Annotated in this window: 46 protein-coding genes; 35 read left to right on the forward strand and 11 right to left on the reverse strand. The window is 64.9% G+C overall.

Annotated elements, in window-relative coordinates:
- From B8115_RS06520 to B8115_RS06550, 7 genes are all read left to right on the forward strand, one after another.
- The coding region (locus B8115_RS06520) for an aldehyde dehydrogenase family protein (protein ID WP_010626965.1) at positions 1-855 on the forward strand (855 nt) is incomplete at its 5' end.
- A 1-nt stretch (position 856) separates the two neighbouring features.
- Complete coding sequence (locus B8115_RS06525; RefSeq protein WP_026037940.1) at positions 857-1,753, forward strand: NAD(P)-dependent oxidoreductase; 897 nt, start codon at positions 857-859, stop codon at positions 1,751-1,753.
- Between the two features lie 82 nt (positions 1,754-1,835).
- Positions 1,836-2,795 carry a LysR family transcriptional regulator gene (locus B8115_RS06530; RefSeq protein WP_010626967.1) on the forward strand — a complete coding sequence of 320 codons (960 nt, stop codon included), beginning with the start codon at positions 1,836-1,838 and terminating at the stop codon, positions 2,793-2,795.
- A gap of 177 nt (positions 2,796-2,972) precedes the next feature.
- Positions 2,973-3,941: a tripartite tricarboxylate transporter substrate binding protein gene (locus tag B8115_RS06535; protein ID WP_141638538.1), complete on the forward strand. Its 969-nt coding sequence runs from the start codon at positions 2,973-2,975 to the stop codon at positions 3,939-3,941.
- 99 nt (positions 3,942-4,040) lie between these two features.
- The gene (locus B8115_RS06540) at positions 4,041-4,514 is read left to right on the forward strand and encodes a tripartite tricarboxylate transporter TctB family protein (RefSeq protein WP_010626969.1); all 474 of its coding nucleotides are present in this window, start codon (positions 4,041-4,043) and stop codon (positions 4,512-4,514) included.
- 18 nt (positions 4,515-4,532) lie between these two features.
- Positions 4,533-6,056, forward strand: a complete 1,524-nt coding sequence (locus B8115_RS06545; protein WP_010626970.1) for a tripartite tricarboxylate transporter permease — start codon at positions 4,533-4,535, stop codon at positions 6,054-6,056.
- 51 nt (positions 6,057-6,107) lie between these two features.
- Positions 6,108-7,547, forward strand: a complete 1,440-nt coding sequence (locus tag B8115_RS06550; RefSeq protein WP_010626971.1) for an FAD-binding oxidoreductase — start codon at positions 6,108-6,110, stop codon at positions 7,545-7,547.
- 23 nt (positions 7,548-7,570) lie between these two features.
- On the opposite strand, the gene B8115_RS06555 is transcribed toward B8115_RS06550, so the two are convergent.
- Positions 7,571-8,098, reverse strand: coding sequence for a gamma carbonic anhydrase family protein (locus tag B8115_RS06555; protein ID WP_010626972.1), 528 nt, complete (start codon positions 8,096-8,098; stop codon positions 7,571-7,573).
- Positions 8,099-8,441: 343 nt separating this feature from the next.
- Between B8115_RS06555 and B8115_RS06560 the strand changes: the two genes are divergently transcribed.
- The 8 genes from B8115_RS06560 to B8115_RS06595 all read left to right on the forward strand — a co-directional run bounded on the left by B8115_RS06560 (position 8,442) and on the right by B8115_RS06595 (position 18,370).
- Entirely contained in the window at positions 8,442-9,236 is a 795-nt protein-coding gene (locus B8115_RS06560) for an enoyl-CoA hydratase/isomerase family protein (RefSeq protein ID WP_010626973.1), read from the forward strand.
- 69 nt (positions 9,237-9,305) lie between these two features.
- Positions 9,306-10,478, forward strand: coding sequence for a CaiB/BaiF CoA-transferase family protein (locus B8115_RS06565; protein ID WP_234254490.1), 1,173 nt, complete (start codon positions 9,306-9,308; stop codon positions 10,476-10,478).
- A 47-nt stretch (positions 10,479-10,525) separates the two neighbouring features.
- A complete protein-coding gene (locus B8115_RS06570) occupies positions 10,526-10,987 on the forward strand; it encodes a heme-binding protein (RefSeq protein WP_010626975.1) in 462 nt (153 codons plus the stop codon).
- A gap of 148 nt (positions 10,988-11,135) precedes the next feature.
- A complete protein-coding gene (locus B8115_RS06575) occupies positions 11,136-12,110 on the forward strand; it encodes a TRAP transporter substrate-binding protein (protein ID WP_010626976.1) in 975 nt (324 codons plus the stop codon).
- Positions 12,111-12,198: 88 nt separating this feature from the next.
- Entirely contained in the window at positions 12,199-12,786 is a 588-nt protein-coding gene (locus tag B8115_RS06580; RefSeq protein WP_010626977.1) for a TRAP transporter small permease, read from the forward strand.
- Positions 12,783-14,066 (forward strand): TRAP transporter large permease, encoded by a 1,284-nt coding sequence (locus B8115_RS06585; RefSeq protein ID WP_010626978.1) that lies wholly within the window; start codon positions 12,783-12,785, stop codon positions 14,064-14,066. The genes B8115_RS06580 and B8115_RS06585 overlap by 4 nt, the downstream gene beginning before the upstream one ends.
- A 66-nt stretch (positions 14,067-14,132) precedes the next feature.
- Positions 14,133-15,341, forward strand: coding sequence for an alanine--glyoxylate aminotransferase family protein (locus B8115_RS06590; protein WP_010626979.1), 1,209 nt, complete (start codon positions 14,133-14,135; stop codon positions 15,339-15,341).
- 35 nt (positions 15,342-15,376) lie between these two features.
- The gene (locus tag B8115_RS06595; protein WP_010626980.1) at positions 15,377-18,370 is read left to right on the forward strand and encodes an FAD-binding and (Fe-S)-binding domain-containing protein; all 2,994 of its coding nucleotides are present in this window, start codon (positions 15,377-15,379) and stop codon (positions 18,368-18,370) included.
- Between the two features lie 58 nt (positions 18,371-18,428).
- Here the strand turns inward: B8115_RS06595 and B8115_RS06600 are convergent, their stop codons facing one another.
- Positions 18,429-20,261 (reverse strand): L-lactate permease, encoded by a 1,833-nt coding sequence (locus tag B8115_RS06600; RefSeq protein ID WP_010626981.1) that lies wholly within the window; start codon positions 20,259-20,261, stop codon positions 18,429-18,431.
- Between the two features lie 432 nt (positions 20,262-20,693).
- Between B8115_RS06600 and B8115_RS06605 the strand changes: the two genes are divergently transcribed.
- A complete protein-coding gene (locus B8115_RS06605; RefSeq protein ID WP_010626982.1) occupies positions 20,694-21,401 on the forward strand; it encodes a glutathione S-transferase N-terminal domain-containing protein in 708 nt (235 codons plus the stop codon).
- 117 nt (positions 21,402-21,518) lie between these two features.
- On the forward strand, positions 21,519-21,872 hold the full coding sequence (locus B8115_RS06610) for a phasin family protein (RefSeq protein WP_010626983.1): 354 nt from the start codon (positions 21,519-21,521) through the stop codon (positions 21,870-21,872).
- 80 nt (positions 21,873-21,952) lie between these two features.
- On the opposite strand, the gene B8115_RS06615 is transcribed toward B8115_RS06610, so the two are convergent.
- From B8115_RS06615 to uraD, 3 genes are all read right to left on the reverse strand, one after another.
- Entirely contained in the window at positions 21,953-22,564 is a 612-nt protein-coding gene (locus tag B8115_RS06615; RefSeq protein ID WP_010626984.1) for a phosphoribosyltransferase, read from the reverse strand.
- Between the two features lie 136 nt (positions 22,565-22,700).
- The gene (locus B8115_RS06620; protein WP_010626985.1) at positions 22,701-24,083 is read right to left on the reverse strand and encodes a uracil-xanthine permease family protein; all 1,383 of its coding nucleotides are present in this window, start codon (positions 24,081-24,083) and stop codon (positions 22,701-22,703) included.
- A gap of 303 nt (positions 24,084-24,386) precedes the next feature.
- A complete protein-coding gene (gene uraD, locus B8115_RS06625; protein ID WP_010626986.1) occupies positions 24,387-24,917 on the reverse strand; it encodes a 2-oxo-4-hydroxy-4-carboxy-5-ureidoimidazoline decarboxylase in 531 nt (176 codons plus the stop codon).
- A 232-nt stretch (positions 24,918-25,149) separates the two neighbouring features.
- Here uraD and uraH point away from each other — a divergent pair, with 232 nt between their 5' ends.
- The 8 genes from uraH (at position 25,150) to B8115_RS06665 (ending at position 33,632) form a co-directional block, all read left to right on the forward strand.
- The gene (gene uraH / locus B8115_RS06630; RefSeq protein WP_010626987.1) at positions 25,150-25,503 is read left to right on the forward strand and encodes a hydroxyisourate hydrolase; all 354 of its coding nucleotides are present in this window, start codon (positions 25,150-25,152) and stop codon (positions 25,501-25,503) included.
- A gap of 57 nt (positions 25,504-25,560) precedes the next feature.
- Positions 25,561-26,763 carry a urate hydroxylase PuuD gene (locus tag B8115_RS06635; RefSeq protein ID WP_010626988.1) on the forward strand — a complete coding sequence of 401 codons (1,203 nt, stop codon included), beginning with the start codon at positions 25,561-25,563 and terminating at the stop codon, positions 26,761-26,763.
- 129 nt (positions 26,764-26,892) lie between these two features.
- Positions 26,893-27,639, forward strand: a complete 747-nt coding sequence (locus tag B8115_RS06640) for a GntR family transcriptional regulator (RefSeq protein ID WP_010626989.1) — start codon at positions 26,893-26,895, stop codon at positions 27,637-27,639.
- A gap of 308 nt (positions 27,640-27,947) precedes the next feature.
- Positions 27,948-29,576 (forward strand): ABC transporter substrate-binding protein, encoded by a 1,629-nt coding sequence (locus tag B8115_RS06645; protein ID WP_010626990.1) that lies wholly within the window; start codon positions 27,948-27,950, stop codon positions 29,574-29,576.
- A 53-nt stretch (positions 29,577-29,629) separates the two neighbouring features.
- Positions 29,630-30,583 carry an ABC transporter permease gene (locus B8115_RS06650; RefSeq protein WP_010626991.1) on the forward strand — a complete coding sequence of 318 codons (954 nt, stop codon included), beginning with the start codon at positions 29,630-29,632 and terminating at the stop codon, positions 30,581-30,583.
- 18 nt (positions 30,584-30,601) lie between these two features.
- Entirely contained in the window at positions 30,602-31,492 is an 891-nt protein-coding gene (locus B8115_RS06655) for an ABC transporter permease (protein ID WP_010626992.1), read from the forward strand.
- Positions 31,493-31,533: 41 nt separating this feature from the next.
- Positions 31,534-32,607, forward strand: a complete 1,074-nt coding sequence (locus B8115_RS06660; RefSeq protein WP_010626993.1) for an ABC transporter ATP-binding protein — start codon at positions 31,534-31,536, stop codon at positions 32,605-32,607.
- Positions 32,604-33,632 (forward strand): ABC transporter ATP-binding protein, encoded by a 1,029-nt coding sequence (locus B8115_RS06665; RefSeq protein WP_010626994.1) that lies wholly within the window; start codon positions 32,604-32,606, stop codon positions 33,630-33,632. The genes B8115_RS06660 and B8115_RS06665 overlap by 4 nt, the downstream gene beginning before the upstream one ends.
- A gap of 7 nt (positions 33,633-33,639) precedes the next feature.
- On the opposite strand, the gene B8115_RS06670 is transcribed toward B8115_RS06665, so the two are convergent.
- The 3 genes from B8115_RS06670 to B8115_RS06680 all read right to left on the reverse strand — a co-directional run bounded on the left by B8115_RS06670 (position 33,640) and on the right by B8115_RS06680 (position 37,717).
- Positions 33,640-35,598, reverse strand: a complete 1,959-nt coding sequence (locus B8115_RS06670) for a tripartite tricarboxylate transporter permease (protein WP_010626995.1) — start codon at positions 35,596-35,598, stop codon at positions 33,640-33,642.
- 68 nt (positions 35,599-35,666) lie between these two features.
- On the reverse strand, positions 35,667-36,761 hold the full coding sequence (locus tag B8115_RS06675; protein ID WP_010626996.1) for a tripartite tricarboxylate transporter substrate binding protein: 1,095 nt from the start codon (positions 36,759-36,761) through the stop codon (positions 35,667-35,669).
- A 71-nt stretch (positions 36,762-36,832) separates the two neighbouring features.
- Complete coding sequence (locus B8115_RS06680) at positions 36,833-37,717, reverse strand: fumarylacetoacetate hydrolase family protein (protein WP_010626997.1); 885 nt, start codon at positions 37,715-37,717, stop codon at positions 36,833-36,835.
- Between the two features lie 190 nt (positions 37,718-37,907).
- On the opposite strand from B8115_RS06680, the gene B8115_RS06685 reads away from it, so the two are divergent.
- Positions 37,908-38,672 carry a FadR/GntR family transcriptional regulator gene (locus B8115_RS06685; RefSeq protein WP_202949066.1) on the forward strand — a complete coding sequence of 255 codons (765 nt, stop codon included), beginning with the start codon at positions 37,908-37,910 and terminating at the stop codon, positions 38,670-38,672.
- Between the two features lie 155 nt (positions 38,673-38,827).
- On the opposite strand, the gene B8115_RS06690 is transcribed toward B8115_RS06685, so the two are convergent.
- Together B8115_RS06690 and B8115_RS06695 are read right to left on the reverse strand one after the other, a co-directional pair.
- Positions 38,828-40,219, reverse strand: a complete 1,392-nt coding sequence (locus B8115_RS06690) for an NCS1 family transporter (protein ID WP_010626999.1) — start codon at positions 40,217-40,219, stop codon at positions 38,828-38,830.
- A gap of 140 nt (positions 40,220-40,359) precedes the next feature.
- Entirely contained in the window at positions 40,360-41,106 is a 747-nt protein-coding gene (locus B8115_RS06695; protein WP_010627000.1) for an aspartate/glutamate racemase family protein, read from the reverse strand.
- A gap of 593 nt (positions 41,107-41,699) precedes the next feature.
- Between B8115_RS06695 and puuE the strand changes: the two genes are divergently transcribed.
- On the forward strand, positions 41,700-42,626 hold the full coding sequence (puuE, locus tag B8115_RS06700; RefSeq protein ID WP_010627001.1) for an allantoinase PuuE: 927 nt from the start codon (positions 41,700-41,702) through the stop codon (positions 42,624-42,626).
- A 126-nt stretch (positions 42,627-42,752) separates the two neighbouring features.
- Here the strand turns inward: puuE and B8115_RS06705 are convergent, their stop codons facing one another.
- Positions 42,753-44,201, reverse strand: a complete 1,449-nt coding sequence (locus tag B8115_RS06705) for a YfcC family protein (protein ID WP_026037944.1) — start codon at positions 44,199-44,201, stop codon at positions 42,753-42,755.
- A gap of 220 nt (positions 44,202-44,421) precedes the next feature.
- Here B8115_RS06705 and B8115_RS06710 point away from each other — a divergent pair, with 220 nt between their 5' ends.
- The 8 genes from B8115_RS06710 to B8115_RS06745 form a co-directional block, all read left to right on the forward strand.
- A complete protein-coding gene (locus tag B8115_RS06710; protein WP_026037945.1) occupies positions 44,422-45,264 on the forward strand; it encodes a MurR/RpiR family transcriptional regulator in 843 nt (280 codons plus the stop codon).
- Positions 45,265-45,463: 199 nt separating this feature from the next.
- Entirely contained in the window at positions 45,464-46,297 is an 834-nt protein-coding gene (locus B8115_RS06715; RefSeq protein WP_010627004.1) for a bifunctional allantoicase/(S)-ureidoglycine aminohydrolase, read from the forward strand.
- A 202-nt stretch (positions 46,298-46,499) separates the two neighbouring features.
- Positions 46,500-46,985, forward strand: a complete 486-nt coding sequence (locus tag B8115_RS06720; protein WP_010627005.1) for an ureidoglycolate lyase — start codon at positions 46,500-46,502, stop codon at positions 46,983-46,985.
- Between the two features lie 184 nt (positions 46,986-47,169).
- Positions 47,170-48,945 (forward strand): glyoxylate carboligase, encoded by a 1,776-nt coding sequence (gcl, locus tag B8115_RS06725; protein ID WP_010627006.1) that lies wholly within the window; start codon positions 47,170-47,172, stop codon positions 48,943-48,945.
- 201 nt (positions 48,946-49,146) lie between these two features.
- Positions 49,147-49,926: a hydroxypyruvate isomerase gene (gene hyi / locus B8115_RS06730; RefSeq protein ID WP_010627007.1), complete on the forward strand. Its 780-nt coding sequence runs from the start codon at positions 49,147-49,149 to the stop codon at positions 49,924-49,926.
- 207 nt (positions 49,927-50,133) lie between these two features.
- A complete protein-coding gene (locus B8115_RS06735) occupies positions 50,134-51,021 on the forward strand; it encodes a 2-hydroxy-3-oxopropionate reductase (protein WP_010627008.1) in 888 nt (295 codons plus the stop codon).
- A gap of 220 nt (positions 51,022-51,241) precedes the next feature.
- On the forward strand, positions 51,242-52,546 hold the full coding sequence (locus B8115_RS06740; RefSeq protein WP_141638539.1) for a glycerate kinase: 1,305 nt from the start codon (positions 51,242-51,244) through the stop codon (positions 52,544-52,546).
- Positions 52,543-53,334, forward strand: a 792-nt coding sequence (locus B8115_RS06745; protein ID WP_010627010.1) for a pyruvate kinase, incomplete at its 3' end; no start/stop codon positions are given. The genes B8115_RS06740 and B8115_RS06745, both read left to right, overlap by 4 nt.

The raw sequence follows: 53,334 nt of genomic DNA on the forward strand, positions 1-53,334 counted from the left end.
GGCGTGCCCCGGGGCGTGCTCAACGTGGTGACCGGCAGTGCCCGCACGGTGGGCGACGAGCTGACCGCCAACCCGCTGGTACGCAAGCTCTCCTTCACCGGTTCCACCGAGGTGGGCAAGGTGCTGCTCGCCGCCTGTGCCCAGACGGTCAAGAAGGTCTCCATGGAGTTGGGTGGTAACGCTCCCTTCATCATCTTCGATGATGCCGATCTCGACCAGGCGGTGGCCGGGGTGATGGCGTCCAAGTTCCGTAACACCGGCCAGACCTGCGTATGCGCCAACCGTATCTTCGTCCACGAGCGGATCTACGATGCCTTCGCCGAGCGCCTCGCCCAAGCGGTGGCGGCGCAGCAGGTCGGCAATGGCCTGGAGGAAGGGGTGACTCTGGGGCCGCTGATCGATCAGGCCGCGGTGGCCAAGGTCGAGGAGCACATCGCCGACGCCCGCGAGCGCGGGGCCAGCGTCTACCTGGGCGGGCAGCGGCATGCGCTGGGCGGCAACTTCTTCGAGCCGACGATTCTCACCGACGTCTCCAGCGATGCGCGGCTGATGAACGAGGAGACCTTCGGCCCCGTGGCGCCGCTGCTGCGCTTCAGCGACGAGCAGGAGGTGGTGCGCATGGCCAACGATACCCCCTATGGCCTGGCCAGCTACTTCTATACCCGCGATGTGGGCCGGGTGTGGCGGGTGGCCGAGGCCCTGGAGTGCGGCATCGTGGGCATCAACGAAGGCATCATCTCCAGCGAGCTGGCCCCGTTCGGCGGCGTCAAGGAGTCCGGTATCGGACGGGAGGGCTCCAAGTACGGCATTGAGGACTACATCGAAATCAAATATCTCTGCATGGGTGGGTTGTGACATGAGCGACGCGCAGTCGAAACAGCGAGTGGGCATGATCGGCATCGGCCTGATGGGCCACGGCATCGCCACCAACGTCCAGCGCGCCGGCTGGCCGCTGGCCTTTCTCGAGCACCCCGGCAACCAGCCCGTTGCGGCACTGCTCGAGAACGGGGCGCAGGCGTTCGCCACGGCGGCGGAGCTGGCCCGGCATACCGACGTCATCATTCTCTGCGTGACCGGCTCGCCCCAGGTCGAGGAGGTGCTGCTGAGCGAGGATGGCGTGCTGCAAGGGCTCAGGCCCGGCAGCGTGATCATCGACTGCTCCACGGCGATTCCCAGCTCGACGCAGCGCATCGCCGAGGCGGTGGCGGAGGCGGGCGGGCGTTTTCTCGACGCCCCCATGACGCGCACGCCCAAGGAGGCTGCCGAGGGGCGTCTCAACCTGCTGGTGGGAGGCGATGCCGAACTGTTCGCGGCGCAGCAGCCGCTGCTCGAGAGCTTCGCCGAGAACATCACCCATGCCGGCCCGGTGGGGGCCGGTCATCAGCTCAAGCTGCTGCACAACTTCGTCTCGGTGGGCTTCTCCACCGTGCTTGCCGAGGCGGCGGCCTGCGCCGAACGGGGTGGCATCGACCCGCATGTCTTCGTCGACGTGCTGGCCAAGGGCGGTGGGGCGGGCACCGTGCTCGAACGGCTGCGGCCCTATATTCAGGAGCGCGACACCTCGGGCTTCCGTTTCAGCATCGCCAACGCCCACAAGGATCTCGGCTACTACCTGGCCATGGCCGGCGACCTGGGGGCGGCGAAGGTGGCCGCAGCGGGCATCGACGAGGTGCTGGGCCAGGCCGAGGCGGCGGGGCACGCTCAGGCCACGCTCCCCGAGTTGATCGGTCTGCTTGGCAGGGAAGACGTCTGACGGCAGCGGGGCGCTGCTTGATCCCGCTGGCAGCGGCGCCTATGTTGGCTGATCGGCATAGGTTATCAGAGGGCCGGTAAACGTGGACAACCTGTCATCGACCGGCCTGTGCGGCTGGATGCGTTTCAAGCACCTGCTGCTGCTGCTTCACCTCGACAAGCGCCGCAACATGCGTGCCGCCGCCCGGCAGATGCATCTCAGCCAGCCGGCAGCCAGCAAGATGCTGCGCGACCTGGAGACCCATTTCGGCTTTGCCATCTTCGAGCGCCAGCCGCGGGCGATGGTGCCGACCGAGCTGGGCGCTCAGCTGGTGAGGCATGCCGAGATTCTGCTCAACGATATCGAGCGCATGGTCGAGGACGTCCAGCGCATGCGCGAGGGCGGCTATGGCCAGTTGCTGATCGGGGCCATTCCTGCGGCCGCTCCCGAGATCCTGCCGGCAGCCATTGCCGCCCTCAAGCGACAGCGGCCGCGGCTGTCGGTCAGCATCGACGAGCAGAGCAGCGACCGTCTGCTGCAGGCCCTCGAATACAAGCAGCTCGATCTGGTGATCGGCCGGCTCACGGCGGTGAATCAACACAACCTGTTCGACTTCGAGCCGCTGCTCGAGGAGCCGCTGCGCGTGGTGGTGGCGCACGATCATCCCCTGGCCGGCCAGGAGCGGGTCGAGCTCGCCGCGCTGCGTCACTGGCCGTGGGTCCTGCACCCGCCCACTAGCCCCATGCGACAGGTCATCGAGGCCGCGCTGGCCGACGCCGGCATCGCCTCGCCCGACGACACCATCGAGACCACCTCGACCCAGACCACCCTGCAGCTGCTGCTGAGCGCGCCGATGCTGGCGGTGTTGCCCTGGTCGGTGCTCAAGCGCCCCCTGGCCAGCGGCCAGTATGCGGTGCTGCCGCTGACCATCGGCAAGCCGCTTGACTACTACGGCATCATCACCCGCAAGCATGAACCGCTCTCCAGCGCCGCCGCTGAGCTGGTCGCGGAGCTGCGTCGGCAGGTGGCATTCGCCAGACCGCGCGTGTCGCGCTCCTCCTGACGGCTGGCCGTTCGCAGCGGCTAGACCAAAGTCGACATTGATGAAATGAATTATGAGTTCATAATTACATTGAGCGGGAGGAGACGCCCATTCGACCCGCACCCGTGAACACGCCGGTTGCCACCATGCCTTGGCGACGGCTTCTGATCCGACAACGACAAATAGGGTGATCGAGAGATGACGAAAACAGTGATGGTCGGCAAGACCGCACTCTGCGGAGTGCTCTGCCTGGCGCTGGTTGGCGGCGCCCACGCCTGGGAGCCACAGCGCAACGTCGAATTCGTGGTGCCATACAGCGCCGGTGGCGGTAGCGACATCAACGCGCGCATGCTGGTCGAGGCGATTCGCGAGACCGACATGGTCAACCGCAACATTCTGATCAACAACCGGCCCGGCGGCTCTGGCGCGGTAGGCAACAGTTACACCTACAGCCAGCGCGGCAATGGCCATATCATCACGACCTTCAACGGCGGTCAGATGATGAGCATGTTGGTCAACGACGCCTCGGTGCAGCTCGACGACCTTACGCCGCTCGCCACGCTGTCGCTGGATACGCTATTCGTGGGGGTCAGGGCCGAAGGAGATATCGAGAATCTCGACGACCTGATCGAGCGCGCCGAGCAGGATCCCGGCGGCATTACCGTCGGTGGGGCCGGCCGCGGCGGCGAGGACCACCTGGCCTTCGCCATGCTCGACAACAACCTGGGCGTCGACTTTCAGTACGTTCCCTTCGACGGCACCGGTGATGTCACCTCCGCCTTGCTGGGCGGCCATATCGATGCGGCCATCTTCAAGCTGGGCTCGCGGGTCGACCAGAGCATGGTGCGCTTCCTGGCCACCTATTCGGAGGAGCGCCTCGACGCTCCCTTCGACGAGGTGCCGACCTTCGACGAGCTGGGCTATGAAGGCCTCGAGCTGATGATCTTCCGTGGCTATGCCGGCCCGCCCGATATGCCCGAGGAGGCCGTCGAGTTCTGGGAGAACGTCTTCCGTGCCGCTGCGGAAACCGACAAGTGGACCCAGGAGTACGTCGAGAACAACGGCCTGATCCCGACGTTCATGGGAGCCGAGGAGAGCGCCGAGTACTACCAGCGCGAGCAGGAGCGCTACCGGGTGCTGTTCCAGGAAGCCGGCATGATCGACTGAGGCTCGCGGGGCGCGGCGCCGATGGGTGGCCGCGCCCCGGTCGTTGCTGCGGCCACCTCGTTTGTTCCCGGTCGGCCGCTACCGCAAGAGGTGCACACTATGTCAAGCGTGAATCAAGAGCCGGCCCATGAGGGCCGCTCCTGGCTCTCTCCGCTGGTCACACTGGGCATCATCGTGATGGGGCTCGCCTGGGCCGGCTTCGGTTGGTGGAAGTATGGGGTATGGATGCACAACGGCCCCGGAGCCGGCTTCTTCCCCGTGGTGATGGGGCTGGGGGCCGCTCTGCTCGGTGGCTACGAGCTGCTGCGCCGCAGGTTCGAAACGGATCGCGTGAGCTGGCGCAATCTATGGCCCGCCGTGGCCATGGGGCTGGCCATCGCCAGCATACCGCTGTTCGGCATGGTACTGGCGATGACGCTGTTCATCGTGCTGTGGATGGCGCTGATCGAGCGGCAGTCGTGGCTCAAGTCCACGGTGATCGGCGCCTGTGCGGGCGGTGCGATCTATCTGCTGTTCGGCATGTGGCTGATGGTGGCTTTCCCCGAAGGCGCGCTCATGGCGCCTTTCACCTAACCGAACGAAGAGTCGCATATGGATATCCTACAGTCCCTGATGCAGGGGTTCGCCACCTCGCTGACGTTCAGCAACATCCTGGCGGCCCTGGTCGGCGCCGGCCTCGGCATCATCGTCGGGGCCATTCCCGGCCTCGGTTCGGTCACCGGCATCGCCCTGCTGCTGCCGCTCACCTTCCAGATGGACCCCATCACCGGCATCATCATGCTCGGGGCCCTCTATTACGGCTGCATGTACGGCGGCTCCTACAGTGCCATTCTGCTCAACATCCCCGGCGATGCGCCGGCCGTGGTGACTTCGTTGGACGGCTATCCGCTGTCGCAGCAGGGGCATGGCGGCAAGGCCCTGTTCACCGCCAACATCTCCTCGTTCATCGGCGGTACCGTAGGCATCATCATGCTCACCTTCATGGGGCCCGTGCTGGCCCACGTGGGCCTCATGTTCGGGCCGGCGGAGGTGGCGGCGCTGATCCTGCTGGCGCTCTGCTCCATCGGCTGGCTGCTGGGGGACAACCCGCTCAAGGGCCTGATCTCGACCTTCATCGGCGTGATGCTGGCGACGATCGGCATCGGCACGGCCTTCGGTCAGCCGCGCTTCACTTTCGACTCCATGTATCTGCTCAACGGCATTTCCTTCATTCCGCTGGTGATCGGCATGTTCGGCTTCAGTCAGGTACTGGTGATGATGGTCAACCGGGTCGATCCCTCGGCCAAGGGGCTGACCGGCCGGCTGGGGCTGAAGGAGAGCCTGCTCGACCGCAAGGAGGCGCGCAGCATCTTGCCGGTTTCGCTGCGCTCCGGGGTGCTCGGCAATCTGGTGGGCATTCTACCGGGCGCCGGGGCCACCACCGGCTCCTTTCTCTCCTATGTGCTGGAGAAGAAGGTGGGCCGCAACGGCGCCGAGCTGGGCAAGGGGCGCATCCAGGGCGTGGCGGCCTCGGAGGCAGGCAACAACGCCGCCGCCGCCGGCTCGTTTGCGCCGCTGCTGTCATTGGGCATTCCCGGCTCGGGCACTGCGGCGGTGCTGCTCGGCGGGCTGATGATGTGGGGCCTGCAGCCCGGGCCGCTGCTGTTCCAGAACAACCCCGACTTCGTCTGGGGGCTGATCTCGTCCATGTACCTGGGCAACGTCATGGCGGTACTGGCGGCGCTGGCGATCATTCCTTTCCTGGTCAAGCTGCTGCTGATCCCGGCCTCGATCATGATCCCGGTGATCGCCGTGGTGTGCGTGGTGGGCTCCTACAGCGTCAACAACAGCATGTTCGACGTCTGGTTCATGCTCGGTGCCGGGGTGGTGGCCTTCTTCATGACCGCCGCCCGCTACCCGATCGCGCCGCTGCTGCTGGCTTTCGTGCTCACTCCTCGTCTCGAGACGAGCCTGCGCCAGGCGCTCGACATCTCCCGTGGCGATCCGATGATCTTTCTGAGAAGCCCGATAGCGGCCACACTGCTGACGTTGATCCTGCTGTTCGTGCTCTATCCGCTCGCCAAGCGGCTGTTCGTGATGGCGCGCCGGCGCGGCCACAAGGCAACGGCCGAATGAGGGCGACCCAACCGCCACCCATCTTCACGACTTCTGAGTAGAGATGCCGACATGACGCACCACGACGATGCCGTCGCCGCCTTCACCCAACTGCTGGGAGCCAACGGGGTAATCACCGAAGCCGCCGACCAAGAGCGCTACGTGCGCGACTGGGCCGGAGCGCGCCTGGGCATGCCGCTGGCCGTGGTGCGCCCCCGGAGCACCGAGGAGGTGGCGGCGGTGGTGCGCTACTGCCACCGGCACGGCATCCGCATGGTGGCCCAGGGCGGGCATACCGGCCTGGTGAAGGGTGCGCTGCCGGATGCCCGGGCGCCCGAGGTGGTCATCAGCCTCGAACGCATGACGCGCATCCGTGGACTCGACCCGCTCAACTTCACCATGGCGGTGGACGGCGGCTGCATTCTCGAGGAGGTCAAGCGTGCCGCCGAGGAGGCGGACTGTTTCTTTCCGCTCTCGCTGGGCGCCCAGGGCAGCTGTCAGATCGGCGGCAACATCGCCACCAATGCCGGTGGGGTCAACGTGCTGCGCTACGGCATGATGCGCGAGCTGGTGTTGGGTCTCGAGGTGGTGCTGCCCGACGGCGAGATCTGGAACGGCATGAAGGCGCTGCACAAGGACAACCGCGGCTACGATCTGAAGCAGCTCTTCCTGGGTAGCGAAGGCACGCTGGGCATCGTCACCGGGGCGGTGCTCAAGCTGACGCCGCGCCCCGAGCAGTCGCAGACCGCGCTGCTGGCGGTACCCTCGGTGGATGCCGCTGTGCGGCTCTATGCCTTGGCCAGACGCCGCTGCAGCGACCTGCTCTCCGCCTTCGAGCTGATGCCGCGCCTGTGCCTGGAGTTGGCCTTCGAGGCCGCACCGCAGCTCGCCGACCCCTTCGACGAGGCTTATCCCTACCATGTGCTGCTCGAACTGACAGCCACCGGACCGGTGGACCTGCCTGGCCTGCTCGAAGGGTTGCTGGAAGCGGGCATGGAGCACGAGGTGGTGCTGGACGGCGTGCTGGCTTCCAGCGTCGCCCAGGCCGGTCAGCTGTGGGCGATTCGCGAGAGCATGGTGGAGGGGCAGCTGCTGCGCGGCGAGCACCTGCGCACCGACGTCTCGGTGCCGATCTCGGCGATTGCCGAGTGCGTTGAGCAGGCCACGGCGGAGGTCGCGGCCCTGTCGCCCACCTCGCAGGTCATCGCCTACGGCCATATCGGCGACGGCAATCTGCATATCAACGTGTTGCCACCCGCCGAGACGCCGGCAGAGGCGCTGCCGGCCCTGTTCGAGCGCCTGGAGAGAGCGATCTTCACGGTGGTGGATGGCTTCGATGGCAGCATCAGCGCCGAGCACGGCATCGGCCGCAGCAAGCAGGCGGCCTTTCTCGACCGCCTCACGGTCACCGAGCGCCGCCTGCTGGCAGGCATCAAGGCGGTGTTCGATCCCGACGACCTGATGGGGGCAGGGCGCATCCAGGCGGCGAGCGAACGCTCCTCATCGTCGTGACGAGGCCCCGGCCAGCCCGCCGATCATTCGTCCAACGGTGTCAGTTCGGCCAGGAAGCGCGCCTTGCGTTCCACATAGCTCTGGCTGCTGGCGGTCAGGCCGGCCACCTCTTCCGGGCTCAGGGTGCGTACCACCTTGGCCGGCGTGCCCATGATCAGTGAGTTGGGCGGAAACTCCTTGTTGGAGGTGATCAGCGACCCGGCACCGATAAGGCAGTTCTCGCCGATACGCGCCCCGTTGAGGACGGTGGACTGCATGCCGATCAGGGTACCGTTGCCGATGCTGCAGCCGTGCAGCATCACCAGATGGCCGATGGTGACGTCGGTGCCGATGCTCAGCGGGAACCCCGGGTCGGTGTGCAGCACGCAATTCTCCTGAATGTTGCTGTTGTCGCCGATGCTGATGGGCTCGTTGTCGCCGCGCAGCACGGCGCCCGGCCAGATGCTGACATCCTTGCCCATTCTTACGTCGCCGATCACGGCCGCTTCTCGGGCGATGAACACGCTGTCGTCGTGGCTGGGGCGAGTCTCTCCGAGTGCATACGTCGTCATGCGTTTGCTCCTTGTTGTCGTTCGTTCGGGCTGCCGCCGGTGGGGCCGCCGAGGTGTGGCTCATGCAAGGGATGGCTCCAACTTAGGGAGCCAAAGCCGAGACGTCAATAATTCAGAATTCATAACGAATTTTCTGCATTTCCATACGGCAATCATTACCTAATTGTTTTTACAGGTTTATTGGTTGCATTTTCGTACAGGTGCTAACCAAAAGTCTAACTTGATGAAATGAATTATGAGTTCATAATTACAAAAAGAGGCGCCAACATCGACTCTGGCGCCGGTTGAGAGGGCAGGTGAGGCTTAACGGCTGCTGCCAGCCGCTGATGAAGCAGGAGGTCAAATGGAGCCGAAATCGACGGCCGAGCTGGAACTGATCAAGGATGGACGCATCGCGTGGCTGATCTTCAATCGCCCCAAGGTGCGCAATGCCATGACCTGGGGCATGTACGACTCGCTCGAGCGGCACTGCCAGGCCCTGAGCGAGGACCCGGAGGTGGACGTGGTGGTGCTGCGCGGCAGCGGCGGTGAAGCCTTCGTTGCCGGCACCGACATCAAGCAGTTCACCGGCTTCGAAACGGCACGGCACGCGCTGGACTACGAGCACCGCATCGACGAGGTCATTGGTGCCCTGGAATCGCTCGGCAAGCCCACCATCGCGCTGCTGGAGGGGTTCTGCGTCGGCGGCGGTGCGGCCATCGCCATGGCCTGCGACTTTCGCTACTGCACACCCGATCTGCGTTTCGGCGTGCCCATCGCCAAGACCCTCGGCAACTGCGTCTCCATTACCAACGTGTCGCGCCTGGTCGATCTGGTCGGTGCCGCCAGGGCCAAGGAGGTGCTGATGCTGGCCAAGCTGTTCGGCGCCGATGAGGCGAAGCAGGCGGGTTTGGTCACCGGGGTCGTCGCCGCCGAGAAGATCGAAGCGGAGGTCCGGCAGGTGGCCGAGAGGCTGGGTGGCTTTGCGCCCTTGACGCTGCGCGCCTCCAAGGAGGGAGTCAGCCGTGTGCTGGCGGCACGGCGGCCACCGGCAGGCAGCGAAGAGGACCTGATCGCGCTCTGTTACACCAGCCGCGACTTCAAGAGCGCCGTCAAGGCCTTCGTCGACAAGACCCCCCATGCCTGGCGCGGCGAGTAGCGCCGGCTTCGTGAGTTTTTCCTCAGCACACCCCCCAATGACAATGAGGTGGCAAGCATGCTCCCCTTAATGAAAATGAAGGTTCTCGACATTTCCCAGATCATGGCCGGCCCCTACTGCACCATGGTGCTCGGCGACCTGGGGGCGGACGTCATCAAGGTGGAGAAGAACGGCGGCGACGACAGCCGCCAGATGGGACCTTACGTCAACGACGAGTCGACCTGTTTCGCCCAGATCAACCGCAACAAGAAAAGCATCTCGCTGAACCTCAAGGAGGAAGAAGGGCGCGAGATCTTCTATCGCCTGGCCAAGGAAGCCGACGTCATCGTCGAGAACTACCGCACCGGCGTGGCCAAGAAGCTGAAGGTGGATTACGAGACCATCAAGGCCATCAACCCCGGCATCATCTACTGCTCCATCTCCGGCTATGGACAGACCGGCCCATACAGCCACAAGGGGGGCTTCGACCTGGTAGCCCAGGGCATGACGGGGCTGATGTCGATGACCGGGGAGCCGGGGAGACGCCCGCTGAAGACCGGCATCGCCGTCTACGACATCGGAGCGGGCATCACCGCCGTCTATTCGATCCTGGCTGCCTATATCCACAAGCTGAGCTCCGGGGAAGGGCAGCACGTCGACGTGGCCATCGCCGAGTGCGGCCTGCCCTGGTTCACCTGGGAGGCGGCGGCGTTCTTCGCCGAAGGCACCGTGCCCGAGCCTACCGGCTGGCGTCACCGCGTATCGGCACCCTACCAGGCGACCAAGGTCCGCGACGGTTACATCATGCTGGGCTGCGCCAATCAGCGCACCTGGGAGCGGCTCTGCCACGAGGTGATCGATCGCCCCGATCTGCTGCAGGACCCGCGCTTCATCAACAACTATCAGCGCGGGCAGAACGTAGAGGAGCTCGAGGCGGTACTCGAAGAGATCTTCATCCGGGACACCCGCGAAGCCTGGCTGGCCAAGTGCGACCAGGCGGGCGTGCCCGCCGGCCCCATCAACGACTTCGCTCAGGCGCTGGACGATCCGCACTATCAGGCGCGCGGCATGGTGCAGGAGATGGAGCACCCGGTCATCGGTCGGATGAAGACCATCGGCTTTGCCAGCAAGCTCTCCGGCACGCCGCCGCAGATTCGCCGTCCGGCACCGCTCTATGCCCAGCACACCGACGAGATCATGGCCGAGCTGGGTCTCGACGAGGCGCGCTGCGAGGAGCTGAGGCGCAAGGGGGTGATCAAGTGAAGCAGGGCGAGGCGGGCGGAACGACGATTACCGCATGAGGAGGCCTTATGGCGGGCAAGGTGTTTCACAGTAGCGTGCAGCTCGGTCGTCAGCAGGCGCGAATGATAATCGACGGCGCCTTCGGCTATGGCCGTAGTGCGGATATGCAGCCTATCACCGTCGTGGTGCTGGATGGGGGCGGTCACGTAGTCGCCGCCGAGCGTGAAGACGGCTGTGCACCGCTGCGCTTTCCGGTGGCCCGTGGCAAGGCGTTCGCCGCACTCGGTAACGGTGCCTCCAGCGGCGTGGTGGGCAGCCGTAATGCCGAGCGTCCTGCCTTTCTTGCCAGCGTTGCTGCCGCTGCCGACGGTAACTTCATTCCGGTCGCCGGCGGTGTGCTGGTCCTCGATGAGGAGGCGCACGTCATCGGTGCCGTGGGGGTCAGCGGCGCATCTTCGGACGAGGACGAAAGCGCCGCTCTCGCGGGTATCCGGGCGGCCGGCTTTGCCGCGGGGCTCGAGCCCGACTGAAGCCATTCATGGGAGGCACTCTGCTTGACATGCGTTCAATGGCAGGACTACTGTCAATGAAGAATTTAGAATAAAGAATTCATTATGTAAGTGTTTCATGGCAAGACTGATAGTGCAAAGCCAACATTAGAACAAGAGGAAACACGCCATGTATCTCCTACGTCTCACGGCGGTTGCTGCCGCTGTCGCCCTAGTCTCGGCACCCCTCCAGGCCCGCGAGATCACCTTCGGTCACGTCGGCGGCCCCGATTCGCTGTTTGCCGACTCCGCCGACTACTTCGCCGAGCTGGTCAACGAGCGCCTGCCGGAGCCTTACGAGGTGGTGGTGTTCGGCTCCAGCCAGTTGGGCACCGACTCGGAGCTGCTCCAGCGCATGCGGCTCGGTACCGTCGACCTGGCCCTGCCCTCGACCATCATGTCCTCGGTGGCTGACGAGTTCGGCCTCTTCGAGCTGCCCTATCTGATCCAGGACCGCGAGCACATGAAGCGGGTCGAGGAGGAGGTGTTCTGGCCGCAACTGGCGCCTCTGGCCGAGCAGAACGGCTACCGCATTCTCGCCGTGTGGGAGAACGGCTTCCGCCACATCACCAACAACCGCCGCGCGATCAATACCCCGGATGACCTGCGTGGCATCAAGCTGCGGGTGCCTCAGGGCGTATGGCGCGTACGCATGTTCGAGGAGTACGGCGCCGAGCCCTCGCCGATGTCGCTTTCCGAGGTATTCATGGCCCTGCAGACCGGCGTCATGGATGGTCAGGAAAACCCCCTGGCCCAGATCGCCGGACAGCGCTTCCAGGAGGTGCAGAACTACCTCTCCCTTACCGGGCACGTCTATACACCGGCCTACCTCACTGCCGGGCGCCGCTTCGACAACCTTCCCGATGAGGTGCAGGAGATCATCATCGAGGCGGCCAAGGAGACACAGGCGTTCGTCTACGAGCACGCCGCGCAGCTCGACGAGGACCTCATTGATGTGATTCGCCAGGCGAACACCGAAGTGAACGAGGTCGATACGTCGGTCTTCATCGAAGCTTCCGGGGCGATCTACGAAGCCTTCTCCCGCGAAGTGCCCGGCTCTCAGGAGCTGATCGACAGGGTGCTGGAGCTTGGCGAAGGCTCCTGATCCTCCTTGCCTCAACGGCAAAGTGCCTGCCCACGCCTTTACAGGGGGCGTGGGTCGCCCACCCCTCTTCCTGAACGAGTCGAGAGCCATGGGTACCTTGAATCGCATCTCCCGCATCCTGGAGCGTCTGCTCGAGATCATCACGGTAGTGCTGATGGTTTCGCTCACGCTGGTGGTGCTCTACGCAGTGGTGACCCGCTACGCCTGGCGTACCCCTTCCTGGTATGACGAGGTGGCCGCCATCATGCTGGTGTGGCTGACCTACTACGCCGGGGCACTGGCAGCGCTCAAACGGGGCCACATCGGCGTCGATGGCGTGCTGGCCGCCATGCCGGTCAAGTTTAGAATGCCGGTCGCCTACTTGTCCGAAGCGCTGGTCATCGGCTTCTTCGCCGTACTGTGTTGGGCTGGCCTGGTGGTGATCGAAGTGATGCAGGGCATGGCACTGATCACCCTGCGCTGGGTGCCGCTCAGCTTCACCCAGTCGGTCATTCCCATCGGGGCGGCGCTGTTCATCATCGCCCAACTGCTCAGCATGCCGGCGCACCTGGCCAAGGTGCGCTCCGGTCGGACCCAGGAAGAGGAAGAGATTCGTCACGCTATCGCCGAGGCGGAGCGCGACAATGCACGTGCCGGCTTCACGGCGGATGCGCTGACCAAGAGGGACCTGCCATGACGCTCCCCTTCATGATAATCGGCCTGCTGGGGCTGATCCTGATGGGGCTACCCATCGCAGTGGCATTGGCGATCGTGGCGACGGTAGCCATCGTGGTTTTCCAAGGCCTGGAGATGCTGCCCAATATCGGCCTGACGATGTTCGAAGGGGCAAGCAGTTTTCCTCTGCTGGCCATTCCGATGTTCGTGCTGGCCGGTGCCATCATGAACACCGGTGGCATCTCCAAGCGCCTGATCGCTTTTGCCTCGGCGCTGTTCGGCTTCATCCGCGGCGGGCTGGCGATGATCAACATCGGCGTCTCGCTGTTCTTCGCCGAGATCTCCGGCTCGGCGGTGGCCGACGTGGCCGCCACCGGCTCGGTGCTGATCCCGGCCATGAAGAAGCGCGGTTATCCCAGCTCCTTCGCAGCGGCCGTGACCTCGTCGTCGGCATCCCTGGCGATCATCATTCCCCCCTCGATTCCGATGATCCTCTACGGGGTGATGTCGGGTGCCTCCATCGTCCAGCTGTTCGTTGCCGGCATCGTGCCCGGACTGCTGGGTGCCGCGGGCCTGATGGCGCTGAGCTACTACTACGCGCGAAAGTACAACTGGCCGGTGGAGGAAGTGTTTCAGTTCAAGCGTGTTCGACAGACCGCCAGGGAGGCCGGTTGGGCGCTGACCCTGCCGATCATCATCCTCGGCTCCATCTTCGGCGGTTTCGTGACGGCCACCGAAGGGGCCGGCTTGGCGGTGGCGGCGGCGATCTTCATCAGCGCCGTGATCTACCGCGAGCTGGATCTGCGTACCCTCTACAAGGCCATCGTCGATGGCGGCCAGCAGACCGCCGTGGTGATGCTGCTGGTGGCGGCTTCGGCGTTGATCGGGGTGTTCCTGACCGAGATGCGCATGCCCCAGCAGCTGGCCCAGGCGGTGCTCAGCCTGACCGACAACAAGTACGCCATTCTGATGATGCTGAACGTCTTCTTCCTGCTGATCGGGCTCTTCCTGCACTCGGCGGCGGCGATCATCCTGGTGGTACCCATCGTCATGCCGCTGGTCGGCGCGGCGGGCATCGATCCGGTCCACTTCGGCCTGGTGGTATGTCTCAACCTGGCCATCGGCCAGCAGACCCCGCCGGTGGCGAGCGTGCTGATCACGGCCTGCTCGATCGCCAAGACGGATGTGTGGTCGGTGACCCGTTCGAACCTCGGTTTCATCTCCGTGCTGCTCTTCATTCTGCTGCTGGTGACCTACATCCCGGCCATTCCGATGGCGTTGGTGGAATTTTTTTACCGCTAGCCGGGTGGCATCCAATGGCCAGGCTGCCTGCGGCCAATGACAACGATCAACCATGGAGCACTTGTGATGCTGAACCTCGACTTCCACCCATCGGGCCGCCACTTCCTGCAGATCCCCGGGCCGTCACCGGTGCCGGATCGCATTCTGCGGGCCATGAGCCTGCCCACCATCGACCATCGCGGCCCGGAGTTCGGCGCCCTGGGCCTGGAGCTGCTGACCAAGCTCAAGCAGGTGTTCAAGACCGCAGGGCCGGTCATGATCTATCCGGCCTCGGGGACCGGCGCCTGGGAGGCGGCACTCGCCAACGTTCTCTCCCCCGGCGACCGGGTGCTGATGTTCGAGACCGGCCATTTTGCCGCTTTGTGGCACAAGATGGCACTTCGCCTGCAGCTCGAGCCCGAGTTCATCGGGCTGCCGGGCTATGAAGGCTGGCGCCAGGGCATTCAGGCCGACATGATCGAGGCACGTCTGCGGGAGGATACCGAGCATCGGCTCAAGGCGGTCTGCGTGGTGCACAACGAGACCTCTACCGGCGTGACCAGCGATATCGCCGCGGTGCGTCGCGCCATCGATGCCGCCGGCCATCCGGCACTGCTGCTGGTGGATACCATCTCGGGGCTCGCCAGTGCCGACTACCGGCATGACGAGTGGGGCGTCGACGTGACCATCTCCGGCTCCCAGAAGGGACTGATGCTGCCACCGGGCATCAGCTTCAACGCCCTTTCCGGCAAGGCCATCGCGGCCAGCCGCGAATCGACAATGCCCAGGAGCTTCTGGGCATGGGACGAGATTCTCGAGGCCAACCAGAACGGCTACTGGCCCTACACCCCCAGCACCAACCTGCTCTACGGCCTCAACGAGGCGCTGGACATGCTGCTCGACGAAGGGCTCGACCACGTATTTGCCCGCCACCAGCGCTGGGCCGCGGGGGTGCGCACGGCGGTCGAGGCTTGGGGCCTGGAGATCCAGTGCCAGGATCCGGCGCTCTACTCGCCGGTGCTCACCGGGGTAGTGATGCCGCAAGGGATCGATGCCGACACCGTGCGCAAGATCATCTACGAGCGCTTCGATCTGTCGCTGGGCATGGGGCTCGGCAAGGCCAAGGGCAAGATGTTCCGCATCGGCCACCTGGGCGACTGCAACGACCTGACGCTGATCGCCACCCTCGGCGGCTGCGAGGCCGGCATGAAGCTCTGCGGCGTGTCCCTTGCCGGCAGCGGTGTGGTGGCGGCGCTCGAATACTTCGCGGACAACCCGTTGCCGACCATCCGCTGAAGGTCGAGATTCCCTGCAACCGCTGAGGAAGGACGATGACGTCTCTGACGGACAAGAGCGTTGCCCCGGATGCGCGGGTCAAGCCGGTGACCGAACTGGCGGCCCGGCTGTCCCGGGAGATGGAGGGCGAGGTACTGTTCGACCACGCCGCGCGCGGTCGCTACTCCACCGATGCCTCGATCTACCAGGTGATGCCGCTGGGCGTGGTGATTCCGCGCCACCAGCGCGATCTGACCACGGTGCTGGAGGCCGCCCGCGATGCGCGGGTACCGATCCTGGCGCGGGGCGCCGGTACCAGTCAGTGCGGCCAGACGGTGGGCGAGGCGCTGGTGATCGACACTACCCGCTGGCTCAGGGAAATCGTCGAGTTCGACCGCGAGGCGGGCACCGTGGTGGTCGAGCCCGGCATCGTGCTCGATCATCTCAATGCCTGGCTCAAGCCCCATGGGCTCTGGTATCCGGTGGACGTTTCCACCAGCGCCCAGTGCACCCTGGGAGGGATGACCGGCAACAACTCCTGCGGCTCGCGCTCGATCCGCTACGGCAACATGGTGCACAACGTGCTGGGCGTCGAGGCCTGGCTGGCCGACGGCAGCGAGGGCCGCTTCGGCTTCTTCGACGAGCTGCCGCTCAAAGGGCGCGAGCGTCAACTGGCCGAACGGGTCAAGGCCATTGCCGAGGGGGTGTCCGCCGAGATCCGCGAGCACTTCCCCAAGGTGCTGCGTCGGGTCGGCGGCTACAACCTGGACCTCTTCGACTGCCAGAATCCCAAGCCCTATGACCCGCAGGGGCGCGTAAATCTGGCCCACCTGCTGGTGGGCTCCGAGGGCACCCTGGGGGTGAGCCGACGCATCAAGCTGCGGCTCTCGCCGCTACCGGCGCACAAGGTGCTCGGCGTGGTCAACTTCCCCACTTTCTACCAGGCGATGGATTTCACCCAGCACATCGTCACCCTCGACCCCACTGCGGTGGAGCTGGTCGATCGCACCATGATCGACTTGTCGCTGGAGAATCCGGCGTTCCGCCCGGTGATCGAGAAAGCGCTGATCGGCCAGCCCCAAGCGGTGCTGCTGGTGGAGTTCGCCGGTGAGGAGCGGCAGGCCCAGCTCGCCTCGCTCAAACGTCTCACCGAGCTGATGGCCGATCTGGGCCTGCCCGGCAGCGTGGTGGAGATGCCCGACGCCGCCGAGCAGGCGGCGCTGTGGAACGTGCGCAAGGCCGGTCTCAACATCATGATGAGCATGAAGGGTGACGGCAAACCGGTTTCCTTCATCGAGGACTGCGCGGTGCCCCTCGAACATCTGGCCGAGTACACCGACCGGCTCACCGAGGTGTTTCATCGCCACGGTACCGAGGGCACCTGGTATGCCCACGCCAGCGTCGGCACGCTGCACGTGCGGCCTATCCTCGACATGCGCCGGGGCGGGGCGCGCAAGATGCGTGAGATCGCCGAGGAGGCTTCTGTCCTGGTGCGCCAATACAAGGGGGCCTACTCCGGCGAGCATGGCGACGGCCTGTGCCGCGGCGAGTGGGTGGCCTGGCAGTTCGGCGAGCCCCTCAACGAGGCCTTCCGGGCGGTCAAGGGCGCCTTCGATCCGCAGAACCTGCTCAACCCGGGCAAGATCGTCGATACGCCGAAAATGGATGACGAGCGCTATTTCCGCTTTCCCGTCCGCTATCAGCGCATTCCGCTCACGCCGCTGTTCGACTGGTCGGCTTGGAACGTCACCCGCGACCCGCTCACCGGCGAGCTGGGCGAGCCCGGCAGCGCCGGTGACGCCACCCATGGCCTGGCGATGGCGGTGGAGATGTGCAACAACAACGGCCACTGCCGCAAGTTCGACGCCGGCACCATGTGCCCCAGCTACCGCATCACCCGGGACGAGCAGCACCTGACCCGGGGCAGGGCCAACACCTTGCGCCTGGCACTTTCCGGGCAGCTCGGCGAGCAGGGGCTGGCCGACGATGCGCTCAAGGAGGCGCTCGATTTGTGCGTTTCCTGCAAGGGCTGCAAGCGCGATTGCCCCACCGGCATCGACATGGCCAAGTTCAAGATCGAGGCGCGTGCCGCCCGGGTGCGAACCAAGGGGCTCGCCCTGCGCGATCGCCTGATCGGCGAGATGCCGCGCTATGCGCCATGGGCGAAACGGTTCGCGGGGCTGCTGAGTGCAGTGGAGCGTCTCGACTTCCTGGCGCAGCCGCTGAAGCGGGCGCTGGGCTTCGCCCCGCAGCGCCGTTTTCCGGCCTTCACTAGTGATTTCCTCGGCGAATACCACGGCACGCCGGCCCTGGCCGCCGGCGAAGTGGTGTTGTTCGTTGACACCTTCAACAACTATATGGAGGGCGACAACGCCCGGGCCGCCAAGCGGGTGCTGGAGGCGGCCGGCTATCGCGTTCACCTCAACCTCAAGCCGGGGGAGCGGCCGCTATGCTGCGGCCGTACCTACCTCTCGTCCGGTCAGTTCGCCAAGGCGAAAGACGAGGCCAGGCGCACGCTCGATGCCCTGATGCCCTATGTCGAGCGCGGCGTGGCCGTCGTCGGGCTCGAACCCTCCTGCCTGCTCGGCATGCGCGACGAGTTCCTGCAGTACGGCTTCGGCGAGCAGGCGCGGGCCCTGGCGGATGCCGCGATGCTGTTCGAGGAGTTTCTGGTCAAGGCGCGACAGGCGGGCGAGCTGACCCTCGATCTCAAGCCGCTGCCCGGGCGTGCGCTGCTGCACGGCCACTGCCACCAAAAGGCCTTCGACGCGCTGCGCCCGGTAGAGCAGGTGTTGTCCTGGATTCCCGAGCTCACGGTCGAGACCGTCGACTCCTCCTGCTGCGGCATGGCGGGCAGCTTCGGCTACGAGGCAGAGCACTACGACGCCTCGCTGCAGATGGCCGAACTGTCGCTGTTACCGGCCATCCGCGAGGCTGATGACGACACCGTGTTGGTGGCCGACGGTACCAGCTGCCGCCATCAGATCCGCGACGGCAGCGGCCGCGAGGCGATTCACGTGGCACGGCTGCTGGAGCGGGCGCTGACGTAAAAACGCCCCCATGGCAATGCCATGGGGGCGCAAGCGTGCGGGCAAGATCAGGTCGGTCTCAGTCTTCCTGCTCCGCCTCATCAAAGGGCTCCGGCTCAGCCTCGGCCGGCGCCTCCTGCTCCGCTTCCTCGTCCGGTTCCGCCGCTTCCGCAGGCTCCTGCTCCATCTGCTCGACGATCGCGGTCTCCGTGGCGCCCACTTCCATCAGCGGGTCGCTGACGTTGAGCACGTAGAAGCCGATCATGGCGATCGCCCCGGCGAACACCAGATAGTAGATCGTCGGCAGGATGGTCTTGCGGATGGTCTCGCCTTCACGGCCGAGCAGGCCGACGGTGGCCGATGCCGCCACCACGTTGTGGATGGCGATCATGTTACCCGCCGCGGCACCCACGGCCTGCAGCGCCACCATGAAGGCCGTGGAGAGACCGAGCTGCTGGGCGACGTTGAACTGGAACTCGGCCAGCATCAGGTTCGCCGCCGTGTTGGAGCCGGCGATGAAGGCTCCCAGGCCACCCACGGCAGGAGCGAAGAAGGGATAGACGTCACCCACCCCGTCGGCCACGAACTGCGCCATGGCCACCGGCATGGAGACCAGGTCGCCGGCATTGACCCCGGAGTTGATCAGGATACGCACCATCGGGATGGTGAAGATCAGCACGAAGCCGGCGCCGAAGATGGTGCGCGAGGACTCGCTGAAGGCAGCCTTGAGTTCACCGGCACGCATGCGGTGGATCACGGCGGTGATCAGTACCACCATCAGCAGGATGCCACCGGGCAGGTAGAGCGGCTCCAGGCTGCCCGAGACGCCGGACTCACCCAGGATGTTGGCCCAGCCGAAGCTGATCGTGTTCAGGGCGCTACGCACGGGTTCGACGGTGCGTGAAATGACCAGCAGTACGGCCAGCAGCACGTAGGGCAGCCAGCCCATCCAGGTGGAGAGCGGGGTCTTGCCGGCGATCTCGTCGATCTTGATCTCGATCTTGCCGATCCAGTTGTCGGGCCAACTGCTGCGCTCGGGGAAGTCCCAGGTATCCTTCGGAATCAGGAAGCCGCGACGGGCGGCGGGGACCACGATGGCCAGGCCGACCATGGCGCCGATCATCGACGGGAATTCCGGCCCCAGCAGCACGCCTGCCAGCATGTAGGGCACCACGAAGGCGACCCCGGCAAAGAGAGCGAAGGGCGTGATCGAGAGCCCCTCTTTCCACGATTTGTTGGCGCCGAAGAACTTGACCATGATCACCACCATGATCAGCGGCATCAGGATGCCGATGATGCCGTGGACGATGGCCACTTCAGCCGCGATCAGGCGGAAGTACTCCAGCCAGGTGTAGCCGCCGGCTTCCAGCTGTTCGGTGATGGCGCTCTGGTTGATGCCGCCGGTGACCCCCACCACGATGGGCGTGCCCACGGCACCGAAGGAGACCGGTGTGGACTGGATCATCATGCCGACCACGACGGCGGCCAGCGCGGGGAAGCCGAGTGCCACCATCAACGGTGCGGCCACCGCCGCGGGCGTGCCGAAGCCCGAGGCGCCCTCGATGAAACAGCCGAACAGCCAGGCGACGATGATCGCCTGGACGCGGCGGTCGGGGCTGATGCCGGAGAAGCCGTTACGGATCGCCGTGATGCCGCCCGAGTGCTTCAGGGTATTGAGCAGCAGGATGGCGCCGAAGATGATCCACAGGATCGAGGCGGTGAGTATCAGGCCCTGAAAGGTCGAGGCCAGGACCCGATTGAAGCTCATCTCCCAGGCGAACAGGGCGATGACGGCCGTGACCAGGTAGACGATCGGCATGGCCGTCTTGGCCGCCATGCGAAAGCCGATGAGCAGCACGCCGGCAAGTATCAGCGGCGTGAAGGCTAGTAGCGCTAGGGTCGTATCGGTCATGACGTTTCCTCGGATTTCTCCTTGTTAGAGCTGTCGGGCAAGCGATACCCGACAAGGCCACTGCCGAGTCTTCGACGGCAAGGGAGGCAACGATACGAAGAGCGAGCGCAAGTTGCCATCCGTGGATCATTGGTCTTACCAATCCATGATGCAGTGCGGCAATTTAAATTAGGATTTTTTTCTCAATGAAAACATATGCATGTGCCTGAGTAGCGGGTTCCGATAGCCGCCGGGGATGAATTCGTTATTAGACTAATGGACAGGCTTCCGCTTCCAGCGTAGTCGAGCCCGGCTCGATTGGCATCCCAGGGGCAAGGCTGGCACTATCCCAGAACGGCGAAACTCCCAGAACGGCGAAACATCCAGAACGGCGAAACATCCCAGAACGACAAAACATCCGAGAAAGACGAAACGACATCCATCGGAGGCGGCATGGCACGGGTTCTCTACGATCTCTGCGGTATCGATGAAGGATTGCGCTTCTCTCCCTATTGCTGGCGCGTACGCTATGCGCTGGCACACAAGCGGCTCGATTTCGAGACGCGGGCCTGGCACTTCACCGACAAGGCGGCCCTGGCCTTTGCCGACTACGACAAGGTGCCGGTACTCGTCGACGGTGAGACGACGGTCACCGACAGCTATGCGATCCTGCGCTATCTCGATGACGCCTACCCTGAGGGGCCGCTGCTGGGAGAGGGTGTCGCCGAGGCTCGGGCGCGCTTCTTCAAGCACTATGCCGAGCGTGCCCTGCAGCCGGCGATCATGCAGACCATCGTCATGGATCTGCTCAATGCGATCGCTCCCCGGGATCGTGACTATTTCCGCGAGACGCGGGAAAAGCGCTTCGGTCGCACGTTGGAGGAGTTCCATTCGCCGGCCAAGGGGCTGGCCAAATTGGATGCTGCGCTCGAGCCGCTGCGAGGCTGCTTGAACGACGCTGACTTTATCGATGGCCAGTCGCCGTCCGCCGCTGACTACCTGGTATTCGGCGCCTTCATGTGGGCACGGGTGGTGTCCAGCGCCGACTTGGTATCGAATGCCGATCCAGTCTACGGGTGGGTCGAGCGAATGCTGGACCTGCACGACGGCCTGGGGCGAAAGGCCATGAGAGTTACCGACATCGAAGGCGCCTATCGTTGAGGTCGCTCTAGGGAGTGCTTGGCAAGGAAAAATGTTGCACTGCACAAAACGAGCTGCTATGTTGCACTGCAACAAGGCTCATTCCTGCCTTGGCAAACGCAACGTAGGAGGTGTCTCATGAGCAAGACCCAAGACAAGGCGACCCAGCAGTTCGAAAGCCTGTTCATCGCCCCGGCGCGCGCCTATGGCTCGCTGACTCTGGAATACTACGAGAAGCTGCTGTCGGCCCAGATGGAAGCCTTCCGCAGCTACTCCGATCTGAGCCTGGCTCAGGCCCGTGCCTGGGTCGACGTCAAGGACTCCGACAGCCTCAAGCAGGTTCTCGAAACCCAGCAGAAGGCTGCCAAGGAGCTTGGCGAGCGTCTGCAGGGCGACACCAAGAAGGTGGTCGACCTGAGCCAGGAGTTCCTGCAGAAGGGCCAGCAGTTGGCAGAGCAGAACGCCAAGGCCGCCAGCGCCGCTACCAAGTAAGTCGCCGCCGGCATCGAGAGAGGCCGCCGCCCATCAGGGCGGCGGCCTTTTTCGTGCTGGGGTGTGTTTCTTGAGGGGCCTCACTCCTCGAGCAGCTCCATCACTTCCTCTTCCTCGACCTGGCCGAAGTCGACATAGAACTGTCCGACCGCCATGAAGCGTGACGGCACTTCCAGGCAAACCACTTCGTCGGCCACCGCCGCCAGCCTGTCGAAGGCGCTAGTCGAGGCGACACCGAGCGCGGCAATCAGGCGCTCGGCTCGGCCTTGCAGGGTCTTCAGGGCCGCCTCCATGGTGGCACCCGTGGCGCTACCGTCATCCACGATCACCACCGTTCGGCCTTCCGGTGCAATCGGCGGGCGCACCGGAGCGTATCGCTGGCGCCGCTGTTGCAGCAGCGTGCGCTGCTGCTCGGCTTCACGCTCGATGGCTGCTTGCGAATAGTGCGCCGCCGCCTCGTCGAGTTTCATGGTGCCATCCTCGCTGATGGCCCCAATGGCGAACTCAGGGTTGCCCGGCGCGCGCAGCTTGCGCACCAGCACCACGTCGAGCTCACCTTCCAAGGCGTCGGCCAGATAGCGCCCCATGGGTACTCCACCGCGAGGAATGGCCAACACGAGAGGGTTGGAGCCCTTGAGATGGGAGAGTCGCTCGGCGAGATGCTCGGCGGCGTCCAGGCGGTCACGAAACATGTCGCATCCTCCGCATTGGTGGTGGTGTCACCAGTGTAGATGCCACCTGCCCATCGGTCGGGCGCGGCGGCAGGAGAAGTGCGGAGGGGCACGGGTGGGTAGGGCCGGTCGGAACCTGTCTGACCGACCCCTTCGTTCAGGGGGTGGAGCTTGCCTCTTCGCCTTTGGCTGTGACTTCCTCAGGCGCTTTTCGCTGCGGCTTGCCCGGCAGCACGGCGTCCAGCAACAGCGCGGCGAGTGCCGCCGGGACCAGGCCCGACTTCAGCAGCAGGCCGGCCTGGCCGGGCATGGTCTCGGCGATGGCTTCCACCGCCGGCAGGCCGATGCCCAGACTCATGGCCACGGCGATGATCAGCATGGCGCGCTGGTTGAGCTCGCACTCCTGGATGATCTTGAGTCCCGCCGAGGCGATCATGCCGAACATCACCACCCCGGCGCCGCCCAGCACGGCATGGGGCATGGCCGCGACCAGGCCGCCCAGCTTGGGGAACAGGCCCATGCAGATCAGCAGGATGCCGCCAATGGTCACCACGTGACGGCTGACCACTCCGGTCAAGGTGATCAAGCCCACGTTCTGGGCGTAGGCGGTGTTGGGCAGCGTGTTGAACACCGCGGCGAAGGAGGTGGCCACGCCATCGGCCATCACGCCGCCGGAGAGTTCGCGGTCCTTGGCCTGACGACCGGCGCCGCCGATGGTGATGGCGGAGATGTTGCCGATGGTTTCCAGGCCCACCACGAACATGATCAGGGTCATGCCGATGATCGCGGTCAGCTGAAACTCCATGCCGTACTGCAACGGCCTGGGAATGGAGAACCAGGCGGCATTGGCGACGCTGGAGAAGTCGACCATGCCCAGCGCGATGGCCACCAGGTAGCCGCTCACCAGACCCACCAGGATGGAAGCGGCCTTGAGGAAGCCGCGGCCGAACTGGTGAACGACGATGGTCACCACCAGCACGAAAAGCGCCAGACCCAGGTTGGTGGGTGAGGCGAAGTCATCGGCGCCGACACCGCCAGCGGCATAGTTGAGGCCCACCGGCATCAGGGTGATGCCGATCAGCAGCACCACGATGCCGGTCACCACCGGCGAGAACCAGTGGCGAATCTTCTTCAGAAAGGCCCCCAACCCCACCTGCAGGAAGCCGGCCACCAGGGAGGCGCCCAGCACGGCGGGTAGGCCGAAGGTGCCGGCCAGGGGCAGCGCCACCGGCAGGAAGCCGAAACTGGTGCCCTGCACGATGGGCAGGCGGGCGCCGATGGGGCCCATGCCGATGGTCTGGATCAGGGTGGCGATCCCCGCCACGAACAGGGCGACCTGAATGAGAAAGATCTGCTCGCCGGTGGTGGCGCCGATCACGCCGGCGATGATGATCGGCGGCGTCACGTTGCCGGCGAACATCGCCATGATGTGTTGGATGCCCAGCGGAATCGCCTTGCCCAGCGGCGGCATGGCATCCGGGTTCTGATTGACGGTGCGAGAGGGCTTGGTTGGCTGAGGAGAGGGTCCAGCATCGGTCATGGTCAGGCTCTCGGGTTGTTGTTGTCTGAGTGGTACACATCTGTGCACCACATTCCGAAATTAATGTACACAATCGATAGATCTTTAAAAGACAATTTGAAGTTATTTTTGTCTACGAAGAAGCAAATGTCTGTCAAAACAATGAATTGCGCTCATTATTTTGACCGTTTGGTCATGTTTTCATGGCTGGAAAACAAGGAGCAAGAAGAAAGAGAAGGAACAGGGGCGGGGAAAGCGGAGAAAAAGGGAGGGAAGAGAGGAGGGAGAGAGACAGCGCCGAACGGGCCGGCGCTGTCATGGCGCTCACGGCCGTGACGCGCGGTCGTCCAGGCGGAAGCGGGCGATGCGGTTGATCTGTTCGACGGCGGTGCGCCGCTCTTCGGCGGGCGTGTTCTCCAGGCGGGTCTCGAAGGCGGCGAGAATGGCATGTCGGTTGCTGCCCTTCACGGCCATGATGAAGGGAAAGCCGAACTTCTCCTTGTAGGCGCCGTTGAACCGCTCGAAGCGTTCCATCTCTTCCGGCGTGCACTGGTCCAGCCCGGCGCCGGCCTGCTCACGGGTCGAGTCGTCCGTCAGCTCCCCGGCAATGGCGGCCTTGCCCGCCAGGTCGGGGTGGGCACGGATGACTTCCAGTTGGCGTTCTACGGAAGCCTCGCGCAACGTTTGCCCCATGGCTTCCGCCAGGCCGGCCGGCGTGTCCTGGTCCGAGGTAAGCCCGCGCTCCCAAGTCAGCTCCGCCACCCAGGGCGAGTGTTCGTAGATGTCGCCGAAGCGGGAGACGAACTCGTCGCGTGTCAGCGTGCTGGGGCGTGGTTCCAGGATGGTGTCTGTCATGGTGGTCTCCGTAGTCAGGATGCTTGGGAAACACTTCATCTCGCTCATCGATTTGTTCAGCATTTCCCTTGTCGAGCGGTGTCCTGTGAAAGTGTATACAAAAAAATTTTGAAATGTACTACCAAAAGAGCTAAAACTGTCCTCATGACGATGGCGGTCCTTGGGCCCGCCCAGCACTGACCAGCCCGGACCCGCTCCACGACTCTCGGGCCAACGAAAAGGGAGTAATGCAATGGGACGACTCACCACCCACGTTCTGGACACCGCCCAGGGCCGCCCCGGCGAGGGCATCCGTATCGAGGTCTTTCGGCTCTCGGGCAGCGGGCGTACGCCGCTCAAGACGGTCACCACCAACGACGACGGCCGCTGCGATGCGCCCATTCTCGAGGGCGACGACTTCCAGGCCGGCGAATACGAGCTGGTCTTCCACGCTGGCGACTACCTGCGTCAGCAGGGCATTCAGGCCGACGAGCCGCGCTTCCTGGATGTCATCCCGCTGCGCTTCGGCGTGGCCGATGCATCTCAGCACTATCATGTGCCGCTGTTGCTTTCGCCATACGGTTATTCCACTTACCGCGGTAGTTAACGACAGGCTGCGCTGGCCCCGGGCCACTGAACAACAACACCGACCGAGATCCCTCAGATGCAAGCTTACCTACTCGAATTCGTCAATTTCATGCTGCGCTGGCTGCACGTCATCGCGGCCATCGCCTGGATCGGCGAGTCGATCTATTTCGTCATGCTGGACAACGGCCTGCGCAAGCCCAAGGCCGCCGAGGACCGTGAGAAGGGCGTCTTCGGCGAAATGTGGGCCGTGCATGGCGGCGGTTTCTACCACAACCAGAAATATGCCACGGCGCCCGCCAAGCTGCCCGAGGACCTGCACTGGTCGTTCTGGAAGTCCTACACCACCTGGCTGTCGGGCTTCGCCCTGTTCGTGCTGATGTACATGACCAATCCCGGTTTCTATCTGGTCAATCCCGAAAGCAGCTGGGAGTGGGCCGCCAACATGAGCGGCTGGCAGGCCAACGTGCTGGCGCTGGCGTTCCTGCTGGCGGGTTGGGTGGTCTACAACGAGATGTGCAAGCGCATCAGCCCCAACATGGAGCGGGACGGTATCCTCAGCCTGGCGGTCGCCGTGCTGATGATCGTGGTGGCCTATCTCAGCGTGCAGATGTTCTCCGGCCGCGCGGCCTTCCTGCTGACCGGGGCGGTGATGGCCACTGCCATGTCGGCCAATGTTTTCTTCTGGATCATTCCCGGCCAACGGCGAATGGTCAACGCGATGAAGGCCGGCGAGCAGCCCAATCCGCTCGACGGGAAGCGCGGCAAGCAGCGTTCGGTACATAACACCTACTTCACCCTGCCGGTGGTGCTGCTGATGATCAGCAACCACTACTCCTTCGTGTACAACCACGAATACGCCTGGGTGCTGATGGCGCTGTTCATTTTCGCCGGCGCGCTGATTCGCCAGTTCTTCGTGCTGATGCATGCGGGCAAGATCCAGCCGGCCTATCCGGCGGCCGGGACGGCGCTGATCCTGGTGGCGTTCTGGCTGGCGATGCCGGGTGGGGCGACCACTGCCGCCAACGGTACGGCCGAAGCGCCCAGCCAGGAGGAGGTGCATGCCATGATCGACCAGCACTGTGTCGCCTGCCATTCGCGGGAGCCGACGCAGCCCGGCTTTGCCTCACCCCCGGCCGGCGTGGCCTATGACAACTGGGACCAGATCCTGCGCCAGAAGAACCAGATCCAGCAGGTGGTGGCCAGCAAGTACATGCCGCTCGGGAACATGACCGGGATGACCGACGAGGAGCGCGAGGTGATCGCCGCCTGGTCGGAGTAGCTCTGAGCGCTACCCGTGTGCGCCCCCGGGCCGCTCGCTTGCGGTGCCGGGGGCGTTGCCGTCGGTTCGATACTTCCAGGAAGATACGTATACAATGGCAACCAAGAATGGGCTGCGAGGAGGGTGATCATGAACCAGCGGCAGGGCGTGACCGATGCCGGCGAGCCGGGCGGGGCCAAACCTCGGCGCCTGGGCAAGAACGGCGACGGGGCGGAGCGCCACGAGGCGATCTATCGCACCATCAGCGATGCCATCATCGAGCACCGCCTGAAGCCCGGAGCGCGCCTGCGCGAGGATGCCCTGGCCGAGGTGTTCGGCATCAGCCGTACCGGAGTGCGCAAGATTCTCCAGCGCCTGGCCCTGGAGCAGCTGGTGACCCTCACGCCACGTCGCGGTGCCAGCGTCACCCGGCCCACCGCCGAGGAAGCCAAGGACGTGTTCGATGCCCGTCAGATGGTGGAGTGCGGTCTGATGCCGGAGGTCGCCCGTCGCATCAAACCCGACGACGTGCGCGAACTGCGCGACATGGCCCGGCGTGAGCGCGAGGCGCTCAAGTCGGGCGAGCAGAGCCGCGCGATCAAGCTCTCCGCCGCCTTCCACGAGCGTCTGGCCCAGCTGTCGGGCAATGCCACCCTGGCGGCCTTCGTCGGCCAGCTATGCTCGCGCTCTTCCTTGATTCTCGCCGTCTACGGCAGCTCCGGCCACCTGGGCTGCGAGTCCCACGACCACGACGATCTCATCGGCTTTCTCGAAGCGGGCGATGGCGAGCGGGCTACCGCCTTCATGGGACGCCACTTGAAGGCCATCGCGGCCTCGCTGTCCATCGTCGAGGAGGAGCAGGAGGCACCCGACCTGCACCAGATATTCAATCTTTGATGCACGTTGCCGGTGCGTCTCGTTATTTTGCCTGCACCGACTCGGTGCGCTCCTATGCTCTCATTCCTTGCCTGTCAGCACCGTGCTTGATCGCAGCACGGTGTTTTGCCGTGTTCTCCCGAACGAGCGGAAAATTTCCATCACCATGTTTGTATACTAAATTTCAGTAGCTTGTATTTTTGATTCACGCGTCTCTTCGCATTCTTGCGCGAATATCGCTTCCTTTGGCCTCGTAATTGCATTGGTCAGGAGGAGCTGAGCATCGACGATGCCCGGCATTTCGACCAAGAAGAGGGGGAGCGTGAAAAATGGTATACAAAAAAATCGCAGCAGCCCTGCGCCAGGCTCGCCGTGCGGCAGCGGTCACCGTCAGTCTGACGGTACTCTCCATGCCGGCCATGGCCGACGGTCAGGTGCTGCGCATCGCCATGACCGCCTCGGACATTCCGTTGACCACCGGCCAGCCCGATAGCGGCTTTGAGGGTTATCGCTTCCTGGGCTATACGGTCTACGACGCGCTCATCAACTGGGATCTTTCGTCTGCCGATGAGATCAGCGGCTTGACCCCCGGCCTGGCCGAGTCCTGGGAGGTCGACGAGGAGGACACGCGGGTGTGGACCTTCACCCTGCGCCAGGGCGTGAGTTTCCATGATGGCAGCGAGTGGAACGCCGACGCCGCGATCTGGAACCTCGACAAAGTCTACGATGAGGACTCGCCGCAGTTCGACGCTCGTCAGGCGGGCAACGTGCGCGGCCGAATTCCGGCCATGGACCAGTACGAGAAAGTCGACGACCATACCATCCGCTTCACCACGCGGGAGCCGGACGCCTGGTTCCCGTATCAGCTCACCTTCCTGCTGTTCTCGAGCCCGGCGCAGTGGGAGGCGCTCGACGGCGACTGGGATGCCTTCGCCCGCGAGCCTTCCGGTACCGGGCCGTTCCGGTTGACGCGTCTGGTGCCGCGGGAGCGGGCCGTGCTCGAACCCAACGCCGATTACTGGGACGCCGACCGCGTACCGCGCATCGAGCGTATCGAGCTGATCCCCATGCCCGAGTCGAGCACCCGCACCTCGGCGCTGCTGTCGGACCAGGTCGACTGGATCGAGACCCCGGCACCCGACGCGATTCCGCGCATGCAATCCCGGGGCATGACCATCACCAGCAACCCCTATCCGCACACCTGGCCCTACCAGTTCTCCATGCTCGAGGGCAGCCCGTGGCGTGACATCAACGTGCGCAAGGCGGCCAACCTGGCGGTGGACCGGGAGGGACTCGAGGCCCTGCTGGGCGGTCTGATGGTGCCCGCGGCGGGTATCGTCACGCCGGATCACCCCTGGTACGGCGAGCCCGAGTTCGAGACCCGCTACGACCCGGAGGAGGCCATGCGCCTGCTGGCGGAGAGCGGCTATGGCCCGGACAACCCGGTGGAGATCAAGGTGCTGATCTCCACCTCCGGTTCCGGCCAGATGCAGCCCCTGGCCATGAACGAGTACATCCAGCAGAACCTGGCCGAGGTCGGCATCGCCCTCGACTTCGAGGTGCTCGACTGGGAGTCGCTGTTCCCCAACTGGCGGCGCGGCGCGGAAGACCCGAGCAGCCGCGGCGCCCATGCCACCAACATCACCTTCGGCTGGCTCGATCCGTTCGCCGCCTTCTATCGCTTCATGCATTCGAGCATGGCGCCGCCCAACGGCTTCAACTGGGGCTACATGGACAACCCCGAGTACGACCGCCTACTCGATGAGGCACGGGTGACCTTCGATCAGGAGGCGCAGGACGCCATCCTGGCCGAGTTCCACACCCGCATGGTCGACGACGCCGCTTGGCTGTGGGTGGCCCATGACGTGGGCCCCCGCGCCATGCAGCCGCGGGTCAAGGGCTTCGTCCAGGCCAAGAACTGGTTCCAGGACCTGACCCCGGTCTACATCGAGGAGTGAGTCGCAGCGGCGGCAGGTGAGGGTTTGCCTGCCGCCGCCGGCCTGGAGGCAAGATGAGTACCTATTTCCTCAAGCGCATTCTCTATGTGGTGCCGATCACCCTGGCGGTGAGCTTCTTCTGCTTCTCGCTGGTGCACCTTTCGCCTGGCGATCCTATGGATGCGGTGGTGTCCGCCGATGCCCCGCGTGAGGTGGTGGCCATGGTGGAGCGCGCCTACGGCTTCGATCGTCCGCTGCCCGAGCAGTTTGCCCTGTGGGTGAGTCGTGCGTTGCAGGGCGACCTGGGGCTGTCGGCGGCCAACGGGCGGGCGGTTACCACGGAGGTGTTCGCCGCGCTCAAGAACACCCTGCTGCTGGCGCTGGCGGCCTCGCTGATCGGCTTCACCCTGGGGTGCACCTTCGGCCTGTTGGCCGGCTACTGGCAGGGTTCGCTGCTTGACCGCCTCGTCACCGGCTTCGCCGTGGGTGGGGTCAGCGTGCCCCATTACTGGCTGGGCATGCTGCTGGTGATCGTGTTCTCGGTGGAGCTCAACTGGCTGCCCTCCTCCGGGGCGGGGCCGGGAAGTTCGAACGACTGGGCCTTCGAGTGGGCCTACCTGCGCCACTTGATCCTGCCGGCCGTGACCCTGTCGGTGATCCCCATGGGGGTGGTGACCCGCACCGTGCGCGCCATGGTGGCCGAGATCCTGGCCCATGAGTTCGTCGAGGCGCTGCGGGCCAAGGGGCTGGCCGAGAAGCGCGTGTTCCTGCACGTGGTCAAGAACGTGGCGCCCACGGCGCTGGCGGTGATGGGGCTGCAGCTGGGCTACCTGCTGGGCGGCTCGATCCTGGTGGAGACGGTGTTCTCCTGGCCGGGCACGGGGCTTCTGCTCAACAACGCCATTTTCCAGCGCGACCTGCCGATCCTGCAGGGGACCATCCTGGTGCTGGCGCTGTTCTTCGTGCTGCTCAACCTCATCGTCGATCTGGCCCAGGCCAGGCTGGACCCGCGCATTCAGCGCAGCTGATCGCAAGGAGACACGCCCATGTCGCTCACTCTCGATACCGCCGTGTCGCCCATGGCGGCACCCCCCGCGGAGCCTGGCTACTGGCGCAGCGTATTCGCCCGCTTGCGGCGCGACCCGGTGGCCATGGTCGCCGGCCTGATCCTGCTGGCCATCGTGCTGATGGCGATCTTCGCCCCCTGGCTGGCGCCGCAGAGTCCTTACAGCACCAGCATGCTGCACCGCCTTCAGCCCATCGGCTCACCGGGATTCCCATTGGGCAGCGACGAGCTGGGGCGCGACGTGCTGTCGCGCTTGATCCACGGTGCGCGGCTGTCGCTGCTGATCGGCGTGATGCCGGTGATCAACGCCTTCGTCATCGGCAGCGCCATCGGCATCGTCGCCGGCTTCGTCGGTGGGCGTACCAATACCGTGATCATGCGCGTGATCGACGTGTTCTACGCCTTTCCCGCCGTGCTGCTGGCCATCGCCCTGGCCGGCGCCCTGGGGGCTGGGCTGGTCAACTCGCTGTTCTCGCTCACGGTGGTGTTCATCCCGCCCATCGCCCGGGTCGCCGAGAGCGTGACCACCCAGGTGCGCAACGTCGACTACATCGAAGCGGCGCGAGCCAGCGGCGCACGCAGCCTGACCATCATTCGGCGTCACGTGCTGGGCAACGTGCTGGGGCCGATCTTCGTCTACGCGACCTCGCTGATCAGCGTCAGCATGATCCTTGCCTCGGGGCTCTCCTTCCTCGGTCTCGGTGCGCGCCCGCCGATGCCGGAGTGGGGACTGATGCTCAACACCATGCGCGATGCGATCTACGTCAATCCGTGGGTGACGGTGCTGCCCGGCATGATGATCTTCACCGTGTCGATCTGCTTCAACATGCTCAGCGACGGGCTGCGCTCTGCCATGGACGTCAAGCTATGAGTCACCAAGCTATGAGTCATCAAGCCAGGAAAGACGACAGCATGAATGCCGCGCCGATGGTGACGAGCGATCCCCGCGACCGCGGCGGCAAGGCCCAGCCGCTGCTGCGGGTCAAGGGGCTGCGCAAGCACTTCGTGATCAAGCGGGACCTGCTGGGGCGGCCGCTGAGCCGTGTGCATGCGGTGGACGGCATCGACTTCGAGGTGCGCAAGGGCGAGACCCTCGGTATCGTCGGCGAGTCGGGCTGCGGCAAGTCGACCACCGCGCGCCTGCTGATGCATCTGCTGCAGCCGGACGGCGGCGAGGTGATCTTCGACGGCGACCCGGTCGGCACGCGGGGCGGCCTGTCGCTGCGCGAGATGCGCCGCCAGATGCAGATGGTGTTCCAGAACTCCTACGCCTCGCTCAACCCGCGCATGACCATCGAGGAGTCGATTGCCTTCGGCCCGCAGGTGCACGGCGTCGGGCGGCGTGAGTCGCGCCAGCGCGCCCGACGGCTGCTCGATCAGGTAGGCCTGCTGCCGGAGCGCTTCGCGCAGCGTTATCCCCACGAGCTCTCCGGCGGCCAGCGCCAGCGGGTCAACATCGCCCGGGCGCTGGCGCTCGAGCCGCGCCTGCTGATTCTCGACGAGGCGGTGTCGGCGCTGGACAAGTCGGTGGAAGCCCAGGTGCTCAATCTGCTCGGCGATCTCAAGCAGGAGTACGGGCTGACCTACCTGTTCATCTCCCACGATCTCAACGTGGTGCGCTACATCAGCGACCGGGTCATGGTGATGTACCTGGGCAAGGTGGCCGAGGTGGGTGACAGCGAGGCGCTCTACCGCGCCCCGGCCCATCCCTACACCCGGGCACTGATGTCGGCCATGCCGTCGCTGGAACCGGGGCGGCGCACCCAGACGGCGCCGCTGGCCGGCGATCCCCCCAATCCCATCGACCTGCCGCCGGGCTGCCGGTTCTGTCCGCGCTGCCCCCTGGCCGTGGATCTCTGCCGTGGCACCGAACCCGAGCTTGCGGCGCTGCCGGGCGGCGGGCACCTGTCGGCCTGTCACCGCGCCGACGAGGTTCAAGCCACGGTGTCGAGCCCGCAGCCCAGCGTCGAGGAGAGCGTTCGATGAAATCCGATGTCATGACCCGAACGGCCGTTCAGGTGCCGATGGCAGCACCCGCCGAGCTCCTGGTTGAGATTCGTGACCTGCACGTGCACTTCGGCACGCCCCGGCGTCAGGTGCAGGCGGTCAACGGGGTCGACCTGACCCTGGCTCGCGGCGAAGTGCTGACCATTCTGGGCGAGAGCGGCTCGGGCAAGAGCGTTACGCTGCGCAGCCTCATGCGCCTGCTGCCGGAGCGCAAGACGCGCCTGACGGGGAGCGTTCGCGTCGACGGTCAGGACGTGCTGGCCATGTCGCGGCGTGAGCTGTCCCGCTTTCGCGGTCGCACGGCGGCGATGATCTTCCAGGAGCCGATGCTGGCGTTCGACCCGGTGTTCAGCGTGGGCGATCAGATCGCCGAGACCGTATGTCGCCACGAAGGCGTGAGCCGGCGCGAGGGGCTGGCGCGTGCCCTGGAGCTGTTCGACCGGGTGCGCATTCCCTCGGCCAAGCGGCGGCTCGCCAACTACCCTCACGAACTCTCCGGCGGCATGAGCCAGCGCGCGATGATCGCCCTGGCCCTGTCGTGCCGGCCCAAGCTGCTGCTGGCCGACGAGCCGACCACCGCGCTGGATGCCACGGTGCAGATCCAGATCCTGCTGCTGCTTCGGGAGCTGCAGCGGGAGCTGGGTATGTCGGTGATCTTCGTGACCCACGACATGGGCGTGGCCAACGAGATATCGGATCGCATTGCCGTGATGTACGCCGGGCGGCTGGTGGAAACCGGCGCCGTCGACACCGTCATCGCCCAGCCGCGCCACCCCTATACCCTGGGTCTGATGCACTCGCGCGCCTCCGGCGAGCTGCGCGGGCAGCGTCTCAGCGCCATACCCGGGGCACCGCCGGACATGTCGGCCCCACCGCCCGGCTGTGCCTTCGCCCCGCGCTGCCCTCATGCCGACGAGATATGCACGCAGTCCCTGCCTGCCATGAGTGAGCTGGGCAGCGGCCATCGAGCGGCCTGCTGGCGGCTCGAGAAAACGGCGAGCTGATGGCTTGTCACCAAGGCATGGGCAGGTCCAACAGCGTGCCCCGCGGTGGCGTCAGGCGCATCAGCGTGAACATGCCCTGGGCGATGGCGTACACCGCCAGCCCGTAGAGCAGGGCGGCGTACCAGCGCATCCGCGCGCAGCCGAGCAGCAGCCAGCCCAGCAGCAGCGGCGTGGCAAGATTGAAGCCGATCAGCCACATGGCCAGGCCATAGCTCAGGATGCCGCCCAGGATCGGGAGCTCGCGACGGCTGGCGAGGTTGGCGACGCGTCCCTGGCGGTGAATGCGGAACAGCTGACGGCCCAGTACGTAGAGGCTCAACAGCAGACCGGGCACGATGCCCAGACTCGGCATCAGCCGGGCGTTGGGGCGAAAGCCGAGCATCTCCACCAGCGCATAGCCGAAGGCCGCTACCATCAGCAGTGCAGTGAACAGCACGATGCCGCTGTCGTAGCTCGGGAGTTCCTCGCCGTGTACGGCGGTCTCTGTCTGGGGCGTGGCGGTGCGGCGTCGGCGCAGCCAGCGCACCGTGTTCAGCACCAGGGGAATGGCGATCAGCGAGGCGATGATCAATACGCCGGGGCGAGTCAGCCAGGTGAAGCCGTGAATCTGGGTGGTCAACCAGAAGTACTGCTCCATGGGGGTGGCCAGCACGAAGCCGACCAGCACGGGTGCCCGCGGAATGCCGGCATTCTTCATCAGCCAGCCGAGTACGCCGAGTATCAGCAGGGCGAGAATGTCGCCGAAGGTCTGGGTGCCCTGGTAGGCGCCGGCCACCATGATCAACAGCAGCGGGGCGGCGATCAGGGCGAAGTTAACCCGGGTCAGCCGGGCGATGTAGGGCGTCACGGCGAAGCAGATGGCGGCCCCCAGTACCGAGGCCAGCGCCACGCTCCACACGATCATGTACATCAGGTCTGGCGATTCGCTGACCATACGCGGGCCGGGATAGAAGCCGAACGAGAACAGCGCGCCGAGGAAGATGGCTGCAGCGGGCCCACCCGGCACGCTGAACAGCATGGTGGGCACCAGGTCCGAGATCACCGTGGCGTTGTTGGCTCCTTCGGCGCTGGCCACGCCGCGAATCTCGCCCTTGCCGAAGCGTCGCTTGTCCTTGGTAGTACTCATGGCGTGGCCGTAGGCGATCCAGGTGGAGGCGCTGGCGCCCACCGCCGGGACGAAGCCGCCGAAGATGCCGATCACCGAAGCACGACAGACCAGCCAGCGGTTACGCCAGAACTCGCGAAAGCTCTCGCCCCACTTGCCCAGGGCCATGGGCTTGCCGGCGATGCCGCCACCCGAGGCGACCATGCTGATCAGCTCGGCCACGGCGAACAGCCCCAGCGCCACGATGGGTAGCGACAGGCCATCCATCAGGTAGGACTGACCGAAGATGAAGCGGTAGTTGGCGGCCGCCGGTGCGGCGCCGACCACGCCCAGCAGAATGCCGAAGCAGGCGGCAGCCAGCCCCAGGGTGATGTCCCTGCCGACCATGCTGGCGGCGAAGCACAGCCCTACCAGGGCGAACATGAACAGCTCCGGCGTGCCCAGGGCAAGCACCAGCGGGCCGGCTATGGGAATGGCGACGGAGAGAATCAGTGCGCCGAACAGCCCGCCGACCATGGAGGCCAGGAAGCCGACCCCGAGCGCCAGCGCTGCCTTGCCCTGCTTGGCCAGCGCGTGGCCCTCGATGGCGGTGGGCGCCGAGGCCGGGGAGCCGGGTGCGCCGAGCAGCACCGAGGTGATGGTGTCCGAGGTGTAGATCACCGAAATGGCGCCGAGCAGCATGGCCAGGCCGGCGTAGCCGTCCATCAGGTAGATGAACGGCAGCAGGATGGAAACGGCGGCCACGCCACCCAGCCCCGGCAGCATGCCGAAGACCATCCCGGCCAGCATGCCGGCGAAGAGCGCCAGCAGCCGCGCGGGCTGGAACAGGATGTCCAGAGCCGAAACGATATTCTCGAGCACGTTGCGATTCCTATGCGGGATCATCGAATGCGGCCAGCCGCCGAGGGCTGGCCGCATCGGTACCGAGCCTACAGCTCGACGTCGTACTTCTCGTTGAGCAGGGTGCGCAGGTAGTCGCGCACTTCATCGGAGGGTTGCAGGGCTTCGCTCAGCGAATCGGTGACCGCCGATGCCGGCAGCAGGTCGTAGCCGCCGATGGCATCCTGGCTCTGCTCCTGGTACTCCGGGTCGTCGTTGATCGCCGCGATGGTCTCCTCGAAGATCTCGATGACCTCGTCCGGCGTGCCTTCCGGCAGATAGGCGGTGAGGCCGAAGTTGAAGGTGGTGGCGCCGATGGCCTGGAAGGCGTCCCACTCCACGCCGGAAGGCGGCTCGCCGTGAAGCTCCTCGTAGACTTCGTAGACCGAGGGGTAGTCGGGGAAGGCCAGATCGCGGGCGCTCAGCACGCCGTCGTCGCCCACCGAGCCGCCGGTCATGATCGGCACCGCGGAGCCCGCTTCGATCATGTCCACCACCTGCGACATGTAGGCCGGGGTGAACTGGAAGTCGATGTTGGTTTCCCCGCGCTCGAAGGCCAGGCGGGCCGGACCGCGGCCGTCGAAGCCGAGCACCGCGCGCAGGTCGAGGTCGAGCAACTCGAAGGCCAGCAGCACGGGCAGGTCGCTGGCGGCAGCGGCGATACCGCCGTAGATCAGCGGCATGTCCGGCGAGTGCAGGTCGGCCGGCGTCTCGATGCCGGTGCGCGGCGAGACGTAGATCACGGCGCCGAAGGGCAGGCTGTAGGCCGGTCTCATCGCGGCCAGGTCGTACTCCACCTCTTCCATGCCCAGCACGTAGGGGTTCGAGGTGGAAGAGGTGGTGAACAGGATCGTCTCGCCGTCGGGCTCGGCATTCTGCTGGAACCAGTTGGCCCCGAGGATCGAACCGCCGCCGGGGCGGGTGCGTACGTTGACCTGCGGGTTGCCCGGCAGATGCTTCTCGAGGAAGGGTTCGAGGAACTTGGCCGCCACGTAGGTGGCGCCGCCCTCGCCGAACGGCACCACCATCTCGATGGTCTTGCCGGCGTAGAAGTCATCGGCCATGGCGGGAGCCGCGGCGATTCCCCCGGCAGCGACCAGCACGGCGGCGGAGAGGGACTTGAGTGGAATATCGGGAAGGATCATGGCGTGCTCCTGGTATTGTTGTGGCGCGCGATGCGCGCGCTATGAACCTGGGATCGACGCGTTCAGGCCGGTCAGGGACCGACCCGGTTTTCCAGTATGCCCAGGCCTGCGACCTCGATACGCACGACGTCGCCGGTCTGCAGGAATCTGGGCGGGGTGAAGCCGATGCCGACGCCCACCGGCGTGCCGGTCAGGATCACGTCGCCGGGCTCGAGCGCGATGCCGGCCGAGATGGTCTCGATCAGCGTCGGCACGTCGAAGATCAGCTGGTCGAGGCGAGCGTCCTGACGCAGTTCGCCATTGACCCAGCACTTGATCGTGGCGGCGTCGCGGTCCATCTCGTTGGCAGTGACGAGCCACGGCCCCATGGGGCAAAGGCCATCGAGCGACTTGCCGAGGTGCCACTGCTTGTGGCGCTGCTGCAGATCGCGGGCGGTGACGTCGTTGGCGATGGTGTAACCCCAGACGTGATCGTAAGCGTCGGCCTTCTTGATGCCGCGGCCGCCCTTGCCGATGATGACGGCGAACTCCGCCTCGTAGTCGAGCTGCTCGGTGACCCCGGCATGGCGTGGAATCTCATCGCCATGGGCGATCAGGGTGTTCCAGGCCTTGGTGAAGACGATGGGGTGCTTGGGTACCACGTCGTCGGCGGTGGTACTGCTGTCGTAGCCGGAGCTGCTGAACTCCTCGGCATGCTCGAAGTAGTTCTTGCCGACGCAGAACATGTTGCGATGCGGGTGAAGCGGAGCTTCGAGGCGTGTACCGTCGAGAGGCTGGCCTTCGCCCTTGGGGGCGATGCGGTCGCCCAGCTCGGACCAGTCGCGAATCAGCTGCTGCATGTCGCCCTGAAAACCGGGAAGCAGTGCGCTCAACGACCAGTAGCGCTGGCCCGTGGCGTCGATCAGGGCGACGAGAGTGGGCTGGCCGGCCGCCGGCCGCAGAGTGGCGAATTTCATGTGAATTGGCTCTCCTTGGTTCTGGTTTGGTTCCGTAATGAACGAGCCTAGAAGGCAATTGGTACTCTTTCAAGGGCGTTTTCAGGATGTTTTAAGTACTGTGCCAGGCCCAAGTTTTGCCATGATGTACCAAATGGACTAGATTCAGCAGGAATTGGACCCGTAATGGTTGATGTGAAAAGGAAGCCAAGTGACCGATAGGCCCGTGAGTACCGCCGATGACAGCGATTTCCAGGAGTCCCTGGCCGAGAGCGGCATCCGCTCCGATGGCGCCCGAGCCCTGGCACGCTATGTACAAGCGGAGATCGCCAGCGGACGTTTTCCCCCCGGTCACCGCTTGCCTACCGAGCGTGAACTGAGCGAGCGCTTCGGGGCTTCACGCGGCGCGGTACGCAGAGTGCTGGGCCACTTCAAGTCCCTGGGGTTGATCACTCAGGTGGTGGGGAGCGGTACCTTCGTGGCGGAAGGGGAAGCGCAGCCCGGCTCTGCGACCAAAGCTCCCGGCTTGGCCGAGCCGGGCGGCATGGCTGGGCAGGTCAGCCCGGCTCAGTTGATGGACGCCCGCCTGCTGATCGAACCGCAGATGGTTTCGCTCATCGTGCGTTTCGCCACGGCCGCCGACTTCGAGCGAATGGAAGAGTGCCTGGTGCGCTCCGAGGCGGCCGGCAGCATCGAGGAGTTCGAGCACTGGGATGGCGCCTTGCACCAGGCCTTTGCCGAAGCCACGCACAACAACTTCTTCCTGCGTATCCTGGAGCTGACCAACGTGGTGCGTGAAGAGGGGGAGTGGGGGCGGCTCAAGCGGATCTCGCTGACGCCGGAGCGGCGTGAGCGCTACGAGATGCAGCATCGCGCCATCGTGGCCGCGCTGCGCGACCGCGACGAAGACACGGCGAGGGGCTTGCTAGAAGAGCACCTGCTGGAGGTGCAGCGCAACCTGTTCGGCCGACGCTGATATCGACGCGACACATGCCGGATAACCAAGCCGCCGGACGCCCAAGGGCGTCCGGCGGCTTGCGTTGTGGCCAGCGTGAGACCGCTTGCCGGGTCGATCCCACTTTTTTCTGGTAGTGGGCCATTACCTTGCCGGCCAGCTATCTTGCCGATGCTTCACTGGCGGAAGCGCTGGCAGGGTGCCCAGTGCTTCATCAGCAGGTAGTAGGTCAGGCCGGCCGGGATCAGGCTGGCGTACCAGGAGACGGCGGAGAAGGTGAGGGCGGCGGCGATGCCCACCAGGGTGGCGATGAGCGCGGCGTAGTTGACGCCCTGATAGGGGCCGGTCTCGTCATACAGCTTGCCGAGATCCAGTGTGCGGCGGCGGATCAGGTAGTAGTCCACCACCAGGATGGCGAAGATCGGGCCGAGGAAGGCGGAGTAGGTCTGCACGAAGAGCTGCAGGCCGGCGGCGGATTCGGGCTGCACCAGCTTCCAGGGGAAGGTGGCGAAGGCCAGCAGGCCGACGATCACCGTGGAGGTGGCGAACTTGAGCTTGAACACGTCCATCAGCACGTAGGTCGGCGGTACCACGTTGTTGAGTACGTTGGTGGTGACCTGAGCGAAGGCGATGAACAGCAGCGTGGTCATCAGCAGCGGGGTGTTGTCCACCGCGTTGGCGAACACCTGGATGGGGTCGGCGGTGCCGGTGGCCTCGGAGACCATGTAGCCGATCAGGCCCATGAACAGGGTGCAGGGCAGGATCGACATGGCATAGATGGTGGTCAGGATGCTGGGGCGGGTACCGTGCTTGTGCTCCCGCGAATAGTCGCTGACGTTGAGCATCATGGTGCTGTAGATGCCGAGGAACAGCATGGTGGCACCCCAGAACGGCATGCCCCACGAGCCTTCCATGGTCAGCAGGTTGGCCGAGAGCTCGTCGCCGTAGCGCTGCACCGTGGCGTAGAACATGTAGGTCAGCGAGGCGAGAATGAACACGCTGCCGATGTTCTCCAGCCACTTGATGCCCTGGAAGCCCATCACCGACAGGCCGATCTGCAGGAACTGGAAGGCGATGAAGTAGAAGATCAGGTTGTCGAAGCCGAACAGGGTGGCCGACACCATGTTCAGGGCGCCGGCGCCGATCCAGCTCTGGAAGCCGTACCACACCACCGCCGGCACCGCGCGCACCAGGCCGGGAATGCGCGTGCCGGCGAAGCCGAACGCACTGCGGGCCTGAACCATGAAGGGAATGCCGTACTTGTAGCCGGCGGCGCCATTGATGGCCAGCGCGATACCGATCACGAAGCAGCCGATGGCGATGGCCAGAGTCGCCTGGATCAGGTTCAGCGTGCCGACCACGCTGGAGCCCATGGCGAAGGTGCCGATGGAGACACAGCCGCCGAACCAGGCCAGAAAGTAGGAGGTCCGTCCCATGATGCGGGTTTGCTGAGGGGCGAGCGATTCGGCCCCCGGGGCCTTGGTGGCCCCAGCGGTCGTCCCGGCAGTGGGCGATGCCGGGGCAGTGGCGGGAGCGGCCGCCGTGCTGTGCGGGTTGTTGTTTTGCATGAGTCTATCCTCGCAGGTCATGGCTCTGTTGTGTTTGTGCCCAATGCTGCCAGCGGGCTTGGCGTGACGTGCTCAAGGTGCGGTGCGTTGCGGTGATTCGTAATCCTGATGCGTAGCGTGATGCGTAGTCGTGATGCGTTTCAGCGCTCGTTGGAAAGCTGCGAATACCTTTCGAAGCGGCCGGTGAAGGGTTTGGGGCGCGGGAAGGCCAGGTCGCCGTGCTTGCTGGTGCCGAGGCCCAGCCCAACGAGCGCCTCGGCCAGCTTCACGGCAGCCGTGACGCCTTCGACCACCGGCAGCCCGACTTCCTGGGAAATGCGCTGGGTCAGGTCGGCCATGCCGCCGCAGCCCAGCACGATGGCACCGATGCCATCCTCGTCGCGGGCGCGGCGGCACTCGTCGATGATGCGACCCAGAGCCGCTGAGCCATCCTCCTCCAGATCGAGCACCGGTATCTCGGCGGCACGCACCCGGCGGCAGTGATGGCGAAAGCCGTACTGCTCCAGCAGGTGCTCGGCGATGATGCCGGTACGCGATAGGGTGGTGACGACCGAGAATCTGGTGCTGATCAGGCTGGCGGCATGGAAGGCCGCCTCGGCGATGCCGATCACCGGGGCGCGGGTCAGCTCACGAGCCGCCAGTAGGCCCGGATCGCCGAAACAGGCGATCACATAGGCATCGGTACCTTCCTGCTCTCCCGCCAGCACCTCTTCCAGCACGCCCACGGCGCTGATCGCCTCATCGAAATGACTCTCGATGGATACCGGCCCGTCGGCGGGCTGAGTGGCGACGACGGTCGTGCCGGGAGCGGCGATCCGCTGTGCCGCTTCGCCGATCTTTCGGGTCATGGCAGCCGTGGTGTTGGGGTTGATGACGCGAAGTCGCATGCGGTCTCTCTCTTTGTGAACAATAAAAAATATCTTTGTACACAAAATAGGTGCTGCGACTCTTCAGCGCAAGAAATTTGTCACCCTCAGGGGCTGCGAGGATTTTTTGTTTTATCTCAATGGGTTGGCGGTCAATCGATCAGGAGTGCCGGATAGCTTGACTGTTATACATAGGTCTAAGAGAGCGAAGAGTCCTGAGAATTTGGGTACCGAATGTGACTTGTATTGTGTACATAATGAATTTTTCCAGCTTCGCCTGCGGTTTGTCTCGGTATCGAGCAAGCGGATAGCCGGGGGGCTCGAAGCGCATGATGTGGACTTGTCAGTTGAATGATTTTTGTATACAAAAATATGGTGGTGGCGTCCGACCAAGCCAACCCCCGAACAATGCCTGCTGGCGCGAAGCGCCGTCGCTGCCGGCCCTGGACTCGAGGGCATCGCGCTAGCCTGCGAGGGCCGGTATGCTTGGTTGCAACACTGCTGGATACAGTCTATTTTCTATCCTGTATACATTTTTCTCGCGACGCCGCCTGGCCCGGTATTCGAATAGCGGCATAGAACTGCGCGACACAGAACAAAGAGGAAGGTGCTAGATGAGCATTGATTACCCCCGTGACCTGATCGGCTACGGCCGTAACCCACCCCATGCCAACTGGCCGGGGCGGGCGAAGATCGCCGTGCAGTTCGTGCTCAACTACGAAGAGGGCGGCGAGAACTGCGTGCTGCATGGCGATGCCGGCTCCGAGCAGTTTCTCTCCGAGATCATCGGCGCGGCCGCCTATCCCGATCGTCACCTGAGCATGGAGTCGATCTACGAGTACGGCTCACGGGCCGGCGTGTGGCGCATCCTGCGGGAGTTCGAACGGCGCGGCTTGCCGCTCACGGTATTCGGCGTGGCCATGGCCCTGGAGCGTCACCCGGAGGTGGCGCAGGCGTTCAAGGAGCTGGGCCACGAGATCGCCTGTCATGGCTACCGCTGGATTCACTATCAAGAGATGCCCGAGCACGTCGAGCGCGAGCATCTGCAGCGCGCCATGGAGATCTTCCAACGCCTCTACGGTGAGAAGCCCCAAGGCTGGTACACCGGCCGCGACAGCCCCAATACTCGGCGGCTGGTCCTCGACGAGGGCGGCTTCCTCTACGACAGCGACTATTACGGAGACGATCTGCCATTCTGGACCCGTGAAGCCGACAGCCAGGGCGTCGAGCACGACCATCTGATCGTGCCCTACACCCTGGACAGCAACGACATGCGCTTCGCCGCACCCCAGGGCTTCAACACCGCCGATCACTTCTTCACCTACCTGCGCGACGCCTTCGACGTGCTCTACGCGGAGGGCGAGGAGTCGCCCAAGATGCTCTCGGTGGGCATGCACTGCCGGCTGCTCGGCCGCCCCGGTCGCTTCCGCGCCCTGCAGCGCTTCCTCGATCATATCGAGGCCCATGACCGGGTCTGGGTTACCCGTCGGGTGGACATCGCGCGGCATTGGGTGGAGCATCATCCGGCGCCGACGCGCTGAGCATCTGGCGAGCGCTGAGGCATGAATGCTGAGGTTCCGGTGAGGATGCCGGCTGTCATGACCAGACCCTGCCCTACAATGTCGGACAGGGCTTGGCAGGGTAGTGGGTGGGTAGAGCGAAGAGGCTCAGCCGGCCCACTGGATGGCTTGTGCGAAAGCCAGGAAGCCGATGGCGATTGCCACCCAGAGACAGAACAGCGGGAAGAAGAACTTCACCCACTTCTGCCAGGGAACGCCGGCAATGGCGAGAGTCGCCATGAAATAGCCGGAAGTGGGATAGAGGATGTTGCCCATGCCGTCACCGAGCTGGAAGGCCAGCACTGCAGTCTGGCGGGTCACGCCGATCAGATCGGAGAGAGGGGCCATGATGGGCATGGTGACCAGCGCCTGCCCGCTGCCCGAGGGCACCACGAAGTTGAAGGCAAGCTGTGCGAAGTACATGCCGATGGCCGACAGCATGGTCGGCAGTTCGCCAACCAGGCTGCCGAGTCCCATGACCAGGGTATCCATGATCTGGCCATCTTCCAGCACGACGGCCACGCCACGGGCCACGCCGGCAATCATGGCCCCCACCAGAACGTCGCGGAAGCCCTTGTTGAAGGCTTCGCTGATGGCCGTGGTGCTCAGGCCGGCGATGAGGCCGACGACGATACCCATGATGATGAACAGTCCGGCCATCTCCATCATGAACCAGCCCTGACGCAGCACGCCGTAGACCAGCAGACCGAAGAAGGCGAAGGTGGCGAGAGCCGCCAGTTTCTGGCGACCGTTGGCGGTCAGAGCTCCCTCATCGGTGGCATGTTGATAGAGCGAGCGCTTTTCCTCTTCCGTTTCGTCGCCTGCCATCAGGCTCGCTTCGGGATTGTCGCGAACCTGGCGCGCATAGCGCATGACGAAGTAGATGGCAGCGCCCAGGATGATGGCAAAGGCGGCCGCTCGCAGGCCGAAGCCGGAGTAGAGCGGCAGGTCGGAGAGCTGCTGACCGAGCCCGGTATTGATCGGATTGAGCACACCCGAAGCGAACCCAGCGGTGGTGGCACAGAGCGCGACGGCCGCAGCGGTTACCGAATCGAAACGCAGGGCAATCATCAACGGCAGAATGACTGGCACGTAAACCAGGGCCAGCTCTTGGGTACCGATGATCGTCGCGACCAGAGCGAAGACCGTCATCAAGACCGGAATCATCAACAGGCTTTGATTGGCGAAGCGTCGGCTGAGTTTGTCGACGCCGATTTCGATAATGCCGGTACGGCGCAGCACCATGAACATGCCGCCGATCATGAAGGTGAAGAACACCACTTCACCGGCACTCATCAAGCCATTGGGTATCGCCAGCATGAAATCGACGAGGCTCGTCGGGTTCTGCTCGACGTATTGGAACGATTCTGCGTCGATGGTGGTGCGGCCTTCGGGTCCGGGCACTCTCTCGTACTGGCCGGCGGGCACGAAATAGGTCGCAACGGCTGCCATGGCGATGAATACGAAGAGAATGACGTAGATATGCGGTATCTGCCAATGAGACCGCCTGGAGCCTTGGGCTCCTGTTGGGCTGTTTGAGGGAGTGGGTTTCGTCATGGGGGCACCTCGCGTTGTTGTTGATGATGTCGCTATAGTGATGCGGCGCTGCTTCGCTTCGAGAAGCGAGCGTCGCGGGGAGATGGCGGAGACGGTAAGGCCGAGTGTGGTGGCGATTCCTTCCGCTCATTGTGGGTACAGAATAATGACGCCTGAGGGCGCGCACTCGGCGCTGTGGCCGAGCTAGAGGAGAGCTTTTTTGCGGACGCATCAGACGGCCATGACGCCTCACATCGGTCAGCGAATATCGGCCCAATATGCCGAGCTGAGCGCTCAGGAGCAGCGTGTTGCGGCCTTCATTCTCGAGCATTTCGACGACTTGGCGGTATATAGCGCTGCCGATCTGGCGCGGGTTACCGGGGTGTCGAAATCGACAGTCAGCCGGTTGTTCAAGCGCCTTGGCTTCGAAAGCTTCCAGGCGGTGAAGCACCATGCTCGCCAGCTGCGCAATCTGGGAATGCCGCTGGTCACCGATGCTCAGGCGGCGAGCGGAGACGGCGAACGTTTCAAGCGTCATCTGGCACGGGAGCAGGAGAACCTGCGTAGAACGCTCGGTGCCATCGAGCCGCATACCTTCGAGGCGATCCTGCAGGCAATGGACCAGGCGCGACGGCTGCTGCTGGTGGGGTTTCGCAACAGCTATCCCCTGGCCATGCATTTCCGCCAGCAACTGATTCAGGCTCGTGCAGAAGTGAGCCTCGCGCCTCAGCCCAATCAGTCCCTGGCTGAGGAACTGGTCGGTTTGGGTGCGGAGGATCTGGTGATCCTGTTTGGTTTCCGTCGGCGTCCGCGATTGTTCGAGGAGCTGGTGGAGACCCTCGCGACACTGCCCTGCCGGGTGCTGTTGATCGGTGATGCCACCGCGGCGAGTCATGCCGAGCGGACCGACTGGTGGCTGGAGTGTTCGCTGGACAGTATCTCGGCCTTCGACAGCTATGCCAGCGCCATGAGCCTGATCAGCCTGCTGGCCAACGGTCTGCTGCACCAACGGCTGGCCCAGGGGCGCGCGCGCATCGATGCAGTCAGCGAGCTCTACCAGGGGTTGGACGAACTCTCTTCCTGATTCGGAAGCAGGGACGCTGCGAGCCGTTGCAACCTTCGGCGGGTGGGCATGGGGGAAGGACATGCCGATAGCCCTCTTGTGCCGTCGAATGAAACGAAAGTTGCTAGACACGTTACTTGTGAGACGTTAGTTTCACAAGTCATGAAAGGACGTTTTTTTGGCCTATGCCTAGGCCGATTTCGCCTATGAGGAGCCGCTCATGACCAACCGCACCTATTACGCCCCCCACGGCGGGCATCCGCCCCAGACCCAATTGCTCTCCGACCGGGCGGTGTTCACCGAGGCCTACGCCTTCATTCCCAAGGGCGTGATGGGCGACATCGTGACCAGCAACCTGCCGTTCTGGGAGCAGACCCGGCTGTGGGTGCTGGCGCGTCCGCTCTCTGGCTTCGCCGAGACCTTCTCCCAGTACATCATGGAAGTGGGGTCGGGTGGTGGCAGCGAGAAGCCCGAGCTCGACCCCGCCGCTGAGGGTGTGCTGTTCGTGGTAGAAGGAGAGATGACTCTGACCATCGCCGGCGAGCGCCACCAGTTGGTGCCGGGCGGCTACGCCTTCCTGCCGCCGGGCTGCCACTGGCAGCTGCGCAACGAATCGGATGCGCCGGTGCGCTTCCACTGGGTGCGCAAGGCCTACGAATTCGTCGAGGGCATCGACGTACCGCAGGCCTTCGTGGTCAACGAGAACGACCTCGAACCCAACCCCATGCCGGGCACCGAGGGGCGCTGGGCCACCACCCGCTTCGTCGATCCCAACGACGTACGCCACGACATGCACGTCAACATCGTCACCTTCCAGCCCGGGGCGGTGATCCCCTTCGACGAAACCCACGTCATGGAGCACGGCCTCTACGTGCTCGAGGGCAAGGCGGTCTACCATCTCAATCAGGACTGGGTCGAGGTCGAGGCCGGCGATTTCATGTGGCTGCGCGCCTTCTGCCCGCAGGCGTGCTACGCCGGGGGGCCGGGGACGTTCCGCTATTTGCTCTATAAGGACGTGAATCGTCACGCGGCGCTGCGGCTGGGTACTCGCTGAGGCGCAGGGGGCTTGCAGTAACGTCGCCGAGTTTTCCGATCTCAGCGACGTTAGGGGCGCCGGGGGCAGGCCGGAGAGGAGGTCTTTTGCCAGGGATGGCAAAAGTAGCGCCCAGGGATGGGTTCACAGCGCCTCCTCGCAGGCCTGCCGCCGGATCAGCCCCGATGAATAGGCTGATTGCCGAATGAATCGAGGGGCTAACATGCTGGAACTCAAAGCCGAGCCGCTGACGCCTGAGGCCTTCGCGCCCTTCGGTGACGTCATCGACACCCGCACAGCGGACTACTTTCACATCAACGCCGGACGCACCCGGCGCTACCACGACCTGGCCAAGGTCGAGACCCTGGGCGAGCAGGCGAGGGCGCTGATCAGCATCTTCGTCAGTCAGCCGGTGTCGATCCCGCTGGAACTCGACTTCCTCGAACGTCACCCCCAGGGCAGCCAGGCCTTCATGCCGCTGCACGAGGAGCGCTTCGTGATCGTGGTGGCGCCGCCGGGCGACAGCATCGACCCGGCCGAGGTGCGCGCTTTCGTCACCGACGGCCGCCAGGGCGTGAACTATCGCGCCGGCACCTGGCACGCCATCCAGTCGGTGCTGGAGCGCGAAGGGGAGTTCTTGGTGGTGGATCGCGGCGGTGAGGGCAACAACTGCGACGAGCATCCGCTGGCGCTGCGCATCACGCTCTGACCCGACGGGAAAGAATGACCCAGGCTGCTGTTTTGGCCTGGGTTTTTTGTGCCTAAATGAATTTATGAAAATATTTTCCAGTATGTGTTGACGAGGCGGGTTGCGGCTTCTAATCTCGATATATAGAAATATTTTCCAAAAACAACTCTCCACAAGAACAAGGCCACCCACGGGAGGAACCGTCATGGCTCGAATGACCGCAGCAGAAGCCGCCGTTCACGTGCTCAGGAAGGAGGGCGTCGACGTGGCCTTTGGCGTGCCCGGCGCCGCCATCAATCCGTTCTACGCCGCCCTGCGCAAGGTCGGCGGTATCGATCACGTGCTGGCGCGTCACGTCGAGGGCGCCTCGCACATGGCCGAGGGCTACACCCGCACTCAGGCCGGCAACATCGGCGTTTGCATCGGCACCTCCGGCCCCGCCGGTACCGACATGATCACCGGACTCTATTCGGCCAGCGCGGACTCCATCCCGATCCTGTGCATCACCGGCCAGGCGCCTCGCTCCAGGCTGCACAAGGAGGACTTCCAGGCCGTCGACATCCAGGCCATCGCCGGGCCGGTGACCAAGTGGGCCGTCACCGTGCTCGAGCCGGCCCAGGTGCCGCGCGCCTTCCAGCAGGCCTTCCAGTTGATGCGTTCGTCGCGGCCGGGACCGGTGCTGATCGACCTGCCCATCGACGTGCAGATGAGCGAGATCGAGTTCGACCCGGACACCTACGAGCCGCTGCCGGCCTACAAACCGCGCGCTTCCCGCGCTCAGGCGGAGAAGGCCATGGCCATGCTCGACGAGGCCGAGCGGCCGTTGATAGTCGCCGGCGGCGGCATCATCAATGCCGACGCCAGCGAGCTGCTCCAGGAGTTCGCCGAGCTCAACGGTGTGCCGGTCATCCCCACCCTGATGGGCTGGGGCAGCATTGCCGACGACCACCCGCTGATGGCCGGCATGGTCGGGCTGCAGACCTCGCACCGTTATGGCAACGCCACGCTGCTCGAATCCGATTTTGTGATGGGTATCGGCAACCGCTGGGCCAACCGCCACACCGGCAACCTCGAGACCTACACCAAGGGACGGAAATTCGTTCACGTCGACATCGAGCCGACTCAGATCGGGCGCATCTTCGGTCCCGACTACGGCATCGTTTCCGACGCCAAGGCGGCGCTCGAGCTGTTCGTCGAGCTGGCCCGCGAGAGGAAGGCGGCGGGCACGCTCAAGGATCGCAGCGCCTGGGCCGAATCGTGCCAGGAGCGCAAGCGCACCCTGCTGCGCAAGACCCACTTCGACGAGGTGCCGGTGAAGCCGCAGCGGGTCTACGAGGAGATGAACAAGGTCTTCGGCAGGAACACCCGCTATATCAGCACCATCGGCCTGTCGCAGATCGCCGGCGCTCAGTTCCTGCACGTGTACAAGCCGCGTCACTGGATCAACTGCGGCCAGGCCGGCCCGCTGGGTTGGACCATTCCCGCCGCGCTCGGCGTGTGCAAGGCCGACCCCAGTGCGGAAGTGGTGGCGCTCTCCGGCGACTACGACTTCCAGTTCATGATCGAAGAGCTGGCCGTGGGGGCGCAGTTCAACCTGCCCTACATCCACGTGCTGGTGAACAACTCCTACCTGGGGCTGATCCGCCAGGCCCAGCGCGGCTTCGACATGGACTACTGCGTGCAGCTCTCGTTCGAGAACGTCAACTGCCCGGAGATCAACGAGTACGGCGTCGACCACGTCTCGGTGGTGGAGGGGCTCGGCTGCAAGGCCCTGCGCGTCACCCGGCCGGACGAGATCGTGCCCGCCCTGAAAGAGGCCCGCGAGCTGATGGCCCAATACCGGGTGCCGGTGGTGGTGGAGGTGATCCTCGAACGGGTGACCAACATCGCCATGGGGACCGATCTCGACGCCATCAACGAGTTCGAGGCGCTGGCCGACGAGGGGGCGGATGCGCCCACCTCGATTGCTCAGCTTACTTAATAAACGCTGCGAGAACTCATCGTTTCGATCGATTGGCAGGCCGCGCCGAGGGGCGCCGGGAACAGGACGTAGAGGAGGTTCTTCGCCATGGATGGCGAAGATAGCGCCCATGGAAGGGTTCACAGCGCCTCCTCGCAGTTCTGTCGCCGGGTCAGCCCCGGACAGACACGCGAGTCCTGGCCACGAACCAAGGAGACAACCATGCCCAAGTTTGCCGCCAACCTCAGCATGCTGTTCACCGAGGAGGATTTCCTCGACCGCTTCAAGGCCGCCGCCGAGGCCGGTTTCAAGGGCGTCGAGTACCTCTTTCCCTACGACTATTCCGCCGTCGAGCTCAAGGCGCGGCTCGACGAGCATGGCCTGACCCAGGTACTGCACAACCTGCCCGCTGGCGACTGGGGCGCCGGTGAGCGTGGTATCGCCTGTCACCCGGATCGGATCGAGGAGTTTCGTGCCGGCGTGGAGAAGGCCATCGACTACGCCACGGTGCTTGGCTGCAAGCAGGTCAACTGCCTGGCCGGTATCCAGCCCCAGGGCGTGAGCCTGGAGCAGGCGCGGCGCACCCTGGTGGAGAACCTGCGCTACGCTGCGGAGAAGCTCGAAGCCGCCGGCATCCTGCTGCTGGCCGAACCGATCAACACTCGCGACATTCCGGGCTTCTTCCTCAACCGCACCGAGCAGGCCCTGGCGATCTTCGACGAGGTGGGCAGTAACAACCTCAAGCTTCAGTACGACATCTATCACATGCAGATCATGGAGGGCGATCTGGCGCCGACCATCGAGAAACACCTGGATAGCATCGCTCACGTGCAGCTGGCCGATAACCCGGGTCGCCATGAGCCGGGCACCGGCGAGATCCACTACCCGTTCCTGTTCGCTCATCTCGACCGGCTGGGCTACGACGGCTGGATCGGCTGCGAGTACAAGCCCAAGACGACGACCCGTGAAGGTCTGGGCTGGCTGGATCAGGCCCGCGGCTGAAAATTGCTGCAGCACTTTTGACGAGGGGCGCCGGGGACAGGCCGAAGAGGAGGTCTTTTGCCAGGGATGGCAAAAGTAGCGCCCAGGGATGGGTTCACAGCGCCTCCTCGCAGGCCTGTCGACGGATCAGCCCCGAGTGGCGACGTCATATGCGACAGCCGCCGGGCAAGGTTGCAACGACAAAGACAAGCTGAAAGGAGAATCATCATGAGCAAGATCGGTTTCATTGGCCTCGGCATCATGGGCCGTCCCATGGCGGGGCATCTGCTGGATGCCGGCCACGAGATCATCACCGTCGAGCACGGCAGCGCCATTCCCCGCGAGCTGGCTGAGAAGGGCGCTCGGGTGGCGGCCAACCCCAAGGCGGTGGCCGAGCAGGCCGAGGTCGTCATCACTATGGTGCCGGACACCCCCGACGTGGAACTGGTGCTGTTCGGTGAGAATGGCGTCGTCGAAGGGCTCAAGCCGGGCACCCTGGTGATCGACATGAGCTCCATCGCCCCCATCGCCACCCAGGGCTTCGCCAAGCGCATCCATGAAGCCGGCGGCGAGTACGTCGATGCGCCGGTCTCCGGCGGCGAGGGCGGCGCCATCAACGCCGCGCTGACCATCATGGTCGGTGCCACTCAGGAAGGCTTCGAGCGTGCCCGTCCGATCCTCGAAGTGATGGGCAAGACCATTACCCACATCGGCGGCCACGGCGCCGGCCAGACCTGCAAGGTGGCCAACCAGATCGTGGTGGCGCTCACCATCGAAGCGGTGGCCGAAGGCCTGCTGTTCGCCTCGAAGGCGGGTGCCGACGTGGCCAAGGTGCGCGAGTCGCTGCTCGGTGGCCTGGCCCAGTCGAAGATCCTCGACGTGCACGGCGAGCGCATGATCAAGCGCACCTTCGACCCGGGCTTCAAGATCAAGCTGCACCAGAAGGACCTCAACCTGGCCCTGGAAGGCGCGCGCAGCCTCAACCTGGCGCTGCCCGGCACCGCCAATGCCCAGCAGCTGTTCCAGGCCTGTGTTGCGCATGGCGGTGAAGACTGGGATCACGCCGGCATCCTGCGTGCCCTGGAGGCCCTGGCCGATCACGAGGTGGGCAGCTGATCCGTCCCACCTGAGGAGGCAGCACCCTGCCAGCCAGTCGCGCAGACGGAGAGCCGGTGTTCCCTCCTGGCAGGCGTCAGGCCGTCGCCTGCCAACCGGCCGCGCCAGCGGCCCTTGCACCCGGCGGCGGGATCCCCAGTTGGAACCCGCCCGCCGCCGGGCTTTTTTCCTGCCTACCCTGCTGTTACCGTCGTTGCTGTCATCCGTTCGAGGTGTGCCCATGTCACAACAACTTCCTTCCCTGGACCACACGACAGACATGGCGACATGGCTGCGTCGGCTTGCCGACGTGGCCGTGACTGCCGTGCATCCGGATTCTCTGGTCGCCGATCTGCTGCCCGATCCACCCCCCGGGCGCACCGTTGTGGTCGGTGCCGGCAAGGCGGCGGCTTCCATGGCCGCGGCTCTGGAGCGCGCCTGGCAGGAGCGTTGCCCCGATGCGCCGCTCACCGGCCTGGTGGTCACTCGCTACGGTCATGCTGAGGAGTGTGAGGTGATCGAGGTGCTCGAAGCCTCCCACCCGATGCCCGACGATCTGGGCGAGAAGGCGGCCCGGCGCATGCTCGAGGCGGTCGCGGAGCTGGGCAAGGACGACCGCGTGATCGCCTTGATCTCCGGCGGCGGCTCGGCGCTGATGACGCTGCCCGCCGAGGGCATATCGCTTGCCGACAAGCAGGCCATCAATCGCGAGCTGTTGCGTTGCGGCGCGCCGATCGGGCAGATGAACACCGTGCGCCGCCACCTTTCCGCGATCAAGGGCGGGCGCCTGGCGGCGGCGGCACACCCCGCCCAGGTGGTGACCTGGCTGATCTCCGACATTCCCGGCGACGTGGCCACGCAGATCGCCTCAGGGCCGACTCTGCCGGATCGCTCGACCCCGGCCGATGCGTTGGCGGTGCTCGAGCGCTACGCCATCGAGATACCAGACCACGTGCGCCGCCATCTGGAGCAGGCCCAGGGAGCGCCTTCCCCCGACGACGCGGCCTTCGCGCGTGACGACAGCGTGACCCTGGCCCGCGCTCATGATGCTCTGGAAGCTGCTCGGGCCGCGGCGGAAGCGGCCGGTGTGACGGTGAAGGTGCTGGGCGACGACCTGGAAGGCGAGGCCCGCGAGCTGGGCCGTGCCCAGGCGCGCCTGGCGCTGGAGGCACGCGATGAGATCGAAGCGCCGTTGCTGATTCTCTCCGGCGGCGAGACCAGCGTCACCGTGCACGGCGACGGGCGCGGTGGGCGCAACGTGGAGTACTTGCTGGGGCTGTTCGAGGCCCTGGCCGGCGCCGAGGGGATTCATGCCCTGGCCATCGACACCGACGGTATCGACGGCTCGGAGGACAACGCCGGTGCGCTGTTCTCGCCCGACGACTGGGCCCATGCCCGTGAGCAGGGGCTGCAGCCGGCCGATTACCTGTCACGCAACGACGCGTATACTTTCTTCCAGGCATTGGATCGACTGATCGTCACCGGTCCGACCCGCACCAATGTCAACGACTTCCGTGCCATCCTGGTCTTGCCGAGGACACCATGACGCTTCCGCCACACGCTCCCATTCATGCCCCCATCCGCCGCACCAAGATCGTTGCCACCCTTGGCCCGGCCAGCGACCGCGAGGGTGTGCTGGAAGCCATGATCCGCACCGGCGTCGACGTGGTGCGCCTCAACTTCTCCCACGGCAGCGCCGCCGACCACCGCCGCCGCCTGATCGCCGTGCGTCAGATTGCCGACCGCCTGGGGCGCAGCGTGGCCGCCCTGGGCGACCTGCAGGGGCCCAAGATCCGCATCGCCCGCTTTCGTGACGGCGCCGTGACCCTTGAGGTGGGCCAGCCCTTCGTGCTCGACATGGCGCTGGACAGCGATGCCGGCGACGCCAGCCGCGTCGGCTGCGACTACAAGCAGCTGATCGACGACGTCGCCCCCGGCGACCGCCTGCTGCTCGACGACGGCCGCCTGGTGCTCGACGTCGAGCGCATCGAGGGGCAGCAGGTTCATACCATCGTGGTCACCGGCGGCAAGCTCTCCAACAACAAGGGCATCAACAAGCAGGGCGGCGGGCTCTCGGCCCCGGCCCTCACTGACAAGGACAAGGCCGATCTCGAGACCGCCATCGAGATCGGCGTCGACTATCTTGCCGTCTCCTTCCCGCGCCACGCCGAAGACATGCGCGAAGCCCGTCGCCTGCTCGGGGAAGCGGGCAAGGAGATCGGCCTGGTCGCCAAGCTCGAACGCGCCGAGGCGGTAGCCGACGACGAAACGCTCAACGGTATCATCGAGGCCAGCGAGGCGGTGATGGTGGCCCGCGGCGATCTCGGCGTGGAA

Source organism: Halomonas sp. KM-1, assembly GCF_000246875.1.
GTDB classification, from domain to species: Bacteria; Pseudomonadota; Gammaproteobacteria; order Pseudomonadales; family Halomonadaceae; genus Halomonas; species Halomonas aerodenitrificans.

Coding starts and splice junctions, on each gene's coding strand:
- B8115_RS06525 (WP_026037940.1), top strand. CDS start 857: ATGAGCGACGCGCAGTCGAAACAGCGAGTGGGCATGATCGGCATCGGC.
- B8115_RS06535 (WP_141638538.1), top strand. CDS start 2,973: ATGACGAAAACAGTGATGGTCGGCAAGACCGCACTCTGCGGAGTGCTC.
- B8115_RS06540 (WP_010626969.1), top strand. CDS start 4,041: ATGTCAAGCGTGAATCAAGAGCCGGCCCATGAGGGCCGCTCCTGGCTC.
- B8115_RS06545 (WP_010626970.1), top strand. CDS start 4,533: ATGGATATCCTACAGTCCCTGATGCAGGGGTTCGCCACCTCGCTGACG.
- B8115_RS06550 (WP_010626971.1), top strand. CDS start 6,108: ATGACGCACCACGACGATGCCGTCGCCGCCTTCACCCAACTGCTGGGA.
- B8115_RS06555 (WP_010626972.1), bottom strand. CDS start 8,098: ATGACGACGTATGCACTCGGAGAGACTCGCCCCAGCCACGACGACAGC.
- B8115_RS06560 (WP_010626973.1), top strand. CDS start 8,442: ATGGAGCCGAAATCGACGGCCGAGCTGGAACTGATCAAGGATGGACGC.
- B8115_RS06565 (WP_234254490.1), top strand. CDS start 9,306: ATGAAAATGAAGGTTCTCGACATTTCCCAGATCATGGCCGGCCCCTAC.
- B8115_RS06570 (WP_010626975.1), top strand. CDS start 10,526: ATGGCGGGCAAGGTGTTTCACAGTAGCGTGCAGCTCGGTCGTCAGCAG.
- B8115_RS06575 (WP_010626976.1), top strand. CDS start 11,136: ATGTATCTCCTACGTCTCACGGCGGTTGCTGCCGCTGTCGCCCTAGTC.
- B8115_RS06580 (WP_010626977.1), top strand. CDS start 12,199: ATGGGTACCTTGAATCGCATCTCCCGCATCCTGGAGCGTCTGCTCGAG.
- B8115_RS06585 (WP_010626978.1), top strand. CDS start 12,783: ATGACGCTCCCCTTCATGATAATCGGCCTGCTGGGGCTGATCCTGATG.
- B8115_RS06590 (WP_010626979.1), top strand. CDS start 14,133: ATGCTGAACCTCGACTTCCACCCATCGGGCCGCCACTTCCTGCAGATC.
- B8115_RS06595 (WP_010626980.1), top strand. CDS start 15,377: ATGACGTCTCTGACGGACAAGAGCGTTGCCCCGGATGCGCGGGTCAAG.
- B8115_RS06600 (WP_010626981.1), bottom strand. CDS start 20,261: ATGACCGATACGACCCTAGCGCTACTAGCCTTCACGCCGCTGATACTT.
- B8115_RS06605 (WP_010626982.1), top strand. CDS start 20,694: ATGGCACGGGTTCTCTACGATCTCTGCGGTATCGATGAAGGATTGCGC.
- B8115_RS06610 (WP_010626983.1), top strand. CDS start 21,519: ATGAGCAAGACCCAAGACAAGGCGACCCAGCAGTTCGAAAGCCTGTTC.
- B8115_RS06615 (WP_010626984.1), bottom strand. CDS start 22,564: ATGTTTCGTGACCGCCTGGACGCCGCCGAGCATCTCGCCGAGCGACTC.
- B8115_RS06620 (WP_010626985.1), bottom strand. CDS start 24,083: ATGACCGATGCTGGACCCTCTCCTCAGCCAACCAAGCCCTCTCGCACC.
- uraD (WP_010626986.1), bottom strand. CDS start 24,917: ATGACAGACACCATCCTGGAACCACGCCCCAGCACGCTGACACGCGAC.
- uraH (WP_010626987.1), top strand. CDS start 25,150: ATGGGACGACTCACCACCCACGTTCTGGACACCGCCCAGGGCCGCCCC.
- B8115_RS06635 (WP_010626988.1), top strand. CDS start 25,561: ATGCAAGCTTACCTACTCGAATTCGTCAATTTCATGCTGCGCTGGCTG.
- B8115_RS06640 (WP_010626989.1), top strand. CDS start 26,893: ATGAACCAGCGGCAGGGCGTGACCGATGCCGGCGAGCCGGGCGGGGCC.
- B8115_RS06645 (WP_010626990.1), top strand. CDS start 27,948: ATGGTATACAAAAAAATCGCAGCAGCCCTGCGCCAGGCTCGCCGTGCG.
- B8115_RS06650 (WP_010626991.1), top strand. CDS start 29,630: ATGAGTACCTATTTCCTCAAGCGCATTCTCTATGTGGTGCCGATCACC.
- B8115_RS06655 (WP_010626992.1), top strand. CDS start 30,602: ATGTCGCTCACTCTCGATACCGCCGTGTCGCCCATGGCGGCACCCCCC.
- B8115_RS06660 (WP_010626993.1), top strand. CDS start 31,534: ATGAATGCCGCGCCGATGGTGACGAGCGATCCCCGCGACCGCGGCGGC.
- B8115_RS06665 (WP_010626994.1), top strand. CDS start 32,604: ATGAAATCCGATGTCATGACCCGAACGGCCGTTCAGGTGCCGATGGCA.
- B8115_RS06675 (WP_010626996.1), bottom strand. CDS start 36,761: ATGATCCTTCCCGATATTCCACTCAAGTCCCTCTCCGCCGCCGTGCTG.
- B8115_RS06680 (WP_010626997.1), bottom strand. CDS start 37,717: ATGAAATTCGCCACTCTGCGGCCGGCGGCCGGCCAGCCCACTCTCGTC.
- B8115_RS06690 (WP_010626999.1), bottom strand. CDS start 40,219: ATGCAAAACAACAACCCGCACAGCACGGCGGCCGCTCCCGCCACTGCC.
- B8115_RS06695 (WP_010627000.1), bottom strand. CDS start 41,106: ATGCGACTTCGCGTCATCAACCCCAACACCACGGCTGCCATGACCCGA.
- puuE (WP_010627001.1), top strand. CDS start 41,700: ATGAGCATTGATTACCCCCGTGACCTGATCGGCTACGGCCGTAACCCA.
- B8115_RS06705 (WP_026037944.1), bottom strand. CDS start 44,201: ATGACGAAACCCACTCCCTCAAACAGCCCAACAGGAGCCCAAGGCTCC.
- B8115_RS06710 (WP_026037945.1), top strand. CDS start 44,422: ATGACGCCTCACATCGGTCAGCGAATATCGGCCCAATATGCCGAGCTG.
- B8115_RS06715 (WP_010627004.1), top strand. CDS start 45,464: ATGACCAACCGCACCTATTACGCCCCCCACGGCGGGCATCCGCCCCAG.
- B8115_RS06720 (WP_010627005.1), top strand. CDS start 46,500: ATGCTGGAACTCAAAGCCGAGCCGCTGACGCCTGAGGCCTTCGCGCCC.
- gcl (WP_010627006.1), top strand. CDS start 47,170: ATGGCTCGAATGACCGCAGCAGAAGCCGCCGTTCACGTGCTCAGGAAG.
- hyi (WP_010627007.1), top strand. CDS start 49,147: ATGCCCAAGTTTGCCGCCAACCTCAGCATGCTGTTCACCGAGGAGGAT.
- B8115_RS06735 (WP_010627008.1), top strand. CDS start 50,134: ATGAGCAAGATCGGTTTCATTGGCCTCGGCATCATGGGCCGTCCCATG.
- B8115_RS06740 (WP_141638539.1), top strand. CDS start 51,242: ATGTCACAACAACTTCCTTCCCTGGACCACACGACAGACATGGCGACA.